The sequence below is a fragment of the Bacillus sp. 22446 genome, from assembly GCF_052044955.1.
Lineage (GTDB): Bacteria > Bacillota > Bacilli > Bacillales > Bacillaceae > Bacillus > Bacillus altitudinis.
Genome location: NZ_JBQEOD010000008.1, coordinates 111,994 through 156,688, shown reverse-complemented (window position 1 = coordinate 156,688; position 44,695 = coordinate 111,994). Strand labels below are relative to the sequence as shown.

Below are 44,695 nucleotides of genomic sequence, written 5' to 3'. Positions count from 1 at the left end.
ACCTATGATGTATCATAGGATTTTTTATAAAAACTCGAATTAACAGGTACGTTTTGTCTTGTTTAGTTTTCAAAGAACTTGTTTGTCACTCTCTCAAAGCGACCACTTAAATATATCATATATCTCTATCAATAGTCAACATTTTTCTTGAAAAACATTTTATTTTTTTAAGAAGTTTTTGTTATGAAAGAGATAAAAAATAGAGCCTCTTTTTGCTCCTTTGAAAGATTAACACATATCTATGAAAAAAGCATTATAAACTTCAAAAAAAATCATGTTTTTTCAAAAAAAAAATAAAGCCGGTGAAAAACCGGCTTTATCTTTACTCAGATTGCTCTTGATCTGACTCTACATTTTCTACGTTTTCTTCACTATTCTCTTCATCGTCTTCTGGTGATTGTTCTACTAATGCCACTGTAGCGACATGTTCATCATCACCTAGACGGATCAGGCGGACACCTTGAGTGACTCGGCCTGTTGTGGAGATATCTGAAACGGCCATACGGATGATGACACCACTACCTGTAATAATCATCAAGTCTTCTTCAGCTTCAGCGTTAGTCGCCTTCACTGCAACAAGCGGACCGTTGTTGTCAGTGATCTTGCATGTTTTCAGACCTTTACCACCACGGCTTTGGACACGATATTCTTTTTCAGGCGTTAATTTACCATAACCTTTTTCAGTTACGATCAATACGTTTGCATCTGGCTCAAGGATTTCCATTCCAACGACGATGTCATCCTCAGAAAGTGTGATCCCTTTAACTCCAGCTGCTGTACGTCCCATTTCACGAACATCTGTCTCGTCGAAACGAATGAGCATTCCTTTTTTCGTTCCGATGATGATTTGTTTTTCACCATTGGTTAAACGAACAGCCATCAATTCATCTTCATCACGCAGGCTGAGTGCAATCAAACCGTTGTTACGGATGTTTGCAAATTGAGACAATGACGTTCGTTTTGATACACCGTGTCTTGTTGTAAAGAAGAGATACGAATCTTCATCAAATTCGCTGACTGGAATAATGGCGTTTATCCACTCTCCCTTTTCTACTTCAAGAAGGTTAATAATCGGAATCCCTTTCGCTGTTCGTCCGAATTCAGGGATCTCATAGCCCTTCGCTCGATAGACCTTCCCTTTATTAGAGAAGAAGAGAATCGTATCGTGCGTAGATGTTGAGATCAGCTGTTCAACGAAATCATCTTCGTTGGTTCCCATTCCTTGTACACCTTTACCGCCTCTTTTTTGACTGCGGTATGTTGATGCAGGCAGGCGCTTAATATAACCATTATGAGTCAGTGTGATCACAATATTTTCAACAGGAATCAAATCTTCGTCTTCGATTGTTTCTATACCCGCTGTCACAATTTCTGTGCGGCGCGTATCATTGAAGCGTTCTTTGATTTCTGTTAATTCTTCTCTAATGATTTCTAGAACTTTCTCATTGTCTGCTAGAATGGCTTTCAATTCAGCAATCAAGTCAACAAGCCCTTTGTATTCATCTTCTATTTTCTCTCTTTCTAAACCAGTCAAACGCTGGAGTCGCATATCGAGAATGGCCTGTGCTTGTTTTTCAGACAAGCTATAGTTTTCCATCAAACCATTTCTTGCAATTTCAGCAGTTTGAGAGCCTCTAATTAAGGCAATGACCTCATCTAAGTGATCAAGCGCAATTCTTAAGCCTTCTAAAATATGAGCTCTTGCTTCCGCTTTACGCAATTCATACGCCGTTCTTCGACGAATGATCACTTTCTGATGCTCAAGGTAATATTCAAGACATTGTTTGAGAGATAACACTTTCGGCTGTCCATCAACAAGTGCAAGCAAGTTAATACCGAAGGACGTTTGAAGTGTCGTTTGTTTATAAAGATTGTTTAATAGAACATGGACGTTTGCGTCTCTTCGTAGTTCAATGACAATTCTCATTCCATTACGGTCAGATTCATCACGAAGATCTGTAATGCCATCAATCTTTTTATCACGGACAAGATCAGCGATTTTTTCGATCAAACGAGCTTTGTTAACCTGATAAGGAATCTCGTTGATGACAATGCGCTGCTTACCACTAGATGTTTCTTCGATATTTGACTTTGCACGTAATGTAATAGAGCCTCGTCCTGTTTCATACGCTTTACGAATACCACTTCGGCCAATGATTTGTCCCGCAGTTGGGAAGTCTGGACCTGGAATGATGTCCATTAGTTCCTGTGTCGTCATTTCAGGATTTTGACTAATCGCCAATACCCCATCAATCACTTCACCTAGTTGGTGAGGCGGGATATTCGTTGCCATCCCTACAGCGATTCCAGTTGCCCCGTTCACTAATAAGTTCGGGAACCTAGCAGGCATAACGACTGGCTCTCTTTCACTGCCATCGTAGTTATCTTGATAATCAATGGTGTCCTTTGTGATATCACGCAGGATCTCCATCGAAATTTTAGAAAGACGTGCCTCGGTATAACGCATGGCTGCTGCACCGTCTCCATCGACAGAACCAAAGTTCCCGTGCCCTTCAACCAGCATATTACGATAGTTGAAATCTTGCGCCATCCGAACCATCGCTTCATATACAGCGCTATCACCGTGAGGGTGGTACTTACCGATAACTTCCCCAACGATACGAGCAGATTTCTTAAATGGTTTATCACTTGTCATACCTAGGTCATTCATCGCATACAAAATTCTTCGATGCACGGGCTTCAATCCGTCTCGCACATCTGGTAATGCACGCGAAACAATAACACTCATTGCATAATCTAAAAAGGACGTACGCATTTCATGGCTAATATTCACTTCGCGTACATTTGGTGTATGTTGTTCACTCACTATAAGAACCTCCCTTTACGTATCACATGAAATAAATTATGTGGGAGTAAAATATGTATTTATCTTCACAAGACTATTCTCCATTATATCAATAATCTTGCCTTTATACACATTTATTTACTAGAAAATCAACGAAACGTAGAAAACCAGGACATTCGTTTCACGCCCCTGTTTCTTGAAAAACAACCTTATTCCAAACAAGAAATAAGGTTGCTCTCAAGGGGGATACCTATCTAAATATCAAGATTTTTTACGTATTGTGCATTTTCTTCGATAAAGTTACGTCTCGGCTCTACTTTATCTCCCATTAGCATTTCAAAAGTCTCATCAGCATCGATTGCATCCTCAAGTGTCACTTGAAGAAGTGTTCTCGCATCAGGATCCATTGTTGTTTCCCAAAGCTGAGTAGCATTCATCTCTCCAAGACCTTTATAACGCTGAAGTCCAGGTTTCGGTGTTTGAGGCAGTGTTTTTAACAGTTCATCTAGCTGTTTATCGTTATACACGTATTCAACACGCTTTCCTTGCTGCACTTTATATAAAGGCGGCTGTGCGATATACACATAACCGTTTTCAATGATTTCACGCATGTAGCGATAGAAGAATGTTAGGAGTAGCGTCCGAATATGCGCTCCATCAACATCAGCATCAGTCATGATCACAATTTTGTGATAACGTGCTTTCTCTAAAGTGAAGTCTTCTCCGATTCCAGTCCCTAGCGCTGTAATCATTGAACGAACCTCGTTGTTAGATAAAATTTTATCTAGTCGTGCTTTTTCAACGTTTAGGATCTTCCCTCTTAACGGTAAGATCGCTTGGAAATGTCGATCACGACCTTGCTTAGCAGATCCGCCCGCAGAGTCTCCCTCTACGATATAAAGCTCAGAGATGGATGGATCTTTAGAAGAACAGTCTGCCAGTTTCCCAGGCAAGCTAGAGACTTCCAGTGCACTTTTACGTCTTGTCAACTCACGTGCCTTTTTGGCAGCCATTCTTGCACGAGCTGCCATCACACCTTTCTCCACAATTTTCTTTGCAGCATCAGGGTTCTCTAAGAGGAATTTCTCAAGTGCTTCGGAGAAGAGGGAGTCGGTAATGGTTCTTGCTTCTGAGTTACCGAGCTTTGTCTTCGTTTGTCCTTCGAATTGAGGGTCTGGATGTTTGATAGAGATAATGGCTGTCAAGCCTTCTCGTACATCTTCTCCGCTCAAATTCGAGTCTCCATCTTTGAATACGCCATTTTTACGAGCATAATCATTGATGACACGCGTCAGACCGGTTTTAAAGCCAGCTTCGTGTGATCCGCCTTCATATGTGTTGATGTTGTTGGCGAAAGAATAAATATTGCTTGTATAGGAATCGTTGTATTGCAGTGCAACTTCAACGGTGATTCCGTCTTTTTCACCCTCGATGTAAACTGGTTCTTCATGAACGACTTCCTTCGAGCGATTCAAATGTTCTACATAGCTCTTAATACCGCCTTCATAGCAGTATTCGTTTCTTCGCTCTTTGCCTTCACGTAAGTCTTCAATGATGATGTTGACGCCTTTTGTTAAGAAAGCTAACTCACGTACACGGTTAGCAAGTGTGTCGTAATCAAATTCAATGGTTTCAGTGAAAATTTCTGGATCTGGCACAAAATGAGTGGTTGTCCCTGTTACATCTGTTTCACCAATGATCTCTAAATCTCCAACTGGAACACCGCGTTTGAATTGTTGATAATGAATTTTTCCATCACGGTATACGGTCACGTCTAAGGTCGTAGATAACGCATTAACAACAGATGCCCCTACACCGTGCAGACCGCCAGATACTTTATAACCGCTGCCGTCAAATTTACCACCAGCGTGAAGAACCGTCATAATCACTTCTACAGCAGGACGTCCCATTTTTTCGTGAATCCCAACAGGAATTCCGCGGCCGTTATCTTTCACTGTGATGCTATTATCTTTTTCAATTTGCACTGTAATGTCTGTACAATAACCAGCTAAAGCCTCATCAATACTGTTGTCGACAATTTCCCATACAAGATGGTGAAGTCCTTTTGCACTGGTTGACCCAATGTACATTCCTGGACGTTTTCTAACCGCTTCTAGTCCTTCGAGCACCTGTATCTGATTTTCATCATAACTATTATGTTGCTGTTCCATTGCCACGTACATTCACCTACACTTTTCTTAAACGATATATTTATATGAATTGAGCTTTTAGACTTCAATTTCAATCACAAATGAAGCACGTTTTTTGAGCGTGCTTGAGGAAAGAGGAGAGTAATACACGGATTCAGTTGTGACGACGATGGATTTGGGTGTCCCTTGTGACAACGAAATGATTTGTTCTTCTTGTTTTTGAAGAAATTCCTCTACAACAGAAGATGACCTCATTTTGTAATCAACAATTGCGACAATCTCTCGTGTAGAAACAACACAATCATCACCTAAATGAATATACAAGACCCACACCTCATTTATCAGTCAATTACTTTTCCACTGGCTACTCTGAAAATTTCCGCTTCTTTCAAGGTGGCGTGATCGATGCCTTCAACACTTGTTGTGGTGACGAAGGTCTGTACACGTCCCTGAATGGTATGGAGCAAATGAGACTGTCTGTAATCATCAAGTTCAGATAAAACATCATCGAGTAGAAGAATTGGGTATTCACCGATTTCTTCATGAATCAGATCAATTTCTGCCAGCTTTAGTGAAAGAGCTGTTGTTCTTTGCTGCCCTTGAGAGCCATATGTCTGAACATCCCGACCATTCACAAAGAAAAGAAGATCATCTCTGTGAGGCCCCCATAGCGTCACCCCTCGGTCTATTTCTCTGTCTCTTAGTTTCTGAAACGATTCTTCATAGCTATTTTTTATTTTCGACAAGTCTGACGCTTCTGATACCTCTATGGCCGTCTGGTATTGGAGCGTGAGCGTTTCCAGCTCTCTTGAAATCCCAAAATGCAGCGGCTGCGCCCATTTTTCGAGCTGTTTCGTAAAAGTCAGTCGTCTTTTGACAACCTTCGCTGCCGCATCAATCAACTGCTCTGTTAAAATCTCCAGCATCGCTTGATCCGTTTGCTTTCTTGTTTGCAATTGTTTCAAGTAATGATTTCGCTGAGTGAGGATTTTTTGATAGAGCGTTAAATCATGCAAGTAGACAGCAGACACTTGTCCAATCTCCATGTCGAGGAATCTTCTGCGGATTTGCGGGCTACCTTTCACAAGGCTGAGATCCTCTGGTGCAAACATGATGGTGTTCAAGGCACCAACATAATGACTGAGTTTCTGTTGTTCAATGTGATTGACCTTGCCCTTTTTTCCTTTTTTTGAGATCACGAGCTGCATGGGGAGTGGACCATTTTTTTTGATGACTCTACCTTCTATTTTAGCATAGTCTTCGTCCCATCGGATAAGTTCTTTATCATTTGACGTACGATGAGACTTTGCCATCGACAATACATAGATCGCTTCCATCAGGTTCGTTTTACCTTGGGCGTTCTCACCAATCATCACATTCACCTTATTGTCGAATTGAAGCTCGGTGTGTTCATAGTTTCGGTATGAAGTTAACGCCAGACTTTGAATGTACATGTATTGTCACCCGTTTCTAATTCACAACTTGAAATGTGCCGTGACCTTCTATCTCGACAACATCACCTGGGTATAATTTGCGTCCCCGTCTATTATCTGGCTCTTGATTGATGAACACCTCATGTTCACTTAAAAACCACTTCGCCATTCCACCAGATTGAATGACTTCGGCTAATTTCAAAAACTGCCCTAATGTAATCATTTCTGTTTCAATCGTTATCAGATTAGGCATTGTATCGACCTCTTTCAATATCACTAATATCTAATTGTACTAAAAAACAAGACAAGAAGGAAAGGGGGAAAGCGAACTGGGATGAAAGAAAGCTGAGGAAATGAGGAAAAAAGCTGCTGTGCGCTCACACAGCAGCCATTTTAGACCAAATTAATACGTTCTAACTGGAAGAATCAATTGCAAAATGGAATCATCATTTGGCGTGCGTAATAGGAATGGTCTCATTGCGCCAGTGAAACTGACATGAATCTCTGTTCCCTCTAATACTTTTAAAGCATCAAGCATATATTTCGGACTGAAAGAGATTTTGAGATCCTCCCCTTTAATGTCATCTGCTTGCACCGTTTCAACTACTTTACCGATTTCAGGCGAATTAGAAGAAATTTCAAGGCTTTGCGCAGGATCAGCAGAAAGCTTCACAACGTTGTTACGCCCTTCTCTTGCTAAAAGTGACGCGCGATCAATCGCTTGAAGGAATTCTTTCGTATTCACCACTACATCCGTTTTACTTTCTTGCGGAATGAGGCGAGCTGTATCTGGGTAATTACCATCCAGCAATCTTGAGAAGAACAGCACGTTCTGTGCTTTAAAGAGAACCTGTGTCTCCGTAATGACGATGCTCACAAGATCTTGTCCATCATCAAGAATTTTACTTAGCTCTGTTAAACTCTTTCCAGGAATGACCACATTGTACGAGCTTTCCTCGTTAATATCCAACTTCGCTTTTCTTAAAGCAAGACGATGACTATCCGTTGCTGTGCATATTAATTCACCTTTTTCAACCTTCCAGTTTACACCTGTCAAGATAGGTCGTGTTTCTGAGGTGGACACTGCGAAAACCGTTTGACGGATAAGGTTTTTAAGCAAATCTGTTGGAATTTGAAAAGCATGATGCTCTTCAATTTGTGGCAGATGCGGATATTCTTCAGCATCTAAGCCGTTTAAATTAAATTCTGCTGAACCAGAGCGGATGATGGTCAGATGATTTTGTTCTACCTCAATTTCGACAGTAGACATAGGCAGTTTCTTAACGATTTCGCTAAAGAAACGGGCTTGCAGCACAATACTTCCTGGTCGATCAATTGTAATGACTTCTAAATCTCCATCTCTTTGAGGAATAAAAGATTCGATTGAGATATCAGAATCGCTCCCTGTGAGAGAAACCCCTTCGTCAGATGCAACAATTTTAATCCCTGTCAAAATAGGAATCGTTGTTCTAGAGGATACGGCCTTTAATACATCTTGGACACTTTCAACAAGACGATCTTTTTGAATCGTGAATTTCATAGTGGTCCTCCTAATTTTTCTTAATGACATGTATATATATTTATTTAATAAAAATCGTAGAAGTACTAGTAGGGCTTGTGAATATGTGGATAAGTCAGTAGAAAGAAAGGAAAGACAGCCTATCCACATGTGGACAGACTGTGTATGACTATGCTCTAGTTATTCACATTTTCCCGTACTTATCTTATCAGCTTGATTATTTTAGTTGTTCTTTGATCTCTTTGACATGCTGCTGAAGCTGTTCATCTTCAACGATTAGTTTTGAAATTTTCTCATGAGCATGAATGACGGTCGTATGATCTCGTCCACCAAATTCTTCTCCGATTTTAGGTAGAGAGGAATCTGTCATTTCTCTAGAGAGATACATCGCAATTTGTCTTGGATAAGCAACTGATTTCGTACGTTTCTTCGCTTTGAAATCTTCTAATCGAATATTAAATTGCTGCCCTACAATTCTTTGAATATCTTTAATTGTAATCACCTTAGGTTTCGATGAAGGAATGATGTCCTTTAGGGCTTCAGCTGCTAGATCAGCATTGATGTCTTTATTGATTAAAGAAGAGTAAGCAACAACACGAATCAAAGCACCTTCCAGTTCCCGAATGTTGCTGTCGATTTGATTGGCAATATAAAGCATGACTTCATTCGGAATGTCTAAACCTTCTGCTTTTGCTTTTTTACGTAAGATCGCAATACGCGTTTCTAGATCTGGCGGGGTAATGTCTGTAATTAAGCCCCATTCGAATCGAGAGCGTAATCTGTCTTCAAGTGTCGGAATTTCCTTTGGCGGACGGTCACTAGAAATGACGATTTGCTTACTTTCTTCGTGAAGTGTGTTGAATGTATGGAAAAACTCTTCTTGTGTTTGTTCTTTTCCTGCTAAAAATTGAATATCATCTATCAAAAGCACATCTACATTCCGATAGCGATTACGGAAATCGACTGCTTTGTTGTCTCGGATTGAGTTGATAAATTCATTTGTAAATTTTTCAGATGATAGATAGACCACTTTGGCTGATGGATTATGGTCGATGACGTAATGACCGATCGCATGCATTAAGTGAGTCTTTCCTAAACCAACGCCCCCATAAATAAAAAGCGGGTTATATGCTTTTGCTGGTGCTTCTGCGACTGCAAGTGAAGCGGCATGAGCAAAACGGTTGCCTGAACCAATAACAAAAGTATCAAATGTATATTTTGGATTCAGCATATTTTGTGGAATTTCAACGGGTTCTTCTTTCGACATTTTTTTGATTGGAGATTTTGGCATGGCTTCCTCTTCGTCCTGATTTTGAGGAATGATAAATTTGATGCTGAGCTCTTCGCCTGTCAGTTCATAGATGGTATCTGCAATTAAGTGAAGGTATCTTGACTCGAGCCAGTCTCTTGCAAATTCATTAGGTGCAGTAATAGTCAGCGTATCTCCTTGAAGAGAATGGGCTTTAGTGGACTTCATCCATGTTTCAAAACTAGGTTTGCTCAATTTTGTCTCTATTTTTTGAAGTGCTTTATTCCACAGATCCAAAATATTTTCCATAAGGCTTCTCCCCCCTCCTTTTCTTTTTAAAATGACCAGTATCAAACTGTTATAGAACACGAAAAAGAGCAAATGGTCATCACCATTCGTGCACATACTTTGTTGAAAACAATTAATATAGTAGAAAAACGTCTTTTCGACAAATTACACAGGTTGTGGATAAACAATTCAACAAGCTGTGTAATAACTTTCCACAGGTTATCCACAAATTGTGGATAAGATAAATAGGCCAGATAAGTAATTAAGAGTTAAAACACAAATATAATATCAAAATAAACAAGATGGTGCAATGGGTGTCACAAACTTATCCACACACTTTACATGCTGTTGAAAAATAATTATCCACATAGGTTATTTGTGTGAAAAAAATGTCGATAATGGATGTGGATAGTCAAAATATGCCGGAAAAATATCCACAACCTTGTTTTGAAGGTTTTTTTGAAGGAAAAAAAGAATAAAATGCTGGAAACTAAAAAAGAAGGTTTCTTCACTTGATAACTTGTGTTATGCTTATAAGGTTGATAATAAGAGTTTTATCATTGATATTGACAATCGATGGGTTACACAAATATAATGAGTTAGACTGTCTTAAACAGCTATTCCTCAGGGAGGTGTCATAAATGAAAAGAACGTTTCAACCAAATAACCGTAAGCGTAGTAAAGTTCATGGCTTCCGCAGCCGTATGAGTTCTAAAAACGGACGTCTAGTTTTAAAGCGACGCCGCAGCAAAGGTAGAAAAAAATTATCAGCTTAGGCCACTGAATAATGTCAGTGGTCTTTTTTACATAAAATCGTAAATGAACTGTCAGTTTTTATCGGAGTGGAAGAAAACATGAAGAAGCGAAACAGGCTAAAAAAAAATGAAGAGTTTCAAACAGTGTTCAAAAAAGGTCAATCAATGGCTAATCGCCAATTCGTCATTTATCAGCTGGACCAACCAAATCAAGAAGAACTGCGTTTAGGATTGTCTGTCAGTAAGAAGATAGGTAATGCAGTGATAAGAAACCGGATTAAACGACTAATCCGTCAGGTGTTCTTAGAGGAAGGTCATAAGCTAAAGCAAGAAAAAGACTACATTGTTATCGCACGAAAGCCAGCAAGCGAATTGACCTTTGAAGAAACAAAGAAGTCTCTCCAGCATTTATTTAGAAAATCCGCTGTTTATCAACAACAACCGAAAAAGTCTTCGTAATAGAAACTTTCGTTGAATCAATTTTTAAAAGCGCTTCCTTCATCTAGTGAATTAAAATGAAACCACCACTTTGTAATGAAAAAATGTTACCATACTGATTAGGTGAGTCACTTTCGTAATCAATTCCAACTTAAATAAAGTTTGAAGTAATGGGAGGAATCTTGTTGAAAAGGCGATTATTACTAATATTTAGCTTGATTGGCGTGTTGGTTCTATTGGCAGGATGTACACAAATCAATGAACCAATCACATCAGATAGTAAGGGATTCTGGAATTCTTACATTGTATACCCGCTATCTCAATTAATCACTTACATGGCAAACTTAACTGGTGAAAACTATGGTGTAGCGATTATTATTGTAACTCTTTTGATTCGTTTGCTCATTTTACCATTAATGATTAAACAGTTAAGAAGTACAAAAGCAATGCAAGCACTTCAGCCAGAACTAAAGAAGCTTCGTGAAAAATATAGCTCAAAAGACCAGAAAACACAGCAGCAGCTTCAACAGGAAACAATGGCTCTTTTCCAAAAGAATGGTGTAAATCCATTAGCAGGGTGTTTCCCAATCTTAATTCAAATGCCAATCTTAATTGGTTTTTATCATGCGATCATGAGAACAGCTGAAATCAAGAAGCATACTTTCTTATGGTTTGACTTAGGCAGTCCAGATCCATTATTCCTGTTACCGATTATTGCAGGTGTAGCTACTTTTATTCAGCAGAAGCTAATGATGGCTGGCAATCCTTCGGACAACCCTCAAATGGCGATTATGCTTTGGGTGATGCCAATTATGATCATTGTATTTGCAATCAGTTTCCCAGCGGCACTTTCACTGTACTGGGTTGTAGGTAACATTTTCATGATCATTCAAACGTTGGTCATTAAAACACCTCAAGTAAAAGTTGATACAAAAGAAAAAGCTGGCGGGAACAAAAAATGAAGGAAATAACTGCTGTCGGTCGCACAGTCGAAGAAGCAGTAGATTCCGGACTGAAACAAATTCAACTACTACAAGAAGAAGTAGATATCACAATAGTAGATGAAGGAAACAAAGGGTTTTTAGGATTATTTGGTAAAAGACAAGCTGTTGTCAAGTTAGTAGAAAAGCGAGATGCGCTCAAATTAGCAACACAGTATTTAGATAAAATTGTTAAATCAATTGATCCTAAAGCAAACATTGTTTCGAAAAAAGAAACGAAAAAGATCTCTTTTCACATTAATGGAGACAAAACTTCATTAATGATTGGAAAAAGAGGACAAACACTGTACTCTTTAGAAACCTTGGTGCAGTTAGTGTTTAATCGTTATTCTGATCAGTATCATCATATTACAATTGATATTGGAGATTATAGGAAGAAACGACAAGAAGCACTTGAACAATATGCAATCAAAACGGCAAACCGTGTTTTAAAAACGAAGAGAAAGGTTCATTTAGAACCGATGCCTTCGAATGAACGAAAAGTCGTTCATGATACGATTGCAGCATTTTCTAAAGAACTTGCCACGGCATCCGAAGATACAGGCAGCAAGCGTCATGTTGTTGTGATGTATAAAAAATAGCAGAAAGGCTAAGATTCAGCAAAGCTGGATTTTAGTCTTTTTTTATTGAAAAATTACCTTTTAATAGTAGATTCCTCCTTTATTTCTAAAAAGTTAGTGTGTTATTTAGATCGAAAACGTCATTTTCCCTTAGTTGCAAAGGGAGAAGGACGTTTTAATTTATTGGATTTAGGTGTAAGATGTGAAGACAAGTTTAGAACGTCGTTATTCACATGTGGATAAGTTAAGTGTTAAAATAGACAGGGTGCAAAACTGTGGATAATTAAATGTGGGCTACTTTCGCTTCGCATGCATTTGTGGTATCTTTAAATTTTGGATTAAGCGTTTTTGATATAGAGATGGACAACGTCCATTTAATAGATATAAGACTGTCTATTGAATAGAGAAAGAGGTGAATGAGCGGTGGATACAATTGCAGCAATTTCTACACCAATGGGTGAAGGGGCAATTGCCATTATACGTTTAAGCGGGCCTGATGCAGTTCAGATTGCTGATCGCATGTATAAGGGGCCTAAGGAGAAAAAACTTGTATCAGTGGATTCTCATACCATTCATTATGGTCATATTGTAGATTCAAGTACCGAGCAAGTGATAGAAGAGGTCATGGTGTCTGTATTAAGAGCACCAAAAACATTTACGAGAGAAGACGTTATTGAGATCAACTGCCATGGCGGAATTGTCACGGTCAATAAAGTCTTGCAGCTTGCTTTAAAAGAAGGAGCGAGATTAGCGGAGCCAGGTGAGTTTACAAAACGTGCTTTCCTAAATGGAAGAATCGACTTGTCACAAGCAGAAGCCGTAATGGACTTGATTCGTGCAAAGACTGACCGTGCGATGAATGTCGCAATGACTCAAATGGAGGGACGTCTCTCCGGTTTGATTAAACGTCTTCGTGGTGAGATATTGGAGACACTTGCCCATGTAGAAGTGAATATTGATTATCCAGAGTATGACGATGTGGAAGAAATGACACATCGAGTCTTAGTTGAAAAGGCGACATCTGTGAAAAAGGAAATTGAATCGCTTCTAACGACTTCACAGCAGGGGAAAATCCTACGTGAGGGTTTATCTACTGTTATTATTGGAAGGCCAAATGTTGGGAAGTCTTCCTTATTAAATAGTCTTGTTCAGGAAACAAAGGCGATTGTGACCGATATTCCTGGAACAACCAGAGATGTCATCGAGGAATATGTGAATGTAAGAGGAGTGCCGCTCCGTTTAGTAGATACTGCAGGTATACGTGAGACTGAAGACATTGTTGAGCGTATTGGGGTCGAACGATCAAGACAGGTCTTAAAAGAAGCTGACCTGATTTTACTTGTGCTCAATTATAGTGAAGAGTTATCTGAGGAAGATATTAAGCTATTTGAGGCTGTCTCGGGTATGGATATTATTGTGATTGTCAATAAGACTGATCTTGAGCCTAAACTTGATGTAGAAAAAGTAAAAGAGTTAGCGAAAGATCGTCCAGTCGTGACAACATCTTTATTACAAGAAAAAGGGATTGATGAGCTTGAAATGGCCATTCAATCTTTATTCTTCACTGGCTCAATTGAAAGTGGAGATTTAACGTATGTAAGCAATACTAGGCATATTGCGCTCCTTCAAGAAGCAAAACAATCGATTGAGGATGCTCTAGAAGGAATTGAAATGGATGTACCGATCGACATTGTTCAAATAGATTTAACACGCTGTTGGGAGCAGCTAGGTGAAATTATTGGGGATGCTGTTCATGAAAGCTTAATTGATCAGTTATTCTCTCAATTCTGTTTAGGAAAGTAAAGGGAGGAACAAAAGAAATGGGTTATGAAGCTGGCCAATATGATGTAATCGTCGTCGGTGCCGGTCATGCTGGTGTTGAGGCTGCTCTTGCTTCTGCAAGACAGGGCGCCAAAACACTTGTATTGACCATCAATCTTGATATGGTTGCTTTTATGCCATGTAATCCGTCCGTAGGAGGTCCCGCTAAAGGGATTGTCGTCAGAGAAATTGATGCGCTAGGCGGGGAAATGGCACGAAATATAGATAAGACGCATATTCAAATGCGTATGCTGAATACTGGGAAAGGACCTGCTGTCCGTGCGTTAAGAGCGCAAGCAGATAAGTTTCAATATCAGCACGAAATGAAAAAAACAATGGAAAATGAACCAAACCTAACAATGCTGCAAGGGATGGTAGACCATTTAATTGTAGAAGATGATGAATGTAAAGGTGTTGTGACTCAAACAGGTGCAAATTATCGCGCGAAGTCTGTTGTTCTAACGACTGGTACTTTCTTAAAAGGCCGCATTATTTTAGGGGATCTTTCTTATTCAAGCGGTCCTAATAATCAGCAGCCTTCCATTAAATTATCGGATCATCTAGCAGAATTAGGATTCGATTTGGTTCGCTTTAAAACTGGGACACCACCTCGAGTAAACAGCCACTCGATTGATTATAGTAAGACGGAAATTCAACCAGGTGACGATGTACCACGTGCGTTTTCTTATGAAACTGTGGAATATATTACAGATCAATTACCATGCTGGTTAACATACACGAGTTTAGAGACTCATCAAATTATTGATGAGAATCTTCACCGTTCTCCTATGTATTCAGGTATGATTAAAGGAACAGGTCCTAGATACTGCCCGTCTATTGAGGATAAGGTGGTTCGTTTTAATGATAAACCGAGACATCAAATTTTCTTAGAGCCAGAAGGCCGTAATACGCAAGAAGTGTATGTTCAAGGTTTATCTACAAGTCTGCCAGAGGATGTACAGCAGCGAATGCTGTCAACCATTCCAGGGCTTGAAAATGTACAAATGATGCGAGCGGGTTATGCCATTGAGTATGATGCGATTGTGCCTACACAATTGTGGCCGACACTTGAGACGAAGAAAATTTCTGGATTATATACAGCTGGCCAAATTAATGGTACCTCTGGTTATGAGGAAGCTGCAGGTCAAGGAATTATGGCAGGTATCAATGCAGGAAGAAAAGCATTGGGTAAAGAAGAAGTCATTTTAAGCCGATCTGATGCATATATCGGTGTTCTCATTGATGATCTTGTCACGAAGGGTACAAATGAACCTTACCGTCTTTTAACTTCTCGTGCAGAGTACCGCTTACTTCTGCGTCATGACAATGCTGATTTAAGATTAACGGAACTTGGATATAACATTGGTTTAATTTCTGAAGAGAGATTCCAAGCATTCACACAGAAAAAAGAGGCTATTGAAGCAGAGAAAAAACGTTTATATTCTGTCATTATTAAACCTACAGCAGAGACACAGGAATATATCCGTTCTCTTGGTGGAAGTGAATTGAAGGACGGTATTCGCGCTAGTGATCTGATGAAGCGTCCAGAGATGAACTATGAATCTGTTGTGAAACTAGCTCCTGCTGACACACCGCTTCCTGCTGATGTGTGTGAACAGGTAGAGATTCAAATTAAATATGAAGGTTATATTGAAAAGTCGCTCCAACAAGTTGAAAAGCTGAAAAAGATGGAAAATAAAAAGATTCCGGATCGAATCGATTATGATGCCATCAAAGGGATTGCAACTGAAGCGAAGCAAAAGCTAAAAGAAGTCCGACCGCTTTCTGTTGCACAGGCTTCTCGTATTTCAGGCGTTAACCCTGCTGATATTTCTATCCTTTTAGTGTATTTGGAGCAGGGACGTATTGCGAAGATAGCAGAGTAGAAAGGATGTCGGCATGAACATTGAACAATTTACAGCAGCACTAGAGGAGAAAGGGATCACTCTTTCTCCAGTGCAGCTTGAACAATTTGAAACTTACTTCCATATGCTTGTAGAATGGAACGAGAAGATGAATTTAACGTCCATTACAGAAAAGGAAGAAGTATATTTAAAGCATTTTTATGACTCGATATCAGCAGCATTTTTTATTGATTTTCACAATGTGACAACAATTTGTGATATTGGAGCTGGTGCTGGTTTTCCAAGCATTCCTCTTAAAATTTGTTTCCCTCATCTACATGTGACCATTGTTGATTCTCTCCAGAAACGCATTACGTTTCTCAATGAGTTAGCAAAAGGGTTAAACTTACAAGATACTACTTTTTATCATGATCGTGCGGAGACCTTTGGGCAACGTAAAGATCAACGTGAAAGCTATGACCTTGTCACCGCTAGAGCAGTTGCGCGCTTATCTGTCTTGAGCGAACTATGCCTGCCTCTTGTGAAAAAGGAAGGATTGTTTGTTGCATTAAAAGCATCTGCTGCAGATGAAGAGATGCAAGCAGGAAAAAAAGCCGTCACTGTCCTCGGAGGAGAGGTTGTTGAAAAGCATTCCTTTGTTCTTCCTTTAGAAGAAAGCGAACGGAACATCATTGTCATTGAAAAGAAAAAACAAACACCAAAAAAATATCCTAGAAAACCAGGAACGCCTAATAAATCACCAATAGAGGGTTGATCATGTAAAAGGTCGGTTTTTCTTCAATATTTATGATTTTACAGAAGGAAAAAACATGAGAAAATAGAATTATAAAAAGGTAGTTTTTAAAGGTGGTGTAGGTTCATGAAGCATTCACTCTCACGCTTCTTCGGGCTTGGTGACAAAGAACATCCTGAGCGTGATACCGAAATAGAGGCAGAGATTGCTGAGCATGAAACATTAAAGGAAGAGATACAGGAGCTCCCGGTCGACACAATTATGCCTAACCGTTTTCAGCCACGCACCATTTTTTCAGAAGAAAAGATACAAGAGCTGGCCACAACCATTCATACCCATGGCATTATTCAACCGATTGTTGTTAGACCAACAGAAGAAGAAGGAAAATATGAACTGATCGCCGGCGAAAGACGTTGGAGAGCGGTACAAACTCTTCAATGGGAGAAGATCCCCGCTATTATAAAAGATTTTACTGATACGGAAACGGCATCTGTGGCATTGATTGAAAATTTGCAAAGAGAAGAGCTGTCTGCAATTGAAGAGGCTCATGCTTATGCACGTCTTTTAGAGCTTCATGATTTAACGCAAGAAGCGCTTGCTCAGCGTTTAGGTAAGGGACAATCGACTGTTGCAAACAAACTAAGACTTTTAAAGTTGCCTGAAGAGGTACAGCAAGCCATTTTGGAGAAAAAAATCTCTGAGAGACATGCCCGTTCACTTGTACCTCTAAAGCTGCCAGAATTACAGATCACGCTGTTGCAGGAAATCATCGAAAAGCAGCTGAATGTGAAACAGACTGAAGAGCGTGTAGTGAAGATGCTTGAACAAAAAACAGATCGCAAACCGAAACCGAAACGTAAGGCGTTTAGCCGAGATACGCGAATTGCGATGAATACCATTCGTCAGTCTCTCCACATGGTAGAAGACAGCGGACTTAAAATAAATACCGAGGAAGAAGAATTTGAGGAATATATCCAATTAACGATTCGAATTCCTAAATAGAAAGAAGCTGATGAGCATTACTCGTCAGCTTTTTTGTCTTTCTCTCCCTTCAATTCATGATATTTACTTATTATTAATTAATTGGTAAAATATGATTTTCATAGTAGAAGGGAGGTGACATATAACCGATGAAAATGAAAAAGACTATTTTTGCTATTATCTGTTATTTACTAATCTCTTTTTCTCTTTTTTCAAATGAAACGACTGTGTTTGCTGTGAGCACGTCAACGAATCATGATACTCATTCAGCGGAAGAAACGATTACGAAAGAAGAACTGAGTACTCTGAAGAAACAAGGTGTGGTTTCGACAGATGTAACGGTTCAACAATTAAATCAAGAGCAAGCGTCTCAGGACGATGCGATCGATGTGATCACAGCTGATGATGATTTGGAGAACTATGGCTTACGGCAAAACAAACAGGATGAAATGGTAACAGATGAAGGGCCGAATACCATTCGCCACCTTTTTGGTAAACCGTATCCTGGAACCGATATTATGCCTCAAAAAGGAGATATATTGGTGACAAGCACTGGAGCTTTAAATGGTTTAATTGGTCATGCAGGCATCGTCATTAATGAGAAAAGCTATGCATCCATTCCTGGTTTCCGGCAGCATCCAAATATTGATTCCATTCAAAGCTGGTTTCGCTATAGTGCCAATACAAAGGTGATTCGGATTAATCATCAGAAAAAGGCAGATTTAGCAGGGGATTGGGCGCATGATTACGTGAAAGACCATCCGAAGGCTCGATATTCGATCACTATGTCTATTCAATCCTTGGACCCTACTTATTGTTCAAAGATTGTATGGCAGGCTTACGCGAAAACCGGGGACGCTGTTGGACATGCCACATTTACCATTAAAGCACCCTATGGTTTTTTGAAAAAGAAGAACTATAAAACAGTGACACCTAAAGTCATTGTAAGCGAAGGCCGAAAAATTGGCGGGCTAAACTTTTGATTGTATCTCCCTCACTTTTATGAAAGTGGGGGTTTTTTGTCTCGTTATTCCTTTAAAAAGATATATTAATATATCTTTGAAGCGCATTTTTATGCATCTATTCATGTACGGAAACACAGATTCATTCACGAATTTATAATGGGGGAACAAAAAAAGCAAACGTTTCATACTTTTTTTGATAGAATAGGAAGTATGAATGAATGAGAAACTTGTTAAGTTGAAAGTGGGTGACATCGTGGGGAAAATCATAGCGATTACCAACCAGAAGGGCGGCGTTGGGAAGACGACAACTTCTGTTAATTTGGGTGCGTGTTTAGCATACATAGGAAAACGAGTGTTGTTAGTTGATATTGATCCGCAGGGAAATGCCACGAGTGGTATTGGGATTGAGAAGGCCGACGTAGAGAAGTGCGTGTACGATATTTTAGTAGACGATGCAGATGTACTTGATGTGATTAAGACGACAGAGGTCGAAAATCTTGATGTCATTCCTGCGACGATACAGCTTGCAGGGGCTGAAATAGAGCTTGTGCCTACAATCTCACGTGAAGTGAGGCTGAAAAGAGCACTTGAATCTGTGAAGCAAAATTATGATTATATGATTATTGACTGCCCGCCATCGCTTGGATTACTGACGATTAATGCGTTAACTGCATCCGATTCTGTTTTAATACCGGTTCAGTGTGAATATTATGCGCTTGAAGGATTGAGTCAATTGTTGAATACGGTTCGTCTTGTGCAGAAACATTTAAATACCGACCTTGCCATTGAAGGTGTCTTACTGACAATGCTGGATGCAAGAACAAACCTTGGAATCCAAGTCATCGAAGAAGTAAAAAAATACTTTAGAGATAAAGTCTATCAGACTGTGATTCCGAGAAATGTGAGACTAAGTGAAGCGCCTAGTCATGGGAAACCTATTATCTTGTATGATCCACGTTCAAGAGGTGCAGATGTCTATTTAGACTTAGCAAAGGAAGTGGATGCGAATGGCTAAAGGTCTTGGAAAGGGTATTAATGCGCTATTTAACAATGTGGATGCCAATGAAGAAACTGTCGAAGAAATTAAGTTGAAGGATTTGCGGCCGAACCCTTATCAGCCAAGGAAAACGTTTGATGATGATGCATTGTCTGATCTTAAAGAATCGATTCAGCAGCATGGTGTTTTACAGCCGATTATTGTTCGTAAATCGATTAAAGGATATGACATTGTCGCAGGAGAACGCCGTTTCCGTGCAGCGCAACAAGCTGGTTTGACAACGATTCCTGCGATCGTCAGGGAATTTTCAGAAACACTGATGAGGGAGATCGCTCTTTTAGAAAACCTGCAGCGTGAGGATCTATCTCCACTAGAGGAAGCGGAAGCCTATGCCTCCTTACTAGATCACTTAAGTGTGACTCAAGAGGAATTAGCCAAGCGGTTAGGAAAAAGCAGACCGCATATTGCGAACCACCTTCGTTTATTAACATTACCAGATGAAGTACAAAAGCTGATTGCGGATGGAACATTATCCATGGGACATGGACGCACGCTGCTTAGTTTGAAAAACAAAAAGAAGCTGGCGCCATTGGTAAAGAAGGTCGTGGACGAAGGATTGAATGTCCGTCAGGTTGAGAAACTTGTTCAGCAATTAAATGAAAATGTTCCACGTGAAACAAAGAAAAAAGAAGCACCAAAGGATCGCGTGTTGAAAGAAAGAGAATCTTTCTTACAAAATTACTTTGGTACTTCAGTGACGATCAAGAAACAGAAGAAAAAGGGGAAAATTGAGATTGAATTTCTCTCAAATGAAGATTTAGAAAGAATCCTTGAATTGCTTTCTACGAGAGAATCATCGGAATGACCATCTTGATATGAGATGGTCTTTTTTATATTCTTCCCGTGATATTTTGAATAGGGGTAAAGAGAGAACGGCTTTTTTCTCTCGTCCAATCCATTTGATCAATGTGGGATAGACTTTCAGAAAGTGTATTGGCCATAGACATTACAAGATGAAGACGTGTGTTTTGGAGAACGAAGTATTCCATAAAACCGCTCACGTTGACGATTCCATTAATATGAATATTACCTACTTCTGGCAGCTCTTTTTGCACACCTGCACCGGGCTTTAACGGTCCTTCTCCAATTTGAAACGATCCTACACTTTTCACTCTCCCTAAACAGGCATCAACGGCTACGATAAATGGGTGTTTATGAGCTTGTTCAATTTCAGCGAGCTTTTCCTTTAAATTGACCGCATGCACTGGATCAGAGAGAGTGCCGTATACATGCAGCTTTTTTAAATCAAGACTTGAAAGCTTTGTTCCTACAAGTGGACCTAGAGAGTCACCGGTTGAGCGGTCTGTTCCTATGCAGACGATGGCAACGGGTCTTTTTCCTGCTTTCTGAAGATGCGAGAATAAAATACTTTTAAGCTGCTGAATGGCATTTGTATCCGTATGGGACACGTATTCTTTCACCCTATTTCTTAAAAAAAGACCGTTCTTGCTATTCATAGGTCTCACTTCCTTGTCATAGTAGTTAGTATCAGTATACGGAAACAAGCTTAATTCTATACCTATGAGGTGATGATTGTGTGGAAGGCTGGTTCAAGGTGGACGCTTTTAATTTTAGGAAGCTTGATAGGAGCGGGATATGCCTCCGGTCAAGAAATTTGGCAGTTTTTTGGCCTTGATAGCGGACTAGCCATTCTACTGTTTACGCTCATGTTTATGCTGTCTACCTATGTTGTGTTAAAAATCAGTTATGAGGTGCGTGCTGATCATTTTGTGCCGGTGTTAGAGCGTCTTGTAGGTCCTTGGCTGGCCAAGGTGTATGATATTTTAATTGTTCTTTATCTATTCACGACAACAACAGTCATGATTGCCGGTGGCGGGGTGACACTTGAGATGTATCATGTGCCATTTTGGGTTGGAATCGGTGCATTTTGTTTATTCTCATTTATGATTTTTTTCTGGGATGTGAAAGGGCTCTTATCTGTGAATGCTTTCATTATACCAATTTTGGTGGCGGGGCTCATCTATGCGTTTGTTTTTTATTATATGAATCATGATCATATGTGGAGAATTGATTTTGGCCAGCAATACAATTGGCCTGCCAGTATCGTCTTTGCTTCTTTGAATATATTATCTGTTGTGGCGGTGCTGTCTTCAGTGGGGAAAGAAATGAAGGGGCTTGGAGAGGCCAAGGTTGCAAGTATATTAAGCGGTTTGATTTTTGGTGTCATTTCTTATGTGTATAACGAAATACTAGTTGATATTTCTGGGAGTCTTTCAGCAGAGGGGATTCCTTTGTTTACAGTATTAGAGGGGGCACCAACATCATTGTTTGTGTTTATGACCATTGTTCTTTGTTTAGCGATTTATACAACAACCGCTGCGGGATTATTTGGTTTATCCAGCCGCATGCTCTCTTTTGTACGAATGCCCCGCTGGTTCATTGTATTCATCATGCTTCTTTTGATGGCACCTTTAACCTCTCTTGGATTTGCTGATTTGATTGCTTTCTTGTATCCGATTTACAGCTTGCTCAATCTTTATTTGCTTGTCTGTTTAATGCTGTATCCGATTTTAAGTAAAAAGATATTTTTTCGTTCTAAAAATTATACTGATAAAATAAAATAAGCACCTCTCTTTCAAAGAGAAGTGCTTATTTTATCCAAATGGAATCAATCGCTTCCTTGATATCGTCATATACAGGCATGTGCTGGAGACGCTGCATGCGTTCCTCTATTTCTGAGATGGCTTGTCCCTTTAAATGCTGGGATACATGCTGTTTGACAATGGTTGTCTGGTTCATCATGTCTTCTGTTTTGGACAATTGGTACTCCAAGTGCATGCGTGTGTTTGCCAATTCATCGTGAAGCCGCATTTTCAGCAATCGCTTTAAATCTTTTCGTTGTCCTTCTCTGCGCATGGCCTGAATAGCGGCAATTTCTTCAGGTGATTGCGATTGTGTTTGTGGTGCAGATTGACTTTCGAATACAGACATGGAGCGGCGGGCACTCACATTTTGCAAGAAACGCTGGGCGTCACTAGGAGGTTTATTTTGATTGATCATATGGCGACTCCTTTCTTAACGAATACCCATTTGCATCGCAAGGCGTCTATCTGCCTTGGCATAGTCATCACCCATTGTGTACATATGTCTTGAAAGGGTGGAAAGTTCTTGTTCGTAGTCTCTCAAGGTGTACAAGGCATTCAGTTGTTTTTCATGAGAATAAAAGGTTGATTGCGGCTGCTCCATCCTTACTTCCTCTAACAGTGCTTCTACATCGCTATGGGTTAATAAATCATAGTGACCGAAGCCGACAAGTCCTTTCAGTTCTTGTTTTACATGATGGACGGCATCTTTTACACTATCATCAATTCCATCTATTTTCTCAAATACAGTGTGTACTTCATGTTCAATAATACTTTGTAGATCATACGATGAATTTTTTAGTAAATGGGATTTTATGATAATTTCAAGCCCGTTTTGTGCATATGCACGGCCTGAATGGATTTCTTGTAAAAGCATCGCTGTAAAACTTGTATTGTGATCAAGCTGTTCATCTAAAATACGAGCGGTTCCATTCGGATGGAATGAATACCCATTTGCTTTAAATTCTCCTGAAACGAGAGCTAAAAATGCATTTGTATCAAACGATTCGTTCCACTCTATATTCATTGATGCAAAAGCTGATCTTAAAAAGGTGTCAATTTCTCTTGGTTTATATTTTATGGATTCTTGGACCGATCCCTGCTCCCGGGGCGGTACGGTGTACTTGACTTGTCCAACTCCATGATCATGGCGATTGAGTAAACCTACATAATGATTGGGTTGAATATATTCCGTGAGAGCATGGGTATATTTTCCTTCTACTGCTTTTTGCTGAATGGAAGGTGCCAGGCTGCTCCATATATTTGGGCTATCGAATGTGATGGCTTTTTTGACAGCTGGCTGTTCTGTCGCAATGTAAGCACAAACAGCACCGGCAAGCGCTTGTCCAGTGAGATAGATGGTTGCATTCGGGTGCTTCTGACAGACGTCCTCGATGTATTCCTTCCCTTTAAAAAAGACATGATCTTGTTTCCCGGCTAAGGATTTTCTTTCAATGGGGTAGGCATAATCCGTTTTTAACAATGATTGGGTAGCCGTTTGAACTTCTTGTGTCGATGTCACCGTCATTTGTTTTGGCAGAGGACAGTGAAACGCGACAATGAACTCATCTGACTGTTCCTGCTGCATCGTTAAACCATATAATTGATGATCTATTTTTAGAAAATCGTTGACAGTGAGCGTATGCTGACCTACTTCTATCGTATGGTTCTGCTGGTAATTCTCTGCGTTTCCAGCGTGATCGGATATGATTTTATAATCTTTGTCGGTTAATCTATCCTTTCGATTGACCATCGTACCTGCTCCCTCACATAACATTTATGCAGATATCATAAATCAAAAAATATGGAAAAACCACAGCGTTCTACCAATAAAAACCTTTTGACCTACAGTGTTTGTGACAATATTGAAAAAAAGCGGAGTTTAAGTAACTATTGGTCACAAATAAAATGATCTAAAAGAAGGGTTTTTTCTATAAAAAAGAACGGGATTGATACATGACAGCGGCTCTTTATTTTGTGCATTGCTCTCTATCGGCATTTTTTTGTACAATAGATTTAATGAAGTGAGCAAGAGAGGTGAATGCTGATGGCAGACAAAGCATTTGGGTTACATGACGTCGTTGAAATGAAAAAACCCCATCCATGTGGTGCCAATCGGTGGAAAGTCATTCGTTTGGGCATGGATATTCGTATTAAATGCGAAGGGTGTGGGCACAGCGTGATGATCCCAAGAAGAGATTTTGAACGAAAAATGAAGAAAATTCTCGTCAAGCATGAGGAGCCAACTGCTTAAGTAGGCCTCATGCTTTTTTGATGAAATTTGTCTTTTGTTCAGAGAAACAGATGCAATTTCTCATTTTAAAGCTCCGATTTAGTCTTTTTGGTAATGTTTCTTCTATTGAAAATGCATGATGGTTAGCTTGTCTTTTCATGTAAACCTACTTATAATTGCTCTAGGTTCATATTACGCAGTATAACGAGCACGTTTCATATAGAGGAGATGAAAGAATGGCTTTAACAGCTGGTATTGTTGGCTTACCTAACGTCGGGAAGTCAACGCTATTTAATGCAATTACACAGGCTGGAGCGGAGTCTGCTAACTATCCGTTCTGTACCATTGATCCAAACGTCGGAATTGTAGAAGTTCCAGACGAGCGTTTGCAAAAACTGACAGAATTAGTGCAGCCAAAAAAGACAGTTCCGACTGCTTTCGAATTCACTGATATTGCTGGTATTGTGAAAGGTGCATCTAAAGGAGAAGGTTTAGGGAATAAATTCCTTTCTCACATTCGTCAAGTAGATGCGATCTGTCACGTGGTGAGAGCTTTTGCTGATGATAACATTACACATGTGTCAGGTAAGGTTGACCCAGTGTCAGATATTGAAACGATTAATTTAGAATTGATTTTGGCTGATCTAGAAACGGTTGAAAAGCGTTTAACTCGTGTGAGTAAGCTTGCGAAACAAAAAGATAAGGAAGCGGTAGCTGAATTTGATATTTTGGAAAAGCTGAAGGACGCATTTGAAGCTGGAAAATCTGCAAGATCGGTTGAATTTACAGATGAGCAGCAGAAGCTTGTGAAGCAGCTTCATTTACTCACGTCAAAACCTATTCTGTATGTAGCAAATGTGAGTGAGGACGAAGTAGCAGATCAGGACGGAAACGAATATGTACAGCAAATTCGTGAGTTTGCATCTGGCGAAAACGCTGAAGTCATCGTCGTTTGTGCGAAGATTGAGTCTGAAATTGCAGAGCTTGAAGGAGAAGAGAAGCAAATGTTCCTTGAAGAGCTAGGCATCAAAGAATCAGGTTTAGATCAGTTGATTAAAGCGTCTTATTCACTTCTTGGCTTAGCTACGTATTTCACAGCAGGTGAGCAAGAAGTACGTGCTTGGACATTTAAAAAAGGAATGAAGGCGCCGGAATGTGCTGGAATCATTCATACGGACTTCGAGCGTGGATTTATTCGTGCTGAAACGGTTGCTTATGAAGATTTACTAGCTGGCGGAAGTATGTCTGCTGCAAAAGAAGCAGGAAAAGTTCGTTTAGAAGGTAAAGAATATATAGTGAAAGATGGAGACGTCATTCATTTCCGTTTTAACGTATAGGTTCTTGTCATAGGCAAAGTAATTTGTTATAATATACAATTGTGAGTAATATAATTTATTGCTCCTTGCCCGTATAGGGCCGCTTAGACCAAAAGGAGGTGCAATCAGATGAGAAAGTACGAAGTTATGTACATCATCCGCCCAACAGTTGACGATGAGGCTAAAAAAGCAGTTATCGACCGTTTTAATAACGTGTTAACTTCTAACGGTGCGGAGATCACTGGAACAAAGGATTGGGGTAAACGTCGTCTTGCATACGAAATCAACGATTTCCGTGAAGGCTTCTACCAAATCGTAAACGTTCAATCTGACGCTGCAGCAGTTCAAGAATTTGACCGCTTAGCTAAGATCAGTGACGATATCATTCGCCACATTGTTGTTAAAGAAGAAGAATAAATCATTGAAATATATATTTAAAGGTGGTCTTTCAATATGCTAAACCGTGTTGTATTGGTCGGAAGACTAACAAAAGACCCTGAGCTTCGCTACACGCCTAATGGTGCGGCTGTAGCCACGTTTACTCTAGCTGTGAATCGTACGTTTACGAATCAATCTGGAGAGCGTGAAGCCGATTTCATTAACTGTGTTACTTGGAGAAGACAAGCCGAGAACGTGGCTAATTTCTTGAAAAAAGGAAGTCTTGCCGGTGTAGACGGTCGCTTGCAGACAAGAAACTATGAAAACCAGCAAGGACAGCGTGTCTTCGTGACAGAAGTTCAAGCTGAAAGTGTTCAATTTCTTGAGCCTAAAAGCGGCGGTGCTGGTTCAGGTGGATACAGCGGCGGTGGCAATAGCGGAGGCCAGTATTATGGCGGCAGCCAAAATGATCAGAATCCATTTGGAAATGAACCAAGTCAAAATCCATATGGCAATCAAAACAACCAAAATCGTAATCAGGGAAATAGCTTCAATGATGACCCATTTGCGAATGATGGTAAACCGATTGACATCTCCGATGATGATTTGCCATTCTAATTGATCTGAAAAAAATGACCAAAGGAAAGGTGTGAAAACAAATGGCAGGTGGACGCAGAGGCGGTCGTGCGAAACGTCGTAAAGTATGTTTCTTTACTTCTAACGGAATCACGCACATCGATTACAAAGATGTTGATCTTCTTAGAAAGTTTGTTTCTGAGCGTGGTAAAATTTTACCTCGTCGTGTAACAGGAACTAGCGCTAAGTATCAACGTAAATTGACATTAGCGATTAAAAAATCACGTCAAATGGCATTACTTCCATACGTTACTGGTGAGTAAGTCGTTGACTTAAAAGCGAAGGGCCTTGAGCTCTTCGCTTTTTTTATTTGTCTCACTTTTATGAGAAAGTCGTTTCTGGCAGTCTAACTAGGGGAAGTATGTAAAAAGAGAGTCAACGTGACAGTTTGTTCTATACAAATACTAGGTTAATCTGTCATATTGGTATTTTAAAATATACTTGCAGTCAGGGCGTGGGAAGATGATTGAATTTAAGAATGTATCGATGCAATTTTCTGATGACCGCTATGCCGTTCAATCTGTTGATTTGGAGATTCAGAAAGGTGAATTTTTTGTATTGATTGGACCTAGTGGAAGCGGGAAAACGACGACTTTGAAAATGATCAATCGTCTCATCTCTTCTACAGAAGGTGAGATTTACATAAAGGGTCGAACCATCAGCGATTATGATATTTATGAGCTGCGCTGGGATATTGGTTATGTGCTTCAGCAAATAGCGTTGTTCCCTCATATGACCATAGAAGAGAATATTGCTGTAGTGCCAGAGCTGAAACAATGGAAGCGGACTGAGACGAATCAGCGTGTTGATGAGTTGATGTTCATGGTGGGGCTTGAGCCTTCTACCTATCGACATCGAAAGCCAGCAGAGCTTTCAGGTGGACAGCAGCAGCGAGTCGGCGTAGCACGGGCACTTGCTGCTGATCCTGAGATTGTCCTAATGGATGAACCTTTTAGTGCGTTAGATCCACTGACGAGAGAGAAATTACAAGATGATCTGCTTGAGTTACAGCGCCGTATTCAAAAGACCATCGTTTTTGTGACACATGATATGCAGGAAGCCATGAAGCTTGGGGATCGGATATGTGTGATGAATGAAGGAAAAGTAGTGCAGGTTGGACGCCCAGAGGAATTGATTCAGCATCCAGTGAATCCATTTGTGCGGGAGTTTGTTTCAGGAGCTGCCCGTCATATAGACCATCAGGCATTTGAGCTGACAACTATTTCTCAGCCCATACCTCAAGATGATCTGTTAGGCGATGAGGCGGTCTCCATCCATGCGACGCTGGAAGAGGTTCTATCTCGACTGGCAGAGCATGAAGAGCTTGTTGTTGAGAAGGATGGGGAACGGATCGGGCTCATCACTCGTCAAGCGGTGATTCAGTATTTAGCCGGTACTTCTGCTGAGAGGGGCGAGACACATGAATGAATGGACCAGTGTGCTATGGGCTCGAAAAGATCAGCTCGGACACGCCTTACTTGAGCATATTCAAATTTCCTTCATTGCGTTATTTCTAGCGATTTTGATTGCCATTCCTTTAGGGATTTATTTAACGAGAGTCCCTAAGATAGCAGAGTGGATCATTGGGGTGACGGCTGTCTTGCAGACAATTCCGTCTTTGGCGCTGCTTGGACTGCTGATTCCTCTCGTTGGGATTGGTCAAGTGCCCGCAATTATCGCTCTTGTCGTCTATGCTCTTCTTCCTATTTTAAGGAACACATATACAGGCATTCGTGAGGTCGATCCGTCGCTGCGGGAAGCGGCGCTCGCTATGGGAATGAATCACCGCAAACGCTTATTAAAAGTAGAACTCCCTCTTGCTATGCCGGTGATCATGGCAGGTATCCGAACGGGGATGGTCCTCATTGTAGGGACAGCCACTCTTGCAGCTCTTATTGGGGCAGGTGGATTAGGGAGTCTGATTCTGCTTGGAATTGATCGAAATGATATGTCGTTGATCATCATTGGTGCTATTCCAGCTGCATTACTTGCGCTCTTATTTGATGTGGTCTTGCGGACACTTGAGAAAATCTCCTTTAAAAAAACCGTGATCTCTGTGACGGTCTTTGCTGTAATAGCAGGAGCAGTTGTCGCTGCCCCATTGCTGTTTCAACAAGAAAAGAAAGAGATCACCATTGGAGGGAAGCTGGGGTCAGAGCCTGAAATTTTGATCTCCATGTATAAGCTTTTAATTGAGCAGGATACAGATATCCAAGTCAATCTTAAGCCTGGTCTTGGTAAGACGTCCTTTGTTTTTCAAGCACTGCGATCTGGTGATATTGACATCTATCCTGAATTTACAGGGACAGCGATTTCTGAATTTCTGAAAGAAACAGCAAAAAGCACGGATAAGGAAAAAGTGTATGAGCAAGCGCGCCAAGGTATGGCGTCATCCTTTCAGCTTCAGCTTCTTCAGCCGATGGCTTATAACAATACATATGCTTTAGCCGTGCCTCAATCACTAGCGGATCAATATGATTTATCAAAGATTTCAGATCTGGGTCAAATCAAGAATCGTATACGTGCTGGCTTTACTTTAGAGTTTTCTGATCGTCAGGATGGATATTTAGGCATTCAAAAAGCTTATCAGTTTTCTTTTGGCGACGTGGTCACGATGGAACCGAAACTTCGATATCGAGCCATTCAAAAAGGGAATATTCAGTTGGTCGATGCGTATTCGACAGACAGTGAATTGAGACAATACAAGTTGAAGGTGCTGGATGACGACAAGCATGTTTTCCCGCCCTATCAAGGAGCGCCCTTGCTAAGACAGGAGACATTAAAAGAGTATCCTGAGATTGAGGCCTCTCTCAACAAGCTCGCTGGTCAAATCACAGATGATGAGATGAGAGAAATGAATTACGAAGTCAATGTGAAGGGGAAAGATGCATTTCAAGTAGCCGAAGCCTATTTAAAAAAGAAAAAATTGCTTCAATAATCAAGGGGAAGCAGGTCTGCTATATATAAAGCGGCCTGCTTTTTGAAAAGAAAAAAACAAAAATCATTGACATCTATTTCAAAAAAGAATATCCTTAATTCGAGATAAATATATTTTTTGGTCATATATCTCGAATTCGAGATAATATAAAAGCGTCAGTCAAGACATAATGAGTAGGGACATGTTACGTCATGAAGAGGAGGTCATTAGAAGTGAAGAAAACAGCAGGAATTCACCATATCACAGCAATTGTTGGTCATCCTCAGGAGAACGTTGATTTTTATGCAAGTGTTTTAGGTCTGCGTCTCGTGAAAAAGACCGTCAATTTTGATGATCCAGGCACATACCATTTATATTTTGGAAATGAAGGAGGTTCTCCAGGTACCATTATTACGTTTTTCCCTTGGCCAGGTGCACAAAAGGGACAAATTGGAGCAGGTCAAGTAGGTGTGACAACATATGTCGTACCGACCGGTGCCTTCTCTTTTTGGAAGGAACGCCTTGAGCAGTTTGACGTTTCTTATGAAATGATTGAACGCTTTGGTGAGGCCTTTCTCTCATTTGAAGATCCGCACGGTTTATTGATAGAACTTGTAGAGCGTGAAGAAGGAAAACAGAATGACTGGACATTTAATGGGGTGACACCAGAAGTAGCAATTAAAGGGTTTGGCGGAGCTGTTTTATTAACTTCACAGCCTGAGCAAACGATGCAACTGCTAGAGCAAACGATGGGACTTGAAAAAGTCGGCACTGAAGGAGATTATGTGAGATTCCGTTCGTTTGGAGAAATCGGCAATGTCATTGATGTGAACAAGACACCTGTTGCACGAGGACGTATGGGTGTGGGTGTTGTACATCATATTGCGTGGAGAGCAACAGATGATCAGGATCAATTGGATTGGCAAAGACATGTTGCGCAAAGCGGATATCAAGTGACGCCTGTGCAAGATCGAAATTATTTCAATGCGATTTATTTTAGAGAGCTTGGCGGCATATTATTTGAGATTGCGACCGATCCTCCAGGGTTTGCACACGATGAATCTGTGGAAACGATGGGTGAAGCGTTGAAACTGCCACCGCAATATGAGGCGCAGCGCAGTCAGATTGAACAAATCGTGCTGCCGATTGAGGTAAGAGAAATCAAAGGGAAAGGAGATTCATGATGAAGCATCTTTTTCAAAAAGGAAAGAATGAACAAAAACCTGTCCTTCTCATGCTGCATGGAACTGGCGGGACAGAGCAAGACTTATTGCCGCTTGCAGAAGTGGTAGATCCTGAAGCATCTGTTCTTAGTGTGAGAGGAAATGTATCAGAAAACGGCATGCCGCGTTTTTTCAGGCGTTTGGCAGAGGGTGTTTTTGATGAGCAAGATTTAATTGAGCGTACAGAGGAATTATATACATTTATCGGGGAAGCAGCAGATAAGTATGGATTTGATCGTCACAATGTGGTAGCCATCGGCTATTCAAACGGGGCGAATATTGCTGGAAGTCTGTTATTCCATTACGGAGATGCGCTGAAAGGAGCGATCCTGCATCATCCAATGGTCCCAAGACGAGGGGTTTCATTACCTTCATTAGCGGGGAAACAAGTCTTTATAGCAGCTGGTGAAAATGACCCAATGTGTCGTCCTGAGGAATCTCAGGAACTGGAGCAACTGCTTCAGGAGGCGGGAGCATCCGTAACGCTTCATTGGGAAAATCGTGGACATCAGCTAACGAGAGAAGAAGTCGATGCTGCGGCATTGTGGTATCGTCGTCAATTTAAATAAGGTGGGGAATACAGGTGGGATTTTTACAGAAGCTATTTGGGCAAACCAAACAAAAGGAGATGGAACAAGTGGAAAACGTAAAACTAGCGATTATTTATTATAGTTCAACAGGTACAAACTATCAGATGGCAAAATGGGCTGAGGCTGGAGCGAAAGAAGCTGGTGCTGAAGTCAAAATTTTAAAGGTTCCTGAATTGGCACCAGAAGCAGTTGTTGCATCAAATCCAGCATGGAAAGCACATTTAGATGAAACAAAAGATGTCCCTGAGGTTCAGTTAAGTGACTTAGAGTGGGCAGATGCCATTATTTTCAGCATGCCGACACGTTTCGGTAACTTACCGGCTCAAATGAAGCAATTCTTAGACACAACAGGCGGTTTATGGTTCCAAGGGAAACTAGCAAACAAAGCAGTGAGTGCGATGACATCTGCACAAAATCCAAATGGCGGACAGGAGCAGACGGTTCTGAGCCTGTATACAACGATGTTCCACTGGGGAGCCATTATTGCTGCTCCTGGATACACGGATGATTCCCTATACGGCGCAGGGGGTAACCCTTACGGTGTGAGTGTGACTGTTGACCAAAATGGAAAGATCCAAGAGGATGCAGAAGCAGCCGCAAAACATCAGGCGAAACGTACAGTAAATGTAGCAGAATGGATCAAAAAAGGTCAAAACGCATAATAGATGTATACAAAAAGAATGCAGCCACTCCGCTGCATTCTTTTTTCATTAATAAGGATCTGAAGGGGTGCTGTTGTTGATCGCATCGTTGACAGCCTGTGCCGCGCCTGTTGATCCAATGGGACCGCTTGGCTCCTCTTGTTTGAAGGCTTTTAAGCCATCGGCCACACGTTTTCCGTAGTCAGGATCAGCTTTTGTGAAGTTTTCGATCATTTGGTCTTGGATGTCTTTTTGACAGGTAGCTAAGGTGTTGACTAAGTTTTTAATCAGTTCCTCACGTTCCCAATCATTGAAGCGGCGATAGGTTTCTCCGGCTTGTCCGAAATTGTTCGGACGGTCAATGGCTTCTCGTTTGACTTCACCCTCTACAAAAGGCTTATGATCCTTTCCATCTTGCTGCGCTTCTTTTAATCCTCCGAGAAGGGACGGTTCATAATTCACATGGGGGTTTTGTCCTTTTCCTTGATCCACATGATATTCCATTTGCCCATCTCGCTGATTGGTGGCAACATGCTTTTTAGGTGCATTGATCGGCAGCTGTAGATAATTTGGCCCGACTCGATATCGCTGCGTATCAGAGTAAGAGAAGGTACGTCCTTGCAGCAATTTATCATCTGAGAAATCTAATCCGTCTACAAGAACCCCCGTCCCAAAGGCAACCTGTTCCACTTCTGCAAAATAATTTTCTGGATTTTTGTTTAGCACCATTCGTCCGATCGGTTTCCATGGATAGTCATTCTTGTACCAGAGCTTTGTCGGATCGAGTGGATCAAAGTCTAGATGGGGGTGGGTGTCATCTTCCATGATTTGCGCGTATACTTCCCATTCAGGATGATCCCCCTGTTCAATGGCTTCATATAAATCCTGTGTGGCATGATTAAAGTTTTCCCCTTGAATGGCCTGGGCTTGTTCTTGTGTCAGGTTGCGAATTCCTTGCTTTGGTTCAAAGTGATATTTGACCAACACTGCTTTTCCTTCATGATTCACCCATTTATAGGCATGGACGCCAGAGCCTTGCATGTGCCGGTATGTGGCAGGAATGCCCCATGGCGAGAAGAGAAATGTCACCATATGTGTTGCTTCAGGTGATTGTGAAACGAAATCAAAAATGCGCTCACCATCCTGACGATTGGTGACAGGGTCAGGCTTAAAGGCATGAACCAAATCAGGGAATTTCAAAGCATCTCGAATAAAGAAAATTTTGAGGTTGTTCCCAACGAGATCCCAGTTGCCGTCTTCTGTATAAAATTTAATCGCAAATCCCCGCGGATCGCGTAAAGTTTCTGGTGAATGTCCGCCGTGAATAACAGAAGAGAATCGAACGAAGACAGGGGTCTTTTTTCCTTTCTCTTGAAATAATTTGGCTCTTGTATAAGTGGAAATGGGTTCGTCACCGAATGTACCGTAGGCTTCAAAGTATCCGTGTGCGCCGGCACCTCGTGCGTGAACGACACGTTCAGGGATGCGTTCACGATCAAAATGACTGATTTTCTCTAGGAAATCGTAGTTTTCAAGCGTAGTCGGTCCTCTATTCCCAACGGTTCTCATGTTTTGATTATCTGTTACCGGGTGACCTTGGCGATTCGTCAAGGTTTCTTCTGACTCTGAAGATGATGTAGGCTGTTGATCTTCTTTCAAGGTAGAATCCCTCCTTCAATATCTCCTTAACAATATGGTCATGTTGTTCCCTATTTCATACAAGGATTGATATAATGAGTGAAAACTTTTATGAGGAGCGGACCTAATGATTCGATTACACTGCCTTCACGCACATCCATCTAATATTTCTTACATTGACGACGCTTTCTATGACACAGGATTTGATCTGCATCACATCGTCGATTCATCATTTATGGAACGAGCCAAACAAGATCCCGCATTTGATCTTGAGCAGCAGCAAACCTATGCGATCAACAGACTCATGCAAGAAGGAGAGGCTGATCTTGTTTTATTAACGTGTACACAATACATTGCGGCTTTGGGGGAGCAGCAGCACCTGTTCAAACAACCAATTGTTCCGATAGATGAGCCGTTATTTGAGCAGATTTGTGAGCGAGAGGGTCCGCTTCAGCTAGTGTTTTCAAACCCAGATACAGTAGAAGGGACGATGAAGCGACTGTCTTCATATGTAAAAGAGCGGGGAAAGCAGTTGAAGGCAGAAGTGGTTGTGCTAGAGGATGTCTTTCATCTTTGCTTGAACGGTGATATACAAGCCTACCATGAGCGAATTATGGAACAGTTAAGGCAATCTGTGAAGCAGCAGTATGGAGATATTTGTGTGATGCAGCTCTCGATGGTTCACGCTGCAAAGCAGGTGGAGCAGGAAACAGGAGTGTCCATCATTCATCCGCTATCACCACTCAAACCATTTGTTTATCAAAAAATAACTACTCTAAAAGAGTGAACCCGCCACAGGTTCGCTCTTTTTGTATAGAAACGTAAATGGGATGACATGTTAAAAAAATAATGGAGCGCAAACTATTTTTAACAGGTGCGCGTCTATCCAATGTAAGAAATAACAGATGCGCATTTAAGATAAAGGAGCTCTTTGTAAAATGAAGAAACGAAAGATTGATGATCAATTTGCGGATTACGTAATGGAGCATAAACACAGTTTTTATCGATTGTCCTATAGCTATGTCAAAAACCCAGAAGATGCGATGGATGTCGTTCAAGAGGCGATTCATAAAGCACTCAAATCTGTTCACCGATTAGAGGATGCGACCAAGATGCATAGCTGGTTTTATAAAATCGTCGTAAACGCTGCCCTCGACTTTTTACGAAAGAAGAAGCGTGTGCAAGTGACAGACGATGATACGCTGGAATTTTTATCACAGGGTGAATCGGATGTCTATGAGGATCAAGATGTCAGACGGGCAATAGAAGATTTGCCGGAGATGTATCGGGTCATCATTATATTAAGATTCTTTGAGGATTTAAAGCTAGAGGACATTGCTCATATTCTTGGAGAAAATGAAAACACCATTAAAACAAGATTATATAAGGCGTTGCGGCTTTTAAAAGTAGAATTATCGCAGGAGGAAATATAAATGGATAAGCATTTGGAACAGTTAAAAGAGGAATATCTAGAAATCCCTATTCCCCCGGAATACGATGCTATGGTTGAACGGACATTAAAACGAAAAAACAAGCAACCTCATTTTCAGAAATGGACGATCGGACTTGTTGCTGCGGCTGCTCTTTTTGTCACCACTGTAAATGTCAGTCCGCAGGCAGCAAGAGCGATTTCAGAAGTACCCGTCATTGGAGAGCTTGTGAAAGTCGTGACGTTCACAGAATTTAAAAAGAGCGATCAGGGAACAAATATTGATCTCAAAACACCACACGTTTCAGGGCTTGGGGACGGAAAATTACAAGACAGCCTGAATCAAAAATATTTAGCTGAAAACAAAAAGCTCTATCAAGATTTTGAAAAGGAAACAAAGGGTTATAAAAATGGTCATTTGAGTGTAGAGAGCGGATATGAAGTAAGAACAAACAATGATCAAATTCTTTCACTAGGTCGATACAAGGTGACGACTCAGGCTTCTGCAGCAGAGGAAATGACATATGATACGGTGGATAAGAAAAACCATGTACTCATTACATTACCAAGTCTGTTTAAAGATGACCGTTATATTGATGTGATTAGTGAAAATATTAAAGAACAAATGAAGAAACAGATGAAAGAGGATTCAAATAAGATTTACTGGATGACGAAGCAAGATACGGTTGATCCGTTTAAGAAGATTCAGCCAGATCAAAGTTTCTATATCAATTCAAAAGGCAAACTGGTGATTTCCTTCAACGAATATGATGTGGCGCCTGGTTACATGGGTGTAGTTGAATTCACGATTCCAACAAGCGTGCTAAAGGATATTCTTGTCAGCGATATGTACCTTCATTAAAAGAAGAAAAAAGACTGCTGAAGATGTCAGCAGTCTTTTTATGTTTATGAAGAAAGTGCGTCTGTTAGTGCAGGCACGACTTGTTTCTTTCTTGATACAACACCTTTTAGTAAAGCAGTGTTGTTTTCAAGTGTGACATTGAATGCTTTTTCTACTTTTGCTGCTTCAGCACCAAGTGCAAGCGCAAGAGAGTCATTTTCTAGAATGTCTGTGATCACTAAAACAAATAGATCAAGACCTTTCGCTGCGATGACTTCATTGATTTTTGCTTCGATGTCAGCTTGTCTTGCTGTTACTTCAGCGATATCAACTGTATTAACTTGTGCAATTTCGACTTTGCTGTTACCTAGTGCAAATTCTTTTGCATCCAGTGTGATTAATTCTTGAACTGTTTTTTGGCTTAGGTCAGCTCCTGCTTTCAGCATATCTAAACCATATACTTCAGGGTCTACTCCTGCGATTTTTGCCAGCTCATGCGCAGCATCAACATCCTGCTGTGTGCATGTTGGGGATTTGAATAGCAAGGAATCAGAAATGATCGCAGACAAAAGCAAACCAGCGATTTCTTTTTCAATTGTGACTTGGTGCTCTTTGTACATTTTGTTTAAGATCGTTGCTGTGCAGCCAACTGGCTCAGCACGATAGTAAAGAGGTTCACTTGTTTCAAAGTTGGCAATACGGTGATGGTCAATGACCTCTGTCACTTGTACTTGATCAATATCGCTTACACTTTGTTGGAATTCGTTATGATCGACAAGAATGACTTGTTTTGTTTCGTTTGCAGCCGTTTCAATGAAACGAGGTGCTTCTTGTTTAAAGAAATCTAATGCGTATTGTGTTTCTCCATTGATTTCTCCAAGTCTGACAGCTTCTGCTTGAACGCCAATTTTGTTTTTCAGATCAGCGTAAGCGATAGCAGAGCAAATCGTGTCTGTGTCAGGGTTTTTGTGTCCGAATACGAGTGTTTTTCCCATGTGAATTCTCCTTCTTACTTTTATTGATGATGTTTCTATTCTAACAGCTTTTGACCTTGAATTCAGGGTTTATAGCTAAGAATAATCTAAAAAATTGTAACATGCTGTCTGAAAAGTTGCATGTACAAGACGATCTAAGTTGTTCCACGTGAAACGTTCTTGGAATAGCCTGCATTTTACTTGCGATTTACGGCTATGGTAAAATAAAGGTTGGGTCAAGATATGACGGAGCGTACATCGTACGTATACATAGAAGTACACATTGAGCAAGATATAGAAAAATGATTGGATTGAGGTGAAGGTGTGAAACAAACAAAAGCGTTAGTAGAAGGCGCTATCATGATCAGTATTTTTGCGGTGATGACGCTGTTTTATTTGTATGTGCCACTTTTAGCCATTATTTTCTTCATGGCTGCTCCGATTCCGATCATTCTCTATACAATCAGGCATGGCTTGAAAAAAGGAATTGCGGCTGGCGCTATTGGCATAGTGATCAGCTTTTTAATTGGGTCTATTAATGGGCTGTTAAGTGCGCCAATGCTGATTGCTGTTGGAGTAGGTATGGGTGTTTTCTACAGCAGGAGGCATCCAGGTCAGGCTATTATTACGGGTGCGCTGATCTACTTATTCAGTTTTCTCATTTACTTTGTTGTCAGTGTCCAGCTGTTTCAAGTAGATATACTGGGTGTCGCAAAGGAATCAATTGACCAAATCATGCCGATGGTAGAGAGTACCTTAAAACAATCTGGCGCTTCTGATCAGGAGATAGCAAAACAACTCAAGCAGTTTAGAGAGATGCAGGATACGGCATTAAATTCTTTACCTGTAGCGCTTTTGATTTTTGTCACGCTGATGTCTTTCGTCAATCATTGGTTTGTGCGGCCGTTGATCAAACGGTTTGTTCCAGACATGCCAGCTCTTAAGAAATTTAAGGATATGCGGCTGCCAAAAAGCATGGTATGGTATTATTTACTCACACTGCTTTTGATGCTGATTCAGCCGGAGAAAGGCAGCTTTTTATCGCTCGTGCAAACGAGTGCTTTTCAAATTTTATTTATACTGGTGCTTATTCAGGGCTTTTCTTTTATCTTCTATTATTGCCACGAAAAAAACATCTCAAAAGTGGTACCCATTTTTGCCGTCGTATTGACGATTCTCTTTCCGCCAATCGGTGTGATTGTGCGTATTATAGGGATTGCTGACATAGGCTTTGATTTAAGAGAAAAAGTAAAAACAAATAATTCACTCTGAATGTTGAGGAGTTGATATCAGTGCCAAGCTTCTATCGAAAACCTGTCATCAAGTATCCGATCTTCGCGTTAATTGTTCTTGCGGTGATCACAGTCCTCCTCAACCTTTATTTTAATTGGATCATAGGAGCGGTTGGTCTTTTAGTCCTTGCGGGTGTGCTCTACTTTTTAAAGTGGGCAGATACGCAGGTACAAAAAGAGATTGATTCATATATTTCAACATTATCCTATCGAGTCAAAAAGGTTGGAGAAGAAGCATTAATGGAGATGCCAATTGGTATTATGCTGTTTAATGACCAGTATTATATCGAATGGACCAATCCATTTCTCGCTTCGTGCTTCCATGAAAGCACACTTGTCGGCAGATCCTTGTATGATACATTTGAATCCATTGTGCCTCTTATTAAACAAGAGGTTGAGACAGAAAATGTGACGCTGAATGACCGGAAATTCAAAGTCATTATTAAACGGTCAGAGCGCCTTTTATATTTCTTTGATGTCACGGAACAAGTGCAGATTGAAAGACAGTATGAAAATGAACGAACGGTGTTATCTTATATCTTTTTAGACAATTATGATGATGTCACGCAGGGTCTTGATGATCAGGTGCGCAGCGCGATTAATAGTGAAGTCACATCGCTGTTAAACAATTGGGCACAAGAATACGGCATTTTCTTAAAAAGAATTTCATCTGAACGATTTATGGCGGTATTAAACGAGAGCATCTTAGCAGAGCTTGAAGCATCGAAGTTTTCCATTTTAGACGAGGTTCGTGAGAAAACAGGGGCACATAGCGCCACACTTACCCTTAGTATTGGAATCGGTGCGTCTGTTCCTTCTTTAAAAGAACTTGGCGCACTTGCGCAGTCGAGTCTTGACCTTGCCCTCGGACGAGGCGGGGATCAGGTAGCGATTAAACAGCCGAATGGGAAAGTGAAATTCTACGGTGGGAAAACCAATCCAATGGAAAAACGGACACGAGTACGCGCACGGGTCATTTCACATGCTTTAAAAGAAATTGTATCTGAAAGCGGTAATGTCATGATCATGGGGCATAAGTTCCCCGACATGGATTCTATCGGTGCCTCGATCGGGATTTTAAAGGTTGCTCAGGCGAATGGAAAAGAAGGTTACATCGTCATTGATGCCAACCAGATTGGGGACAGCGTTCAACGCTTAATTAGTGAAATTAAGAATTATGAAGAACTTTGGTCCCGTTTTATCACGCCTGAGGAAGCGATGGAGCTTGCAAAGGATGACACATTGCTTGTGGTCGTAGATACACATAAACCGTCGCTTGTGATGGAAGAACGACTGCTAAATAAGATCGAAAACGTCGTTGTCATTGACCACCATAGACGTGGTGAGGAATTTATCCGTGATCCTTTACTTGTCTATATGGAGCCGTATGCTTCATCTACAGCAGAACTTGTGACAGAGCTGTTAGAGTATCAGCCGAAGAAATTGCGGATTAACATGATTGAAGCCACAGCACTTCTTGCTGGGATCATCGTGGATACGAAGAGTTTCTCCCTCAGAACGGGGTCAAGAACGTTCGATGCAGCATCCTACCTTCGTGCAAAAGGGGCAGATCCTGTCCTTGTGCAAAAGTTTTTGAAAGAGACAGTCGATCATTACATCAAACGGGCAAAGCTCATTCAGCATACAGAGCTGTATCAAAATCAGGTAGCGATTGCTTCCTTGCCGTCTGACAGATCTGAGTATTATGATCAAATTACGATCGCACAGACGGCTGATTCTCTCTTGTCGATGAGTGAGGTTGAAGCATCATTTGCTGTCGCAAGGCGAGATGACGATACGGTTTGTATTAGTGCAAGATCGTTAGGGGATATCAACGTTCAAATTATTATGGAAGCATTAGATGGTGGCGGTCATTTAACTAACGCTGCGACCCAGATTTATGGTATAACCATTGAAGAAGCGGTAGAGAAGTTAAAAGCTGCCATAGACGAATATTTCGAAGGAGGGGTTCAAAGATGAAAGTCATCTTTCTAAAAGACGTAAAAGGCAAAGGGAAAAAAGGCGAAGTCAAAAATGTAGCTGACGGATACGCTCACAACTTTCTCATCAAACAAGGGTTAGCTGTTGAAGCAACTCCAACGAACCTAAGTGCATTGGAAGGGCAGAAAAACAAAGAGAAAAAGAATGCCATCCAAGAGCTTGAGCAAGCGAAACAATTAAAAGAAACACTTGAGGCGCTGACAGTGGAACTCACTGCTAAATCAGGTGAAGGCGGTCGTCTATTTGGATCGATCACAAGCAAACAGATCGCTGATAAATTGCAAAAAGAACATCAAATCAAACTCGATAAGCGTAAAATCGAGTTGAATGATGCCATCCGTGCGTTAGGATACACAAATGTACCGGTGAAGCTTCACCCAGAAGTACAAGCAACATTAAAGGTGCACGTCACAGAACAAGCATAAACAGAAAAGAACCCGTCTCCTCGTGAGACGGGTTCTTTGTTTATGATGGATCTGAAATATAGACGCTTCGTCCAGCACGCATACCGGATATAAACATGAAAAATAGGACGATGATAAAAATGATAATGGCTGGCGTCCATGTATGTGTCACATCAAAAAGGATACCGATCATGAATGGACCAACAGCGGCTAATAAATAACCGAGTGACTGCGCCATTCCAGAGAGGGCAGCTGCTTGTTCCATATTGGTTGTTCTTAATCCGATAAATGTGAGGGCAAGACTGATACTGGCCCCTTGTCCGACGCCGATGAATAGCACAGAGATGACAAGAATAGGCGTCGACCCTCCGAGAAGGAGTCCAATCATGCCGAGTAAATACACAAGGACAAGGCCGACGACAAGCGGTCTTTGCGTTTTTAATTTTTCTGCAAAGACGGGCGTTAAGAAGGTGGATGGCAGACCAGTGAACTGCATAATAGAGAGCATCCATCCCGCTGTCGCCAGGTTCATGCCATGTGATGTCAAAATATCAGGAAACCATGCGATACTGCTGTAGAAAAGGAATGATTGCAAGCCCATAAAAAAGGTCACCTGCCATGCGACACGTGAACGCCATATTGGCTGCTCTTTGAGCGAAATGCTTTTGACAGCAGCTGTGTTCTGATGAAGAAGCTGCGGCGCCCACACCATCATCGCAAGAAGGGCAAGTCCGGCCCAGACAAGGAATGATGTATTCCAGCCCCCAGGCATCGCATGACTGAGCGGAACGCTGACACCAGATGCAAGTGCAGCAAAAACGGACATCGATGTCGTATACACGCTTGTCATTAATCCAGCATGTGCAGGGAATTTATGTTTCACAAGTCCAGGTAAAAGCACATTACAAATCGCAATCCCGACGCCAACTAGCGCCGTTCCCATCATTAAAAAGGTGATGCTGCCAAATGAACGAATGACAATCCCAAAGAGCAGGACAGCAAGCCCAAGCCAAAGTGTTCGTTCATTCCCAAGACGTTTTCCGATTTTAGGTGCAATGGGAGATAGCAATGCGAATGAGAGCAGTGGTAATGTCGTGAGGAAACCAGCAAGTCCATTTGATAGCTGTAAATCAGAACGAATGGCACCGATCACAGGACCAACAGACGTAATGGCTGGCCTCAGGTTAAAGGCAATGAGTAAAATCCCAGCAATCAGCAAAATGGTTTGCCCTGTACTGCGAGGATGAAATGTTGATTTTTCTAGTTGTTGTTCCATGAATGTAAACTCCTTTATTTCTTTAAGAACGATCTTTCTTCTGTTCAAGCTCCGCTAATTTAGCTAATAAGATGTGCTGCGGCATATGCATGATTTGCTCTAACGGTACATTGAGTGATGCAGCAAGCTTTTGTGCGGTATCGGCTGAGATTTGTAAAGGTCTCATGCGCAAATCCCTCCTCTTTCAATCTATACGTTCCAATATACCATATCGACTTTGTGACTTGCTGATAAAAAATTAAGGTTTTCTTTTATAAAACCACTTGATGGCCGATAAGAAATTTTTTTGAAATTGTTTCAGATGGTGGCCCTCTCCTTGTTCAATGTGAAAGTGAAGCTTTCGTTCCTGCATCCCTTTCTGTAATAAATGATCATGGAGTTGTTTGTTGAATAAAGGCATGTGCTGTTGGACAGATGTTTTGCCTTTCCCTTCTTCACTGCCTACAGACAAATAGACAAGGTGGTCCGCAGACTGAATGCTTTGTTGTTTAGCAAACGGCAGAAAATCTTGATACCAAAATGATCCAGAGATAGATGCGATGTTTTTAAAAAGAGCAGGGTACATCAATAAAGTATAAATTGCAAATAGCCCACCTAATGAAGCACCTATGTGACTATGTTCATGACCGGTCTGTTTGACTGGGTATTCTCTTTTGATATATGGAAGCAAGTCATTTGCTAAAAATGACACATATGTCTGTGCCTCACCTTTAAAGTCAGGGAATCCAGAACGCAGTGATGATGCTTTCCATGGTGTATATTCGTCAAGTCGATTGAATGGGTGTATACCGACGATGATGATTGGCGAGATGGTTTTGGCTTCAATCATGCTTTCGATCTCTAGCAGGTGGGTTCTAAACAAAGAAGAGCCATCTTGTACAAAGACAGCTGGAACATCAATAGAGGTGTCCGGTGGAAGGTAAATATCAAGCTGCCGCCCGTTCAATTCGTCATATAGAAACGTTCCGTTCATGTGTATTCTCTCCTTCAAGTTTTCAAGCTCTGCTGAAAAGAAGAACAAAGGGCTAAAATGTTTAGCCCTTTGTCAAGATGCGCATCTTTTTAGTTGGTTTGATCTAGCCATTTGACAGCCTGATCAAGGAAGGTGGTTTTGCTTAGTGCTGTTCCTCCCTGAAGCATAGGATCAACGACATTTTCATTGATGTGTCCATTTTTCACAGCTTTTAGGCTGTTCCAAATTTTATTTCCCTCTAAGTCCTTCAATGCATTTGGATTCGATGAGTTTTCCTCTTGGGAGAACTGAACAAAGATATAATCAGGATTGAGTTCGCCTAGGCGTTCCAATGAAATCATTGCTTGTGCTTTGGCTTTTTTGATATCACTTGGTGCTGTAAACCCTAAGTCCCCATATAAAGTAGAGTTGAAGTATACGTCTTCAGGGTACACGTACAGGTCGCCCTGTCTAATGCGTAAAATGACAGCTGTTTTGTTGTTGCTTTTGTCTTTCAGGGTTTCTTTCGCTTGTTTGAGATCTTTCTGATAATCAGAAATGATGCTTTTCGCTTCTTCACTTTTTCCAGTCAGTTCACCGAGTAATAAAAGGTTGCTTTCCCAGTCGGAAGAGACATGTGATACTGGGATCGTCGTTTGGATTTTATCTAGTTTTTTAATTGTTGCAGGCGGGAACTTGGTTGATCCGAGTATCACGTCTGGCTTTAGTTTTAAGATTTTTTCTAGATTCGGTTCTGTTTTTTCCCCAATGCCTTCTGTTTTTGCTGTAATGTCTTTAAATAATTCAGGGAAAGTGCCGCCGACAGTAGAAGCACCAATAGGGTCGATACCAAGTAGTTTTGCATCTTCCATCGATTCTAGGCTTCCAGCAATGACGATTCGTTTCACTGGTGTTTTCAGTTTGTACGTTTGATCTAAGTATTTGATGTTTGTTTCTGCTACTTCAGCTGACTTGCTTTTGGTTGTGTTTGAAGCCGGTTTATTTTCTGCAGCACCACAGGCTGCTGCGATGATCGTCATGATACAAAGGATAAGCAATGCGAACCATTTTTTCATTTGTTTTCTCCTTTAACTGATAATTGTTCTCAATTAAAGATTGTAGTAGTCATTCGTCCTTTTATCCATAGACAATGATCTGTCTAGTGATGGACTTTTTACGGAAAAAAAGATAAAAGGTCCTGAATGACTCGTTGATGACTGGCTGCTGTGTATTCACGCCAAGGGTCAGAAGCGAGTGGATAGACGGCTTGTTGCGTCACAGCCTTGAGATTTTGCCAAGCCTCCTGTTGCTTTAACTTTTGATAAAAAGCAAGGGTTTTTGGTTCTTTATGCAACAAAAGGAAGATGGCATCTGGGTCTAACTGCTGTATAGAGTGAATGCTGATTTTTTTTTCGATGAGCTGGCCATCATTCTGAAAAGCTGGCAGAAGGCCAATGTCATGAAATATTACTTCTGACATGGTGCGATTGACAGATAAGTAGAGCTGATCTTGAAAGATACGAAGAGGCAGGACGGTTCTTGGTGGATGATCAATAACGCATTCCTTTTTCGCTTGATTAACGAGTTCTTCGTAATGAAGCAGCCATTCTTCTGCTTCCCTCGTTTCGTTTAAGAACAGAGCTGTTTGTCTGAATTGAGTGCGCCAATCCAATTGTGTGAATGGAGCAAAGTGCACAGGACAGATGGTTTTCAACACTTGTTTTTCTTCC

45 protein-coding genes (1 of these 45 cut by a window edge) are annotated in these 44,695 nt (G+C 40.9%); 28 read left to right on the top strand and 17 right to left on the bottom strand.

Annotation, left to right across the window (positions count from 1 at the left end):
• Window positions 1–322: 322 nt before the first annotated feature.
• The 7 genes from gyrA to dnaA form a co-directional block, all read right to left on the bottom strand.
• Window positions 323–2,827, bottom strand: coding sequence for a DNA gyrase subunit A (gene gyrA / locus ACTJJD_RS15305; protein WP_046526899.1), 2,505 nt, complete (start codon window positions 2,825–2,827; stop codon window positions 323–325).
• 233 nt (window positions 2,828–3,060) lie between these two features.
• Window positions 3,061–4,977 (bottom strand): DNA topoisomerase (ATP-hydrolyzing) subunit B, encoded by a 1,917-nt coding sequence (gyrB, locus tag ACTJJD_RS15300; RefSeq protein WP_025206585.1) that lies wholly within the window; start codon window positions 4,975–4,977, stop codon window positions 3,061–3,063.
• 57 nt (window positions 4,978–5,034) lie between these two features.
• Window positions 5,035–5,280, bottom strand: a complete 246-nt coding sequence (gene remB, locus ACTJJD_RS15295) for an extracellular matrix regulator RemB (protein ID WP_008360920.1) — start codon at window positions 5,278–5,280, stop codon at window positions 5,035–5,037.
• Between the two features lie 17 nt (window positions 5,281–5,297).
• The gene (recF, locus tag ACTJJD_RS15290) at window positions 5,298–6,410 is read right to left on the bottom strand and encodes a DNA replication/repair protein RecF (RefSeq protein ID WP_440608609.1); all 1,113 of its coding nucleotides are present in this window, start codon (window positions 6,408–6,410) and stop codon (window positions 5,298–5,300) included.
• A gap of 16 nt (window positions 6,411–6,426) precedes the next feature.
• Window positions 6,427–6,642 (bottom strand): S4 domain-containing protein YaaA, encoded by a 216-nt coding sequence (gene yaaA, locus ACTJJD_RS15285; RefSeq protein WP_008347598.1) that lies wholly within the window; start codon window positions 6,640–6,642, stop codon window positions 6,427–6,429.
• Window positions 6,643–6,792: 150 nt separating this feature from the next.
• The gene (gene dnaN / locus ACTJJD_RS15280) at window positions 6,793–7,929 is read right to left on the bottom strand and encodes a DNA polymerase III subunit beta (protein ID WP_008347596.1); all 1,137 of its coding nucleotides are present in this window, start codon (window positions 7,927–7,929) and stop codon (window positions 6,793–6,795) included.
• 196 nt (window positions 7,930–8,125) lie between these two features.
• Complete coding sequence (dnaA, locus tag ACTJJD_RS15275) at window positions 8,126–9,466, bottom strand: chromosomal replication initiator protein DnaA (protein WP_008347594.1); 1,341 nt, start codon at window positions 9,464–9,466, stop codon at window positions 8,126–8,128.
• A 620-nt stretch (window positions 9,467–10,086) separates the two neighbouring features.
• Between dnaA and rpmH the strand changes: the two genes are divergently transcribed.
• The 11 genes from rpmH to ACTJJD_RS15220 all read left to right on the top strand — a co-directional run bounded on the left by rpmH (window position 10,087) and on the right by ACTJJD_RS15220 (window position 20,426).
• The gene (gene rpmH, locus ACTJJD_RS15270) at window positions 10,087–10,221 is read left to right on the top strand and encodes a 50S ribosomal protein L34 (protein WP_008360908.1); all 135 of its coding nucleotides are present in this window, start codon (window positions 10,087–10,089) and stop codon (window positions 10,219–10,221) included.
• Window positions 10,222–10,299: 78 nt separating this feature from the next.
• Window positions 10,300–10,659 (top strand): ribonuclease P protein component, encoded by a 360-nt coding sequence (gene rnpA / locus ACTJJD_RS15265; protein ID WP_008347592.1) that lies wholly within the window; start codon window positions 10,300–10,302, stop codon window positions 10,657–10,659.
• A 158-nt stretch (window positions 10,660–10,817) separates the two neighbouring features.
• Window positions 10,818–11,600 (top strand): YidC family membrane integrase SpoIIIJ, encoded by a 783-nt coding sequence (gene spoIIIJ / locus ACTJJD_RS15260; protein WP_089374159.1) that lies wholly within the window; start codon window positions 10,818–10,820, stop codon window positions 11,598–11,600.
• A complete protein-coding gene (gene jag / locus ACTJJD_RS15255; protein WP_057078773.1) occupies window positions 11,597–12,220 on the top strand; it encodes an RNA-binding cell elongation regulator Jag/EloR in 624 nt (207 codons plus the stop codon). Before spoIIIJ ends, jag begins: the two co-directional genes overlap by 4 nt.
• A gap of 402 nt (window positions 12,221–12,622) precedes the next feature.
• On the top strand, window positions 12,623–14,002 hold the full coding sequence (gene mnmE / locus ACTJJD_RS15250) for a tRNA uridine-5-carboxymethylaminomethyl(34) synthesis GTPase MnmE (protein WP_017359868.1): 1,380 nt from the start codon (window positions 12,623–12,625) through the stop codon (window positions 14,000–14,002).
• 17 nt (window positions 14,003–14,019) lie between these two features.
• Window positions 14,020–15,906, top strand: coding sequence for a tRNA uridine-5-carboxymethylaminomethyl(34) synthesis enzyme MnmG (mnmG, locus tag ACTJJD_RS15245; protein ID WP_039169033.1), 1,887 nt, complete (start codon window positions 14,020–14,022; stop codon window positions 15,904–15,906).
• A 13-nt stretch (window positions 15,907–15,919) separates the two neighbouring features.
• Window positions 15,920–16,639, top strand: a complete 720-nt coding sequence (rsmG, locus tag ACTJJD_RS15240) for a 16S rRNA (guanine(527)-N(7))-methyltransferase RsmG (protein ID WP_007497477.1) — start codon at window positions 15,920–15,922, stop codon at window positions 16,637–16,639.
• Window positions 16,640–16,744: 105 nt separating this feature from the next.
• A complete protein-coding gene (gene noc / locus ACTJJD_RS15235; protein WP_024718432.1) occupies window positions 16,745–17,620 on the top strand; it encodes a nucleoid occlusion protein in 876 nt (291 codons plus the stop codon).
• 128 nt (window positions 17,621–17,748) lie between these two features.
• On the top strand, window positions 17,749–18,582 hold the full coding sequence (locus ACTJJD_RS15230; RefSeq protein WP_440608608.1) for an orthopoxovirus pf05708 family protein: 834 nt from the start codon (window positions 17,749–17,751) through the stop codon (window positions 18,580–18,582).
• A gap of 235 nt (window positions 18,583–18,817) precedes the next feature.
• Window positions 18,818–19,579, top strand: coding sequence for a sporulation initiation inhibitor protein Soj (gene soj, locus ACTJJD_RS15225; RefSeq protein ID WP_008360890.1), 762 nt, complete (start codon window positions 18,818–18,820; stop codon window positions 19,577–19,579).
• Window positions 19,572–20,426: a ParB/RepB/Spo0J family partition protein gene (locus ACTJJD_RS15220; RefSeq protein ID WP_008347572.1), complete on the top strand. Its 855-nt coding sequence runs from the start codon at window positions 19,572–19,574 to the stop codon at window positions 20,424–20,426. The genes soj and ACTJJD_RS15220 overlap by 8 nt, the downstream gene beginning before the upstream one ends.
• 25 nt (window positions 20,427–20,451) lie before the next feature.
• On the opposite strand, the gene yyaC is transcribed toward ACTJJD_RS15220, so the two are convergent.
• Window positions 20,452–21,078 carry a spore protease YyaC gene (yyaC, locus tag ACTJJD_RS15215; RefSeq protein ID WP_025208343.1) on the bottom strand — a complete coding sequence of 209 codons (627 nt, stop codon included), beginning with the start codon at window positions 21,076–21,078 and terminating at the stop codon, window positions 20,452–20,454.
• Between the two features lie 72 nt (window positions 21,079–21,150).
• On the opposite strand from yyaC, the gene ACTJJD_RS15210 reads away from it, so the two are divergent.
• On the top strand, window positions 21,151–22,206 hold the full coding sequence (locus tag ACTJJD_RS15210; RefSeq protein WP_079919768.1) for a YkvI family membrane protein: 1,056 nt from the start codon (window positions 21,151–21,153) through the stop codon (window positions 22,204–22,206).
• Between the two features lie 25 nt (window positions 22,207–22,231).
• Here ACTJJD_RS15210 and ACTJJD_RS15205 read toward each other — a convergent pair whose 3' ends face one another.
• Together ACTJJD_RS15205 and ACTJJD_RS15200 are read right to left on the bottom strand one after the other, a co-directional pair.
• Entirely contained in the window at window positions 22,232–22,642 is a 411-nt protein-coding gene (locus ACTJJD_RS15205) for a hypothetical protein (protein ID WP_440608607.1), read from the bottom strand.
• A 15-nt stretch (window positions 22,643–22,657) separates the two neighbouring features.
• The gene (locus ACTJJD_RS15200; protein ID WP_440608606.1) at window positions 22,658–23,977 is read right to left on the bottom strand and encodes a hydrolase; all 1,320 of its coding nucleotides are present in this window, start codon (window positions 23,975–23,977) and stop codon (window positions 22,658–22,660) included.
• 294 nt (window positions 23,978–24,271) lie between these two features.
• Between ACTJJD_RS15200 and ACTJJD_RS15195 the strand changes: the two genes are divergently transcribed.
• The 10 genes from ACTJJD_RS15195 to wrbA all read left to right on the top strand — a co-directional run bounded on the left by ACTJJD_RS15195 (window position 24,272) and on the right by wrbA (window position 32,179).
• Window positions 24,272–24,478 (top strand): DUF951 domain-containing protein, encoded by a 207-nt coding sequence (locus ACTJJD_RS15195; protein WP_008347561.1) that lies wholly within the window; start codon window positions 24,272–24,274, stop codon window positions 24,476–24,478.
• A 215-nt stretch (window positions 24,479–24,693) separates the two neighbouring features.
• Entirely contained in the window at window positions 24,694–25,794 is a 1,101-nt protein-coding gene (gene ychF, locus ACTJJD_RS15190; protein WP_007497458.1) for a redox-regulated ATPase YchF, read from the top strand.
• 108 nt (window positions 25,795–25,902) lie between these two features.
• Window positions 25,903–26,190: a 30S ribosomal protein S6 gene (gene rpsF, locus ACTJJD_RS15185; protein WP_008347557.1), complete on the top strand. Its 288-nt coding sequence runs from the start codon at window positions 25,903–25,905 to the stop codon at window positions 26,188–26,190.
• Window positions 26,191–26,226: 36 nt separating this feature from the next.
• A complete protein-coding gene (ssbA, locus tag ACTJJD_RS15180; RefSeq protein WP_007497456.1) occupies window positions 26,227–26,769 on the top strand; it encodes a single-stranded DNA-binding protein SsbA in 543 nt (180 codons plus the stop codon).
• Window positions 26,770–26,810: 41 nt separating this feature from the next.
• Window positions 26,811–27,050 (top strand): 30S ribosomal protein S18, encoded by a 240-nt coding sequence (gene rpsR / locus ACTJJD_RS15175; RefSeq protein ID WP_008347556.1) that lies wholly within the window; start codon window positions 26,811–26,813, stop codon window positions 27,048–27,050.
• Between the two features lie 199 nt (window positions 27,051–27,249).
• Window positions 27,250–28,215, top strand: a complete 966-nt coding sequence (locus ACTJJD_RS15170; RefSeq protein ID WP_440608605.1) for an ABC transporter ATP-binding protein — start codon at window positions 27,250–27,252, stop codon at window positions 28,213–28,215.
• Entirely contained in the window at window positions 28,208–29,725 is a 1,518-nt protein-coding gene (locus ACTJJD_RS15165; RefSeq protein ID WP_440608604.1) for an ABC transporter permease/substrate-binding protein, read from the top strand. The genes ACTJJD_RS15170 and ACTJJD_RS15165 overlap by 8 nt, the downstream gene beginning before the upstream one ends.
• 191 nt (window positions 29,726–29,916) lie before the next feature.
• On the top strand, window positions 29,917–30,888 hold the full coding sequence (locus tag ACTJJD_RS15160; RefSeq protein WP_171465983.1) for a ring-cleaving dioxygenase: 972 nt from the start codon (window positions 29,917–29,919) through the stop codon (window positions 30,886–30,888).
• Window positions 30,885–31,496: an alpha/beta hydrolase gene (locus ACTJJD_RS15155; RefSeq protein ID WP_024718443.1), complete on the top strand. Its 612-nt coding sequence runs from the start codon at window positions 30,885–30,887 to the stop codon at window positions 31,494–31,496. Before ACTJJD_RS15160 ends, ACTJJD_RS15155 begins: the two co-directional genes overlap by 4 nt.
• Before the next feature lie 59 nt (window positions 31,497–31,555).
• Window positions 31,556–32,179 (top strand): NAD(P)H:quinone oxidoreductase, encoded by a 624-nt coding sequence (wrbA, locus tag ACTJJD_RS15150; protein ID WP_045034926.1) that lies wholly within the window; start codon window positions 31,556–31,558, stop codon window positions 32,177–32,179.
• 48 nt (window positions 32,180–32,227) lie between these two features.
• Here the strand turns inward: wrbA and katX are convergent, their stop codons facing one another.
• Window positions 32,228–33,727, bottom strand: coding sequence for a catalase KatX (gene katX, locus ACTJJD_RS15145; protein WP_440608610.1), 1,500 nt, complete (start codon window positions 33,725–33,727; stop codon window positions 32,228–32,230).
• A 196-nt stretch (window positions 33,728–33,923) separates the two neighbouring features.
• Between katX and ACTJJD_RS15140 the strand changes: the two genes are divergently transcribed.
• The 3 genes from ACTJJD_RS15140 (at window position 33,924) to ACTJJD_RS15130 (ending at window position 36,087) form a co-directional block, all read left to right on the top strand.
• Window positions 33,924–34,583, top strand: coding sequence for a hypothetical protein (locus tag ACTJJD_RS15140; protein ID WP_440608603.1), 660 nt, complete (start codon window positions 33,924–33,926; stop codon window positions 34,581–34,583).
• A 151-nt stretch (window positions 34,584–34,734) separates the two neighbouring features.
• Entirely contained in the window at window positions 34,735–35,229 is a 495-nt protein-coding gene (locus ACTJJD_RS15135; RefSeq protein ID WP_007497431.1) for an RNA polymerase sigma factor, read from the top strand.
• Window positions 35,230–36,087 (top strand): DUF3298 domain-containing protein, encoded by an 858-nt coding sequence (locus ACTJJD_RS15130; RefSeq protein ID WP_440608602.1) that lies wholly within the window; start codon window positions 35,230–35,232, stop codon window positions 36,085–36,087.
• A gap of 44 nt (window positions 36,088–36,131) precedes the next feature.
• On the opposite strand, the gene ACTJJD_RS15125 is transcribed toward ACTJJD_RS15130, so the two are convergent.
• Complete coding sequence (locus tag ACTJJD_RS15125) at window positions 36,132–37,061, bottom strand: manganese-dependent inorganic pyrophosphatase (protein WP_008347534.1); 930 nt, start codon at window positions 37,059–37,061, stop codon at window positions 36,132–36,134.
• A gap of 303 nt (window positions 37,062–37,364) precedes the next feature.
• Between ACTJJD_RS15125 and ACTJJD_RS15120 the strand changes: the two genes are divergently transcribed.
• The 3 genes from ACTJJD_RS15120 to rplI are packed head-to-tail and all read left to right on the top strand — an operon-like array spanning window position 37,365 to window position 40,758.
• Window positions 37,365–38,312, top strand: a complete 948-nt coding sequence (locus ACTJJD_RS15120; RefSeq protein ID WP_440608601.1) for a YybS family protein — start codon at window positions 37,365–37,367, stop codon at window positions 38,310–38,312.
• Window positions 38,313–38,332: 20 nt separating this feature from the next.
• Window positions 38,333–40,312: a DHH family phosphoesterase gene (locus ACTJJD_RS15115; protein WP_017359884.1), complete on the top strand. Its 1,980-nt coding sequence runs from the start codon at window positions 38,333–38,335 to the stop codon at window positions 40,310–40,312.
• Window positions 40,309–40,758, top strand: coding sequence for a 50S ribosomal protein L9 (rplI, locus tag ACTJJD_RS15110; RefSeq protein WP_007497423.1), 450 nt, complete (start codon window positions 40,309–40,311; stop codon window positions 40,756–40,758). The genes ACTJJD_RS15115 and rplI overlap by 4 nt, the downstream gene beginning before the upstream one ends.
• A gap of 40 nt (window positions 40,759–40,798) precedes the next feature.
• On the opposite strand, the gene ACTJJD_RS15105 is transcribed toward rplI, so the two are convergent.
• The 5 genes from ACTJJD_RS15105 to ACTJJD_RS15085 all read right to left on the bottom strand — a co-directional run.
• Window positions 40,799–42,013, bottom strand: coding sequence for a CynX/NimT family MFS transporter (locus ACTJJD_RS15105; protein ID WP_017368453.1), 1,215 nt, complete (start codon window positions 42,011–42,013; stop codon window positions 40,799–40,801).
• A gap of 22 nt (window positions 42,014–42,035) precedes the next feature.
• Window positions 42,036–42,179, bottom strand: a complete 144-nt coding sequence (locus ACTJJD_RS15100; RefSeq protein ID WP_008347524.1) for a YycC family protein — start codon at window positions 42,177–42,179, stop codon at window positions 42,036–42,038.
• Window positions 42,180–42,251: 72 nt separating this feature from the next.
• Window positions 42,252–42,986 (bottom strand): alpha/beta hydrolase, encoded by a 735-nt coding sequence (locus ACTJJD_RS15095; protein ID WP_160758315.1) that lies wholly within the window; start codon window positions 42,984–42,986, stop codon window positions 42,252–42,254.
• A gap of 89 nt (window positions 42,987–43,075) precedes the next feature.
• Window positions 43,076–44,041, bottom strand: a complete 966-nt coding sequence (locus tag ACTJJD_RS15090) for an iron-hydroxamate ABC transporter substrate-binding protein (protein ID WP_440608600.1) — start codon at window positions 44,039–44,041, stop codon at window positions 43,076–43,078.
• 98 nt (window positions 44,042–44,139) lie between these two features.
• Window positions 44,140–44,695, bottom strand: the final stretch of a protein-coding gene (locus ACTJJD_RS15085; RefSeq protein WP_440608599.1) for an AraC family transcriptional regulator. It continues 1,070 nt past the right edge of the window; 556 of the gene's 1,626 nt are visible here — the last part of the coding sequence; the start codon falls outside the window, past its right edge; its stop codon occupies window positions 44,140–44,142.

What these genes read in the sequence shown, in the direction of transcription:
- wrbA (WP_045034926.1), top strand. Translation starts at nt 31,556, where the DNA reads ATGGAACAAGTGGAAAACGTAAAACTAGCGATTATTTATTATAGTTCA.
- ACTJJD_RS15205 (WP_440608607.1), bottom strand. Translation starts at nt 22,642, where the DNA reads ATGATCAATCAAAATAAACCTCCTAGTGACGCCCAGCGTTTCTTGCAA.
- ACTJJD_RS15095 (WP_160758315.1), bottom strand. Translation starts at nt 42,986, where the DNA reads ATGAACGGAACGTTTCTATATGACGAATTGAACGGGCGGCAGCTTGAT.
- rpsF (WP_008347557.1), top strand. Translation starts at nt 25,903, where the DNA reads ATGAGAAAGTACGAAGTTATGTACATCATCCGCCCAACAGTTGACGAT.
- rnpA (WP_008347592.1), top strand. Translation starts at nt 10,300, where the DNA reads ATGAAGAAGCGAAACAGGCTAAAAAAAAATGAAGAGTTTCAAACAGTG.
- ACTJJD_RS15165 (WP_440608604.1), top strand. Translation starts at nt 28,208, where the DNA reads ATGAATGAATGGACCAGTGTGCTATGGGCTCGAAAAGATCAGCTCGGA.
- ACTJJD_RS15125 (WP_008347534.1), bottom strand. Translation starts at nt 37,061, where the DNA reads ATGGGAAAAACACTCGTATTCGGACACAAAAACCCTGACACAGACACG.
- ACTJJD_RS15200 (WP_440608606.1), bottom strand. Translation starts at nt 23,977, where the DNA reads ATGGTCAATCGAAAGGATAGATTAACCGACAAAGATTATAAAATCATA.
- rpmH (WP_008360908.1), top strand. Translation starts at nt 10,087, where the DNA reads ATGAAAAGAACGTTTCAACCAAATAACCGTAAGCGTAGTAAAGTTCAT.
- dnaA (WP_008347594.1), bottom strand. Translation starts at nt 9,466, where the DNA reads ATGGAAAATATTTTGGATCTGTGGAATAAAGCACTTCAAAAAATAGAG.
- ychF (WP_007497458.1), top strand. Translation starts at nt 24,694, where the DNA reads ATGGCTTTAACAGCTGGTATTGTTGGCTTACCTAACGTCGGGAAGTCA.
- jag (WP_057078773.1), top strand. Translation starts at nt 11,597, where the DNA reads ATGAAGGAAATAACTGCTGTCGGTCGCACAGTCGAAGAAGCAGTAGAT.
- gyrB (WP_025206585.1), bottom strand. Translation starts at nt 4,977, where the DNA reads ATGGAACAGCAACATAATAGTTATGATGAAAATCAGATACAGGTGCTC.
- ACTJJD_RS15105 (WP_017368453.1), bottom strand. Translation starts at nt 42,013, where the DNA reads ATGGAACAACAACTAGAAAAATCAACATTTCATCCTCGCAGTACAGGG.
- noc (WP_024718432.1), top strand. Translation starts at nt 16,745, where the DNA reads ATGAAGCATTCACTCTCACGCTTCTTCGGGCTTGGTGACAAAGAACAT.
- ACTJJD_RS15090 (WP_440608600.1), bottom strand. Translation starts at nt 44,041, where the DNA reads ATGAAAAAATGGTTCGCATTGCTTATCCTTTGTATCATGACGATCATC.
- ssbA (WP_007497456.1), top strand. Translation starts at nt 26,227, where the DNA reads ATGCTAAACCGTGTTGTATTGGTCGGAAGACTAACAAAAGACCCTGAG.
- yyaC (WP_025208343.1), bottom strand. Translation starts at nt 21,078, where the DNA reads ATGAATAGCAAGAACGGTCTTTTTTTAAGAAATAGGGTGAAAGAATAC.
- ACTJJD_RS15135 (WP_007497431.1), top strand. Translation starts at nt 34,735, where the DNA reads ATGAAGAAACGAAAGATTGATGATCAATTTGCGGATTACGTAATGGAG.
- rplI (WP_007497423.1), top strand. Translation starts at nt 40,309, where the DNA reads ATGAAAGTCATCTTTCTAAAAGACGTAAAAGGCAAAGGGAAAAAAGGC.
- katX (WP_440608610.1), bottom strand. Translation starts at nt 33,727, where the DNA reads ATGAGAACCGTTGGGAATAGAGGACCGACTACGCTTGAAAACTACGAT.
- ACTJJD_RS15100 (WP_008347524.1), bottom strand. Translation starts at nt 42,179, where the DNA reads ATGAGACCTTTACAAATCTCAGCCGATACCGCACAAAAGCTTGCTGCA.
- ACTJJD_RS15170 (WP_440608605.1), top strand. Translation starts at nt 27,250, where the DNA reads ATGATTGAATTTAAGAATGTATCGATGCAATTTTCTGATGACCGCTAT.
- ACTJJD_RS15210 (WP_079919768.1), top strand. Translation starts at nt 21,151, where the DNA reads ATGATTGTGTGGAAGGCTGGTTCAAGGTGGACGCTTTTAATTTTAGGA.
- ACTJJD_RS15160 (WP_171465983.1), top strand. Translation starts at nt 29,917, where the DNA reads ATGAAGAGGAGGTCATTAGAAGTGAAGAAAACAGCAGGAATTCACCAT.
- ACTJJD_RS15130 (WP_440608602.1), top strand. Translation starts at nt 35,230, where the DNA reads ATGGATAAGCATTTGGAACAGTTAAAAGAGGAATATCTAGAAATCCCT.
- yaaA (WP_008347598.1), bottom strand. Translation starts at nt 6,642, where the DNA reads ATGCCTAATCTGATAACGATTGAAACAGAAATGATTACATTAGGGCAG.
- recF (WP_440608609.1), bottom strand. Translation starts at nt 6,410, where the DNA reads ATGTACATTCAAAGTCTGGCGTTAACTTCATACCGAAACTATGAACAC.
- mnmG (WP_039169033.1), top strand. Translation starts at nt 14,020, where the DNA reads ATGGGTTATGAAGCTGGCCAATATGATGTAATCGTCGTCGGTGCCGGT.
- ACTJJD_RS15140 (WP_440608603.1), top strand. Translation starts at nt 33,924, where the DNA reads ATGATTCGATTACACTGCCTTCACGCACATCCATCTAATATTTCTTAC.
- ACTJJD_RS15195 (WP_008347561.1), top strand. Translation starts at nt 24,272, where the DNA reads ATGGCAGACAAAGCATTTGGGTTACATGACGTCGTTGAAATGAAAAAA.
- ACTJJD_RS15220 (WP_008347572.1), top strand. Translation starts at nt 19,572, where the DNA reads ATGGCTAAAGGTCTTGGAAAGGGTATTAATGCGCTATTTAACAATGTG.
- dnaN (WP_008347596.1), bottom strand. Translation starts at nt 7,929, where the DNA reads ATGAAATTCACGATTCAAAAAGATCGTCTTGTTGAAAGTGTCCAAGAT.
- ACTJJD_RS15155 (WP_024718443.1), top strand. Translation starts at nt 30,885, where the DNA reads ATGATGAAGCATCTTTTTCAAAAAGGAAAGAATGAACAAAAACCTGTC.
- rsmG (WP_007497477.1), top strand. Translation starts at nt 15,920, where the DNA reads ATGAACATTGAACAATTTACAGCAGCACTAGAGGAGAAAGGGATCACT.
- ACTJJD_RS15230 (WP_440608608.1), top strand. Translation starts at nt 17,749, where the DNA reads ATGAAAATGAAAAAGACTATTTTTGCTATTATCTGTTATTTACTAATC.
- rpsR (WP_008347556.1), top strand. Translation starts at nt 26,811, where the DNA reads ATGGCAGGTGGACGCAGAGGCGGTCGTGCGAAACGTCGTAAAGTATGT.